General features: G+C 67.4%; 49 protein-coding genes (1 of these 49 cut by a window edge). 37 read left to right on the forward strand and 12 right to left on the reverse strand.

Going from position 1 to position 52455, the window contains the following annotated elements:
• The 3 genes in view from miaB to dapF are tightly spaced (at most 20 nt apart) and all read left to right on the forward strand, a layout consistent with a single transcriptional unit that may run on beyond the window.
• Window positions 1-938 carry the 3' portion of a tRNA (N6-isopentenyl adenosine(37)-C2)-methylthiotransferase MiaB gene (gene miaB / locus QNO00_RS08885; RefSeq protein WP_284016071.1) on the forward strand. The gene continues 586 nt to the left of window position 1, outside the view, so 938 of the gene's 1524 nt are visible here — the last part of the coding sequence; its start codon lies off the left edge, out of view; it ends in the stop codon at window positions 936-938.
• A gap of 7 nt (window positions 939-945) precedes the next feature.
• Window positions 946-1920, forward strand: a complete 975-nt coding sequence (gene miaA / locus QNO00_RS08890) for a tRNA (adenosine(37)-N6)-dimethylallyltransferase MiaA (protein WP_229967648.1) — start codon at window positions 946-948, stop codon at window positions 1918-1920.
• 20 nt (window positions 1921-1940) lie between these two features.
• On the forward strand, window positions 1941-2882 hold the full coding sequence (dapF, locus tag QNO00_RS08895) for a diaminopimelate epimerase (RefSeq protein ID WP_284024338.1): 942 nt from the start codon (window positions 1941-1943) through the stop codon (window positions 2880-2882).
• 117 nt (window positions 2883-2999) lie between these two features.
• Here dapF and QNO00_RS08900 read toward each other — a convergent pair whose 3' ends face one another.
• On the reverse strand, window positions 3000-3611 hold the full coding sequence (locus QNO00_RS08900; RefSeq protein ID WP_229967650.1) for a class I SAM-dependent methyltransferase: 612 nt from the start codon (window positions 3609-3611) through the stop codon (window positions 3000-3002).
• 119 nt (window positions 3612-3730) lie between these two features.
• Here QNO00_RS08900 and hflX point away from each other — a divergent pair, with 119 nt between their 5' ends.
• Entirely contained in the window at window positions 3731-5299 is a 1569-nt protein-coding gene (gene hflX, locus QNO00_RS08905; protein ID WP_229967653.1) for a GTPase HflX, read from the forward strand.
• A complete protein-coding gene (locus QNO00_RS08910) occupies window positions 5292-7340 on the forward strand; it encodes an ATP-dependent DNA helicase (RefSeq protein ID WP_229967655.1) in 2049 nt (682 codons plus the stop codon). Before hflX ends, QNO00_RS08910 begins: the two co-directional genes overlap by 8 nt.
• A gap of 161 nt (window positions 7341-7501) precedes the next feature.
• Here the strand turns inward: QNO00_RS08910 and lexA are convergent, their stop codons facing one another.
• Window positions 7502-8323 (reverse strand): transcriptional repressor LexA, encoded by an 822-nt coding sequence (gene lexA, locus QNO00_RS08915; RefSeq protein ID WP_442860541.1) that lies wholly within the window; start codon window positions 8321-8323, stop codon window positions 7502-7504.
• 406 nt (window positions 8324-8729) lie between these two features.
• Here lexA and QNO00_RS08920 point away from each other — a divergent pair, with 406 nt between their 5' ends.
• The 8 genes from QNO00_RS08920 to QNO00_RS08955 all read left to right on the forward strand — a co-directional run bounded on the left by QNO00_RS08920 (window position 8730) and on the right by QNO00_RS08955 (window position 15042).
• Window positions 8730-9188: a LysM peptidoglycan-binding domain-containing protein gene (locus QNO00_RS08920; RefSeq protein WP_229967657.1), complete on the forward strand. Its 459-nt coding sequence runs from the start codon at window positions 8730-8732 to the stop codon at window positions 9186-9188.
• 201 nt (window positions 9189-9389) lie between these two features.
• Entirely contained in the window at window positions 9390-10499 is a 1110-nt protein-coding gene (locus tag QNO00_RS08925) for a histidinol-phosphate transaminase (RefSeq protein ID WP_284024289.1), read from the forward strand.
• Between the two features lie 123 nt (window positions 10500-10622).
• Window positions 10623-11240, forward strand: coding sequence for an imidazoleglycerol-phosphate dehydratase HisB (gene hisB / locus QNO00_RS08930; RefSeq protein WP_229967661.1), 618 nt, complete (start codon window positions 10623-10625; stop codon window positions 11238-11240).
• On the forward strand, window positions 11237-11875 hold the full coding sequence (hisH, locus tag QNO00_RS08935; protein ID WP_229967663.1) for an imidazole glycerol phosphate synthase subunit HisH: 639 nt from the start codon (window positions 11237-11239) through the stop codon (window positions 11873-11875). The genes hisB and hisH overlap by 4 nt, the downstream gene beginning before the upstream one ends.
• Before the next feature lie 4 nt (window positions 11876-11879).
• Window positions 11880-12038, forward strand: coding sequence for a CG2302 family histidine operon protein (locus QNO00_RS08940; protein ID WP_229967665.1), 159 nt, complete (start codon window positions 11880-11882; stop codon window positions 12036-12038).
• A 66-nt stretch (window positions 12039-12104) separates the two neighbouring features.
• Window positions 12105-12854 carry a bifunctional 1-(5-phosphoribosyl)-5-((5-phosphoribosylamino)methylideneamino)imidazole-4-carboxamide isomerase/phosphoribosylanthranilate isomerase PriA gene (gene priA / locus QNO00_RS08945; protein WP_284024290.1) on the forward strand — a complete coding sequence of 250 codons (750 nt, stop codon included), beginning with the start codon at window positions 12105-12107 and terminating at the stop codon, window positions 12852-12854.
• A gap of 4 nt (window positions 12855-12858) precedes the next feature.
• On the forward strand, window positions 12859-13707 hold the full coding sequence (locus tag QNO00_RS08950; protein ID WP_284024291.1) for an SseB family protein: 849 nt from the start codon (window positions 12859-12861) through the stop codon (window positions 13705-13707).
• Between the two features lie 36 nt (window positions 13708-13743).
• Window positions 13744-15042, forward strand: coding sequence for an MFS transporter (locus QNO00_RS08955; protein WP_284024292.1), 1299 nt, complete (start codon window positions 13744-13746; stop codon window positions 15040-15042).
• Window positions 15043-15151: 109 nt separating this feature from the next.
• On the opposite strand, the gene QNO00_RS08960 is transcribed toward QNO00_RS08955, so the two are convergent.
• The gene (locus tag QNO00_RS08960) at window positions 15152-15856 is read right to left on the reverse strand and encodes a DnaJ family domain-containing protein (RefSeq protein ID WP_284024293.1); all 705 of its coding nucleotides are present in this window, start codon (window positions 15854-15856) and stop codon (window positions 15152-15154) included.
• A gap of 146 nt (window positions 15857-16002) precedes the next feature.
• Window positions 16003-16431 carry a DUF1844 domain-containing protein gene (locus QNO00_RS08965; RefSeq protein ID WP_229967676.1) on the reverse strand — a complete coding sequence of 143 codons (429 nt, stop codon included), beginning with the start codon at window positions 16429-16431 and terminating at the stop codon, window positions 16003-16005.
• 382 nt (window positions 16432-16813) lie between these two features.
• Here QNO00_RS08965 and infC point away from each other — a divergent pair, with 382 nt between their 5' ends.
• From infC to QNO00_RS08985, 4 genes are all read left to right on the forward strand, one after another.
• Complete coding sequence (infC, locus tag QNO00_RS08970; protein WP_229967678.1) at window positions 16814-17809, forward strand: translation initiation factor IF-3; 996 nt, start codon at window positions 16814-16816, stop codon at window positions 17807-17809.
• A gap of 112 nt (window positions 17810-17921) precedes the next feature.
• Window positions 17922-18116 carry a 50S ribosomal protein L35 gene (gene rpmI, locus QNO00_RS08975; RefSeq protein ID WP_104055427.1) on the forward strand — a complete coding sequence of 65 codons (195 nt, stop codon included), beginning with the start codon at window positions 17922-17924 and terminating at the stop codon, window positions 18114-18116.
• A 124-nt stretch (window positions 18117-18240) separates the two neighbouring features.
• The gene (gene rplT / locus QNO00_RS08980; RefSeq protein WP_284024294.1) at window positions 18241-18888 is read left to right on the forward strand and encodes a 50S ribosomal protein L20, sunset domain variant; all 648 of its coding nucleotides are present in this window, start codon (window positions 18241-18243) and stop codon (window positions 18886-18888) included.
• Window positions 18889-18908: 20 nt separating this feature from the next.
• Window positions 18909-19862, forward strand: coding sequence for a TrmH family RNA methyltransferase (locus QNO00_RS08985; protein WP_502863263.1), 954 nt, complete (start codon window positions 18909-18911; stop codon window positions 19860-19862).
• A gap of 275 nt (window positions 19863-20137) precedes the next feature.
• On the opposite strand, the gene QNO00_RS08990 is transcribed toward QNO00_RS08985, so the two are convergent.
• Window positions 20138-21367 carry an MFS transporter gene (locus tag QNO00_RS08990; protein WP_284024296.1) on the reverse strand — a complete coding sequence of 410 codons (1230 nt, stop codon included), beginning with the start codon at window positions 21365-21367 and terminating at the stop codon, window positions 20138-20140.
• A 282-nt stretch (window positions 21368-21649) separates the two neighbouring features.
• Between QNO00_RS08990 and QNO00_RS08995 the strand changes: the two genes are divergently transcribed.
• On the forward strand, window positions 21650-22015 hold the full coding sequence (locus tag QNO00_RS08995; protein ID WP_229967739.1) for a (deoxy)nucleoside triphosphate pyrophosphohydrolase: 366 nt from the start codon (window positions 21650-21652) through the stop codon (window positions 22013-22015).
• A 151-nt stretch (window positions 22016-22166) separates the two neighbouring features.
• Here QNO00_RS08995 and QNO00_RS09000 read toward each other — a convergent pair whose 3' ends face one another.
• Window positions 22167-23228, reverse strand: a complete 1062-nt coding sequence (locus QNO00_RS09000) for an Rv2578c family radical SAM protein (RefSeq protein WP_284024297.1) — start codon at window positions 23226-23228, stop codon at window positions 22167-22169.
• 91 nt (window positions 23229-23319) lie between these two features.
• Window positions 23320-23928: a hypothetical protein gene (locus QNO00_RS09005; protein WP_502863266.1), complete on the reverse strand. Its 609-nt coding sequence runs from the start codon at window positions 23926-23928 to the stop codon at window positions 23320-23322.
• 191 nt (window positions 23929-24119) lie between these two features.
• Here QNO00_RS09005 and pheS point away from each other — a divergent pair, with 191 nt between their 5' ends.
• Window positions 24120-25202 carry a phenylalanine--tRNA ligase subunit alpha gene (gene pheS / locus QNO00_RS09010; protein WP_284024298.1) on the forward strand — a complete coding sequence of 361 codons (1083 nt, stop codon included), beginning with the start codon at window positions 24120-24122 and terminating at the stop codon, window positions 25200-25202.
• Complete coding sequence (pheT, locus tag QNO00_RS09015; RefSeq protein ID WP_284024299.1) at window positions 25203-27746, forward strand: phenylalanine--tRNA ligase subunit beta; 2544 nt, start codon at window positions 25203-25205, stop codon at window positions 27744-27746.
• Between the two features lie 158 nt (window positions 27747-27904).
• On the opposite strand, the gene QNO00_RS09020 is transcribed toward pheT, so the two are convergent.
• Window positions 27905-28291 (reverse strand): hypothetical protein, encoded by a 387-nt coding sequence (locus tag QNO00_RS09020; RefSeq protein ID WP_229967693.1) that lies wholly within the window; start codon window positions 28289-28291, stop codon window positions 27905-27907.
• 334 nt (window positions 28292-28625) lie between these two features.
• Here QNO00_RS09020 and QNO00_RS09025 point away from each other — a divergent pair, with 334 nt between their 5' ends.
• Window positions 28626-29279, forward strand: coding sequence for a shikimate kinase (locus QNO00_RS09025; protein ID WP_284024300.1), 654 nt, complete (start codon window positions 28626-28628; stop codon window positions 29277-29279).
• Between the two features lie 22 nt (window positions 29280-29301).
• Here the strand turns inward: QNO00_RS09025 and QNO00_RS09030 are convergent, their stop codons facing one another.
• A complete protein-coding gene (locus QNO00_RS09030) occupies window positions 29302-29526 on the reverse strand; it encodes a hypothetical protein (protein WP_284024301.1) in 225 nt (74 codons plus the stop codon).
• 157 nt (window positions 29527-29683) lie between these two features.
• Here QNO00_RS09030 and QNO00_RS09035 point away from each other — a divergent pair, with 157 nt between their 5' ends.
• Entirely contained in the window at window positions 29684-30187 is a 504-nt protein-coding gene (locus QNO00_RS09035; RefSeq protein ID WP_284024302.1) for an SRPBCC domain-containing protein, read from the forward strand.
• Here the strand turns inward: QNO00_RS09035 and QNO00_RS09040 are convergent.
• The gene (locus tag QNO00_RS09040) at window positions 30159-31124 is read right to left on the reverse strand and encodes a quinone oxidoreductase family protein (protein ID WP_284024303.1); all 966 of its coding nucleotides are present in this window, start codon (window positions 31122-31124) and stop codon (window positions 30159-30161) included. The two genes, QNO00_RS09035 and QNO00_RS09040, sit on opposite strands and share 29 nt — an antisense overlap.
• Window positions 31125-31293: 169 nt before the next feature.
• On the opposite strand from QNO00_RS09040, the gene argC reads away from it, so the two are divergent.
• The 10 genes from argC to QNO00_RS09090 all read left to right on the forward strand — a co-directional run bounded on the left by argC (window position 31294) and on the right by QNO00_RS09090 (window position 42106).
• On the forward strand, window positions 31294-32325 hold the full coding sequence (argC, locus tag QNO00_RS09045) for an N-acetyl-gamma-glutamyl-phosphate reductase (RefSeq protein ID WP_284024304.1): 1032 nt from the start codon (window positions 31294-31296) through the stop codon (window positions 32323-32325).
• Entirely contained in the window at window positions 32325-33527 is a 1203-nt protein-coding gene (gene argJ, locus QNO00_RS09050; RefSeq protein ID WP_284024305.1) for a bifunctional glutamate N-acetyltransferase/amino-acid acetyltransferase ArgJ, read from the forward strand. The genes argC and argJ overlap by 1 nt, the downstream gene beginning before the upstream one ends.
• 11 nt (window positions 33528-33538) lie before the next feature.
• Complete coding sequence (argB, locus tag QNO00_RS09055) at window positions 33539-34462, forward strand: acetylglutamate kinase (RefSeq protein ID WP_284024306.1); 924 nt, start codon at window positions 33539-33541, stop codon at window positions 34460-34462.
• Window positions 34459-35853, forward strand: coding sequence for an acetylornithine transaminase (locus QNO00_RS09060; protein ID WP_284024308.1), 1395 nt, complete (start codon window positions 34459-34461; stop codon window positions 35851-35853). Before argB ends, QNO00_RS09060 begins: the two co-directional genes overlap by 4 nt.
• Entirely contained in the window at window positions 35850-36815 is a 966-nt protein-coding gene (gene argF, locus QNO00_RS09065; protein ID WP_284024309.1) for an ornithine carbamoyltransferase, read from the forward strand. Before QNO00_RS09060 ends, argF begins: the two co-directional genes overlap by 4 nt.
• Entirely contained in the window at window positions 36812-37348 is a 537-nt protein-coding gene (locus QNO00_RS09070) for an arginine repressor (protein ID WP_284024310.1), read from the forward strand. Before argF ends, QNO00_RS09070 begins: the two co-directional genes overlap by 4 nt.
• Window positions 37349-37427: 79 nt before the next feature.
• Window positions 37428-38636, forward strand: a complete 1209-nt coding sequence (locus QNO00_RS09075; RefSeq protein WP_284024311.1) for an argininosuccinate synthase — start codon at window positions 37428-37430, stop codon at window positions 38634-38636.
• A gap of 3 nt (window positions 38637-38639) precedes the next feature.
• Window positions 38640-40097, forward strand: a complete 1458-nt coding sequence (gene argH / locus QNO00_RS09080) for an argininosuccinate lyase (RefSeq protein WP_284024312.1) — start codon at window positions 38640-38642, stop codon at window positions 40095-40097.
• A gap of 551 nt (window positions 40098-40648) precedes the next feature.
• Window positions 40649-41167 carry a pyridoxine/pyridoxamine 5'-phosphate oxidase gene (locus QNO00_RS09085; protein ID WP_284024313.1) on the forward strand — a complete coding sequence of 173 codons (519 nt, stop codon included), beginning with the start codon at window positions 40649-40651 and terminating at the stop codon, window positions 41165-41167.
• A gap of 132 nt (window positions 41168-41299) precedes the next feature.
• Entirely contained in the window at window positions 41300-42106 is an 807-nt protein-coding gene (locus QNO00_RS09090) for a maleylpyruvate isomerase family mycothiol-dependent enzyme (RefSeq protein ID WP_284024314.1), read from the forward strand.
• Between the two features lie 217 nt (window positions 42107-42323).
• On the opposite strand, the gene QNO00_RS09095 is transcribed toward QNO00_RS09090, so the two are convergent.
• A complete protein-coding gene (locus QNO00_RS09095; protein WP_284024315.1) occupies window positions 42324-44474 on the reverse strand; it encodes an HNH endonuclease in 2151 nt (716 codons plus the stop codon).
• A gap of 187 nt (window positions 44475-44661) precedes the next feature.
• Here QNO00_RS09095 and QNO00_RS09100 point away from each other — a divergent pair, with 187 nt between their 5' ends.
• A complete protein-coding gene (locus tag QNO00_RS09100; RefSeq protein WP_229967721.1) occupies window positions 44662-45525 on the forward strand; it encodes an SRPBCC domain-containing protein in 864 nt (287 codons plus the stop codon).
• 78 nt (window positions 45526-45603) lie between these two features.
• Window positions 45604-46257, forward strand: coding sequence for a DNA-3-methyladenine glycosylase (locus QNO00_RS09105; RefSeq protein WP_284024316.1), 654 nt, complete (start codon window positions 45604-45606; stop codon window positions 46255-46257).
• Between the two features lie 60 nt (window positions 46258-46317).
• Here QNO00_RS09105 and QNO00_RS09110 read toward each other — a convergent pair whose 3' ends face one another.
• The gene (locus QNO00_RS09110; RefSeq protein WP_284024317.1) at window positions 46318-47310 is read right to left on the reverse strand and encodes an aldo/keto reductase; all 993 of its coding nucleotides are present in this window, start codon (window positions 47308-47310) and stop codon (window positions 46318-46320) included.
• A gap of 252 nt (window positions 47311-47562) precedes the next feature.
• Here QNO00_RS09110 and QNO00_RS09115 point away from each other — a divergent pair, with 252 nt between their 5' ends.
• The 3 genes from QNO00_RS09115 (at window position 47563) to tyrS (ending at window position 51887) form a co-directional block, all read left to right on the forward strand.
• The gene (locus tag QNO00_RS09115) at window positions 47563-48117 is read left to right on the forward strand and encodes an adenine phosphoribosyltransferase (protein WP_229967727.1); all 555 of its coding nucleotides are present in this window, start codon (window positions 47563-47565) and stop codon (window positions 48115-48117) included.
• Between the two features lie 169 nt (window positions 48118-48286).
• Complete coding sequence (locus QNO00_RS09120; RefSeq protein ID WP_284024318.1) at window positions 48287-50554, forward strand: HelD family protein; 2268 nt, start codon at window positions 48287-48289, stop codon at window positions 50552-50554.
• Window positions 50555-50567: 13 nt separating this feature from the next.
• A complete protein-coding gene (gene tyrS / locus QNO00_RS09125) occupies window positions 50568-51887 on the forward strand; it encodes a tyrosine--tRNA ligase (RefSeq protein ID WP_229967731.1) in 1320 nt (439 codons plus the stop codon).
• Window positions 51888-52455 lie beyond the last annotated feature (568 nt).

The raw sequence follows: 52455 nt of genomic DNA on the forward strand, positions 1-52455 counted from the left end.
CCGAGATCTCCGCACTGGTCGACGACGGCGCCATCGAAGTCACGCTGCTGGGACAGAACGTGAATTCCTACGGGGTAGAGTTCGGAGACCGCGGGGCGTTCGCCAAGCTGCTGCGAGCCTGCGGCGACATCGAAGGCCTGGAACGGGTGCGCTTCACCAGCCCCCATCCCGCTGCGTTCACCCAGGACGTGATCGACGCGATGGCTGAAACGCCGAACGTGATGCCGCAGCTGCACATGCCGCTGCAGTCCGGCTCCGACAAGGTCCTCAAGGACATGCGCCGCTCCTACCGGTCCAAGAAGTTCCTGGGCATCCTGGACAGCGTCCGCGAGCGCATGCCGCATGCCGCCATCTCCACCGACATCATCGTGGGGTTCCCGGGCGAAACGGAGGAGGACTTCGCCGCAACGCTCGACGTCGTGGAACGGTCCCGCTTCGCCACCGCCTTCACCTTCCAGTATTCCAAGCGCCCCGGCACACCCGCCGCGGAGCTGCCGGACCAGCTGCCCAAGGAAGTGGTCCAGGAACGCTTCGAACGCCTGACCGCCCTGCAGGACCGCATCGCGGCCGAAGAGAACGCCAAACAGGTGGGCACCACCGTGGAGGTAATGGTCACTGCGGGATCGGGCCGCAAGTCCGACGAGACCGGCCGCCTGTCCGGACGTTCCCGGGACCAGCGCCTGGTGCATTTCTCCGTCCCCGAGGGCAGCCCGGTGCCGCGCCCGGGTGACCTGGTCACCGTGCCGATCACCTCAGCGGCTTCCTTCCATCTGGTTTCGGATCCGGCTTCAGCCGCGGATTACGCCCTGCGCCGCTCGCGCGCCGGAGATGCCTGGGACCGGTCGCAGGCCGATTCCTGCGGCGTCCCCGCACCCGGGACCGCCGGCGGAAAACCCGGCGTCTCGCTGGGCATGCCGACGCTGCCTCCGCGCTCCTAGTCCCCGGATGAGCACCCTGCCTTCCGGCCCCGCCGCGCCCGACGACGGCGCCCGCAGCGAGCACGCAGCCGACGACGGCGCCCGCACGCGTCCGGTGGTCGCCGTCGTCGGGCCCACCGGCTCCGGCAAGTCCGATCTGGGTGTCGCCCTGGCCCTGGAACTCGGCGGTGAAGTGATCAACGCCGACGCCATGCAGTTCTACCGGGGCATGGACATCGGCACCGCGAAAATCAGCGTGGCCGAGCGCCGCGGCGTCCCGCACCACTTGCTGGACATCATGGACGTGACCGAGGAAGCGAGCGTCTCGGCCTTCCAGGCGCAGGCCCGCGCCCTGATTGCTGACATTCGATCCCGCGGCCGCTATCCGATCCTGGTGGGCGGGTCCGGCCTGTACGTCAGGGCCGCCCTGGATGTCCTGGAATTCCCCGGCACCGATCCGCTGCTCCGGGCCGACCTCGAGCGGGAGCTCGCTGCCGACGGCCTGGAAGCACTGCGCCTGCGGCTGCGGGAGGTGGATCCGGTGTCCGCCGACCGGCTCGGCGACGGCCGGCGCGTGGTCCGCGCCCTGGAAGTCCATCGGCTCACCGGACGGCCGTTCAGCTCCTTCATGCCCACCCGAGAGTACTTCCAGCCCGCGGTGCAGGTGGGCTTGAGCGTGGAACGCAGCCTGCTGCACCGGCGGCTGGCCGCCCGCGTGGACAGGATGGTTGAGCAGGGCCTGCTCGCCGAAGTGGAAGCCCTGGCGGCCCGCGGACTGCGGGAAGGCAGGACGGCCGGGCGGGCCCTGGGCTATTCGCAGTTCCTGCAGGTGCTCGACGGCGAATCCACCGTGGAGCAGGCCGCGGAACAGACGGTGGTGGCCACCCGGCAGTTTGCCCGCCGCCAGCTGACCTGGTTCCGGGCCGATCCGCGGATCACCTGGCTGGACTGGGACGACCCCGAACTGACCGCCCGGGCCGCCGCCGCTATCCTTGAACAGTGAACACAGAGCTCTCAGCCCCCTTGTCCGATTCCGGGTTATCCGATTCCGGCCTGCCCGCCTCCCTGGCCGGCCTTCCCTTCGCCAAAGGCCACGGCACCGGCAATGACTTTGTCCTGGTGGCCGACCCCGGCGGGGAGCGCGACCTTGCCGCCGCCGAAGTGGCCGCGCTGTGCGACCGGCACCGCGGCATCGGCGCCGACGGCTTCATCCGGGCGATCCGCTCGGCCCAGCTGCCCGAGGGCCAGGCCCTGCTGCAGAGCGACCTCACGGCTGAATGGTTCATGGATTACCGCAATTCGGACGGCAGCGTGTCGGAGATGTGCGGCAACGGCGTCCGGGTGTTTGTGCATTTCCTGCTCGCCGAAGGCCTTGTCGAGCTGGGCGAGGGGGAGACCCTGACCATCGGTACCCGCGCCGGCACCAAGACCGTCACCCGGGTGGACAGCGGCTACGCCGTTGACATGGGCCCGTGGGAGTTCCTTGACCCCGATTCCGCCGCCGCCAAGGCCATGGATGCCGTGGTCAACGCCGACGGCCTGGAGGTTCCCCGCCCCGGACTGTCCGTGAGCATGGGCAATCCGCACACCGTGGTGGCGCTGGCCGAACTGACCGAACTCGCGGCCACCAGCCTCGCCGCCGCACCGTCGGTGCAGCCGGAACCGGAGCACGGCACCAACGTGGAATTCGTGGTGCCCGCCGATCCGCTGGTCGTGGACGGCGTGGGACTGCTGACCATGCGCGTGCATGAACGCGGCGTGGGGGAGACCCTCTCCTGCGGCACCGGGGCCTGCGCCGCCGCAGTCGCCACCCGGTTCTGGGCCGGCCGGGACGCCCCGAACGAATGGGCGGTCACGGTGCCCGGCGGCGTCGTCGGCGTCCGCTTCCTGACCGCCGAGGACGGCCGCGAACACGTGGAACTCAGCGGGCCGGCAGCCCTCGTGGCGCGCGGCACGCTGCTCTAGCAGGCACCGCTTCATTCCGGGGCGCAGCTAGAACCGCGCCCCGGAATAAAGCGTTCCGGGCCGCGGTTGTAGCGGTCATGGAAGTTACTCCCGGCGGATGGCCGGCATCCGGCCGTCTTAGGGTTTGCGCTGAACCTTGAGGATCCGGAAGGACTTGGCAGTGCTGTGGCGGGAGACGGAATAGCCGGCGCCCAACTGGTCGGCGATCCACTTCTGCAGCGAATCGGCGCCCAGGTTTTTCTGCACCACCAGCCACGCGGTTCCTTCGGGAGCCAGACGTGGAAGCCACAGCAGCAGCAGGGCATGCAGCTCGTCCTTGCCGATGCGGATGGGCGGATTGGACCAGATGGTGTCAAACCTCAGGTCCGGATCGACCTCTTCCGGACGGGATGCAGTGACGTTGGCCAGGCCCAGAGCGGCGGCATTGTCGCGGGTCAGGGCCAGGCAGCGTTCGTTGACGTCCACGGCGAACACCCGCGCCGCGGGGGACTTCAGCGCCATGGTGAGCGCGATAGGACCCCAGCCGCAGCCGATATCCAGCAGGTTGCCGGCGGGGGAAGGATCGGGAACCTCGTCCAGGAGGACCACGGTTCCCTTGTCGATGGCATCGGGACTGAAGATCCCGCCGGAGGTCACGAGCGTACGGTCGAGGCCGCCGAGAGTGACACGGAGCGGCCTGCGGACCTCGGGGCCCGAGGGCTGTGAACTGAAGTAATGGTCTGAACCCATAACAAACCAGATTAGTGGGTCTGCGGCAGGCAGCGAAAACCGGATGCACCGGCGAAAGATCACGCGCCCAAATGTCCGTGCACTGACTTACCATGGAGAACACGGCTTATAAGGAGATTATGACGATCAACAATTCCCGCCCTGGCACGTCCGATTCCGCCCAGCCCAACACGGAGCTGAGCCCGGAGGACATCCAGGGGGTCATTGACAGGATCCTCGCCAAGGAGAGCGCCGCTGAGGCCAAAGCGCCCGCCGGCGAGGCCCGGCGCGGCAGGGCACAGGCTCTGTCCCGGGACGTCGGGCATTCCACGCACGACGGCGACCAGGAAGACCTGGCCGACCGCCACGCACTGCGGCGCGTGGCCGGCCTGTCGACCGAACTCGAGGACGTTACAGAGGTTGAATACCGGCAGCTGCGCCTGGAGCGCGTGGTGCTGGCCGGCCTGTGGAGCGAGGGAACGGCGGAGGACGCCGAAAACTCGCTGCAGGAGTTGGCGGCACTCGCCGAGACGGCGGGTTCCGAGGTGCTCGACGGCATCATCCAGCGTCGGCTGAAGCCGGATCCGGGAACGTTCCTGGGTTCGGGCAAGGCCCAGGAGCTCAAGGACATTGTCGCCGCCACCGGCGCCGACACTGTCATTGTCGACAGCGAACTTGCACCGTCGCAGCGCCGCGGCCTTGAAGACATCGTCAAGGTCAAGGTCATCGACCGCACGGCGCTGATCCTGGACATCTTCGCCCAGCACGCCAAGTCCCGCGAGGGCAAGGCCCAGGTGGAGCTGGCACAGCTCGAATACCTGCTGCCGCGCCTGCGCGGCTGGGGCGAATCCATGTCCCGCCAGGCCGGCGGCCAGGTGGGCAGCGCCAGCGCCGGCATGGGCTCACGCGGTCCCGGTGAAACCAAGATCGAACTGGACCGCCGGAAGATCCGCACCCGGATGGCCAAACTGCGCCGCGAAATTGCGGCCATGAAGCCCGCCCGGGAAACCAAGCGCGCCAACCGGCACCGCAACCAGGTTCCCTCGGTGGCCATCGCCGGCTACACCAACGCCGGCAAGTCCTCGCTGCTCAACCGGCTCACCGATGCCGGAGTCCTGGTGGAGAACGCCCTGTTCGCCACCCTGGACCCGACCATCCGCAAGGCACAAACCGAAGACGGCATCGGGTACACGCTCGCCGACACCGTCGGCTTTGTGCGGTCCCTGCCGACCCAGCTGGTGGAAGCCTTCCGGTCCACCCTGGAGGAAGTCGCGGATGCTGACCTGATCCTCCATGTGGTGGACGCCTCGCATCCGGATCCCGAGGGCCAGATCGCCGCGGTGCGCACGGTGCTGACGGATGTGGACGCCCGCAAGGTGCCCGAGATCATCGTGCTGAACAAGGCCGATGCCGCGGATCCGTTTGTGCTGGAACGGCTCCGGCAAAAGGAGCGGCGCCACGTGGTGGTGTCCGCCCGGACCGGCGAAGGCATCGACGAGCTGATGCAGGCCATCTCCGAGGGCATTCCCCGCCCCGGGGTGGATCTGCAGCTGCTGGTTCCGTACGAGCGCGGCGAGATCGTCTCCCGGCTGCACAGCTCGGACACCGAAATCCTGTCGGTGGAGCACTCCGAAGCAGGCACCCGCCTGCACGTGATGGTCCGCGAGGGCCTGGCCGCTGAACTGGAGCCGTTCGTCACCCATGAGTAAAGACACCACCGGCGAAGTCCTGGAACTGCTGGACACCGCCGTCGCTGGCATGGGCGGACAAAACCGTCCGGGCCAGCATGAAATGGCCCGCCAAGTCACGCACGCGATCGACGAGAAACAGCATCTGCTGGTTCAGGCGGGCACCGGAACCGGCAAGTCGCTGGCCTACCTGGTGCCGCTGATTCATCATGCGCTGGAAAGCACCAAGCCCACGCTGGTCTCCACCGCCACACTGGCGCTGCAGTCCCAGATCGTGGGCCGCGACCTGCCGCGGCTGCTCAAGACGCTCAAGCCCAACCTGCCGCGCGAGGTCGACGTCGCGCTGCTCAAGGGCCGCAGCAACTACGTCTGCCTGCACAAAACCGGCGGGGGATTTCCGGAAGAGGAGGACCCCGCCGGCGCCCTGTTCACCATGGGGGAGGACCGCGCGGTGGGACATCCGGCACCGGCCCCCACCTCGGCGATGGGACGCGAGGTGGTGCGGCTGCGCGAATGGGCCGAGGAAACCGACACCGGCGACCGCGACGACCTGATTCCGGGAGTCAGCGACAAATCCTGGCGCCAGGTCTCGGTGACCTCGATGGAGTGCCTGGGCGCGCAGAAATGCCCCGTGGCCGCCGAATGCTTCAGCGAGCGCGCACGCGCCCAGGCGGCTGTGGCCGACGTCGTCATCACCAACCACGCCATGCTCGCCATCGCGGCCTTCGAAGGGCTGGCCGTGCTGCCGGACTATGACGTGGTGGTCATCGATGAAGCCCACGAGCTGCAGGACCGGGTGACCGGCGCGGTCACCGGACAGTTGTCCGGAACCGTGATCTCCGCAGCGGTGACTGCCGCCCGCAAGCACACCTCCGCTTCCGTGGAGGAACTGGCCCAAGCGTCCCGCGCCTTTGAGAAATCCATGGAGAACGTGCCCTCGGGCCTGCTCGCCGCCGGACTGAACGAGGAGCAGGAGCAGGCAGTGGGCCGAGTCCGGGAAGCCTGCCGGGTGGCGCTCTCCGACTCCAAGCCCGAGCCCGGGGAAACCGCCGACGGCGGACGCCAGACCGCGCGGTCGCGGCTGATGGCCGTGCTGTCGCTCTGTGAGCGGCTGCTGGGTGCTCCCTCGGCCGGTGAGGTGATCTGGGCTTCGCGGCCCAGCTCCTTCTCGCCGTCGGGCGGCTACTCGCCCCCGGATGAGACCGCTCCCGCCACCCTGAACGTGGCCCCGCTGTCGGTCGCCGGCCGGCTGCGTGAAGGGCTGTTCGACGGCCACACCGTGGTCCTGACCTCGGCGACCCTTGCCATCGGATCCGAATTTGGCCCTGTGGCCGGCGCTCTGGGGCTCCTGGGGCCTGGCGCGCCGTCGTGGACGGGGACCGACGTCGGCAGTCCTTTCGACTATCCGCGGCAGGGCGTGCTGTACGTGGCGAAGGACCTGCCCAAGCCCGAGCGGGGCACCTCGGAGGCGCAGCTGGATGAAATCGAGGCGCTTCTGAAGGCCTCGAACGGCGGAGCACTGGGACTGTTCTCCTCGCGCCGGGCGGCCGAGGAGGCCGCCGACGCGATGCGCACCCGGGTGGATTTCCCGATCCTGTGCCAGGGGGAGTCCTCGATGTCCTCGCTCGTCAAGCAGTTCTCCGAGGAACCCGACACCTGCCTGTTTGGCACCATGTCGCTGTGGCAGGGCGTTGACGTGCCGGGCGCCGCCTGCAGGCTGGTGCTGATTGACCGCATACCGTTCCCGCGTCCGGATGACCCGCTGATGACCGCGCGCACCCGCGCAGTGGCCAAGGCCGGCGGCAACGGCTTCATGTCAGTTGCCGCGACCCACGCGGCCGTCCGGCTGGCGCAGGGTGCCGGCCGTCTGATCCGTGCCGCGGGGGACCGCGGTGTGGTGGCCATCCTGGACTCCCGCTTGGCCACGGCCCGCTACGGCAGCTTCCTGAAGGCAGCCCTGCCGCCGTTCTGGTCCACGACTGACCGCTCTGTGGTGCTCTCGGTTCTGGGGCGGCTCGCCGAGCAGTCGGCGGCGGCGGAGAAGGCCCCTGCGCGGAAGTAGCGCCGGCACCACTGAACGGGCGGCACCACCGAACGGAAAGGGCGGTCGGAGATAACTCCAACCGCCCTTTCCGCGTTACTCCACCCGTTATCCGCTCCAGCCCTCGCGGGAGACCACCCGTGGAATCCCGCCGCGGGGACCGCTGCTGTGTGCGGGGCCCGCTAGAGCGAGCGCATCACCGAGACAACCTTGCCCATGATGACTGCATGGTCGCCCACGATGGGCTCATAGCGCGTGTTCTGCGGCAGCAGCCAGGTGTGGCCGTTGCGCTGCCGGAAGGTCTTGACCGTGGCTTCGTCATCCAGCAGGGCGGCAACGATGTCGCCGTTCTCAGCCGTGGGCTGCCGGCGGACAACCACCCAGTCACCGTCGCAAATCGCGGCGTCGACCATGGAGTCGCCCGAGACCCTGAGCATGAACAGGTCTCCGTGACCCACCAGCTGGCGGGGCAGCGGCATGATGTCCTCGACAACCTGTTCAGCGAGGATCGGACCGCCGGCGGCGATGCGGCCCACCAGCGGCACCATGGCCGTGTCAACGGAGGTCGACAGCTCGGTGACCGTGGCCATTCCGGCAGCCGAGCCTGCTTTGTCGCCGGCGCCGTCTTCGCCGGTGCGGGAGCCGGCGGCTGCCGGCGCAGACTCGGCCGGGGAACCGGCTGAGTCCTCGCCCGGAGCGACGGCCTTTCCGTCCCGCAGCATTAGCGGAATCAGGATTTCCATGGCGCGGGGGCGCTTGGGGTCGCGGCGGATGTAGCCGAGCTTCTCCAGCTGCATGAGCTGATGGGTCACGCTGGAAAGGCTTGCCAGCCCCACGGTGTCTCCGATTTCCCGCATGGTGGGCGGGTAACCGTTGGTGCTGACGGAACGCTGGATCATCTCCAGAACGGTCTTCTGCCGCGGAGTCAGACCTTTCGCACGCGCACGGGAGCCGGTTGCCGCTGGCTGGTTGGTGCTGTCTTCGGAAGCAGTCCTGCGGGCCACGTGGGGTTCCCTTCGGGGTCAGCTGGTCCGGTCGGTGCCGGAGCTGGTCGGGTGAATGTCGGGGCTGGAACGCTGTGCAAGCCGTGCCGGCGGTTATGTCAGAGGCAGCTGATTCAGTGGTCCTGTACGAACCGCTGCGGAGCCCGCGCTCCGGCTTCGGTCCGGACGGAACCGGATGAACCTCTTCCTCATGCTCAACGCTAGGCGAGCGGAGCAACGTTTTCAAACATTTGTTCGAGCGAGTCTCGACTTTGTTAGTAGATAGGTGCTAGAAATGAGTTCACAAGAATCGAACATACTTTCGATGATGGCAGCGCGCCGGAGTCCAAAGATGTCAGATAGCTTCCAATCGTTCGAATATGGCTTCGGTTATTTCCTGCGGCCATCGAACCGGAAAGGTGCTGAAATGCCCGCCCAGATACACCTGTCAAACCCCATCTCACGTTTCATCTCCGCCCCGGCCCGACCTCAGCTGACGGCCGCCCGGGCCTCAGCGCCGAGGCCCGTTGCCGGGTCCACCAATCCGGCCGCTGTGCCGGTGCCCGCCGAGCGGCGGCAGCTGCGGCTGACGCGCCGCGGCCGGCTGGTGTTTATCGGCCTTCCCCTGATGCTGACCGCGGCTGCCGCACTCACGGTCCTGGGATTCTTCACGGCTCCCGCCATGGCCTCCTCGGGCGGGGCGCCCGACGTTACGCAGACCGTGCAGGTGAGCGTCGGTGCCGGTGATTCTTTGTGGGCCTTGGCCGAGGAATTTGCTCCCGACCGCGATCCCCGCGATGTGGTCGCGGAGATCATGGAGCTGAACAACCTTTCCGATGACCGGGTTCCGGTCGGCGTGCAGCTGTTCATTCCCACCCAGCGCTGAGGCGCCACGGCGCTGCACAAACACAAACGGTGCAATCGCAAGTTGATGTGCCGGCGGCGCGGCGCAATGACACACGGCGCTATCCCAAGCGGCGCAATCACACACGGCGCCATTACAAACAGCGCAACTCGGGGCGTAACAACCCGCCTGCCCGGCCGGAGGGATTCTTCCCGCCCCGCCTTCGAGTCTTAAGCTGTACAGGTGACTGAACAGCTGGAAAGACTGAACCGACTTCCCCTGCGCGAGGATCTCCGAGGATTGACACCCTACGGTGCGCCGCAGCTGGATGTGCCCATCCTGCTCAATGTCAACGAGAACACCCACGGGTTGCCCGACCAGGTGCGGAAGGCGATCGTAGCTTCCGTTGAGCGGGCGGTGGCCGGACTGAACCGTTATCCGGACCGGGAATTCACTGAACTTCGCGAGCGGCTTGCCGGCTATCTCGGCCACGGACTGAGCCCGGAGAACATCTGGGCCGGCAACGGCTCCAACGAGGTCCTGCAACAGATCCTCCAGGCCTTCGGCGGCCCGGGCCGGACCGCCTTGAGCTTCCCGCCCACGTATTCCATGTATCCGCTGCTGGCCAGCGGCACCGGCACCCGCTATGTCACGGGCGTCCGCAGCGGCGATTTCACGCTGACTCCGGAAGCCGCAGCGGAACAGGTCCGCGAGCAGGCTCCGAACATCGTCTTCCTCTGCACGCCGAACAACCCCACCGGCACTGCGCTGCCGCTCGAGGTGGTGGAAGCCGTGTACGAGGCGGGGGCCGCGTCACAGGCCATAGTGATTGTGGACGAGGCCTACGGGGAGTTCTTCCACGCCGGCACCCCCAGCGCCCTGCAGCTGCTGCCCGGCCGTGAACGGCTGATCGTCTCCCGCACCATGAGCAAGGCGTTCGCGCTGGCCGGAGCCCGGGTCGGCTACATGGCCGCGGCACCCGAAGTCACCGACGCCCTGCGCCTCGTGCGGCTGCCCTACCATCTCTCGGCGATCACGCAGGCCACTGCGAACGCCGCGCTGGAACACGCGGAAGCGCTGCTGGCCAACGTTGAAGCCATCAAGGTCCAGCGGGACCGCATTGTCGCCGAGCTGCTCAGCCTGGGCCTGAAGCCTGCGCCGTCCGACGCCAACTTTGTCTTCTTCGGAGGTGTGGAAAACCCGCACGCGCTGTGGGAGGGGCTGCTGGAGGCGGGCGTGCTGGTGCGCGACGTCGGCATCCCCGGCCATCTGCGCGTCACGGCCGGCACCGAAGCGGAAACCAGCGTTTTCCTGGCCCGGCTGCGCGAGCTCCTGGCAGCCGGCACCCGCTAGGCCACAGGCAGCGGCACGGCGGCGGCACCGGCGCCGGCCGGTCCGCGGCCGGCGGAGACCAAGCCGCAGACACCCACAGACACTAAACTGTTAGCAGAGACCACCTTCTTTCAAAGGAAAACCATGACCGTGGAGACCACCACCGGACGCACCGCACGCCTGGAACGGGTGACCAGTGAATCGTCAGTGGTTGTGGAGCTGGACCTGGACGGAACCGGCCAGTCCAACATCAGCACCTCGGTGCCGTTCTACGACCACATGCTGACGGCCCTGGCCAAGCACTCCCTGATCGACCTCACGGTCCAGGCCACGGGTGACACCCACATCGATGTGCACCACACCGTCGAGGACATTGCCATCAGCATCGGTGAGGCGCTCAAGATCGCTCTGGGCAACAAGGCAGGAATCCGCCGCTTCGGCGAGGCCACCATTCCCCTTGACGAGGCCCTGGCCAACGCCGTCGTCGACATCTCCGGGCGGCCCTATCTGGTGCATTCCGGTGAACCGGCGGGGCAGGAATACCACCTGATCGGCGGACACTTCACCGGGTCGCTGACCCGCCACGTCTTCGAGGCCATCACCCTCCACGCCCAGATCTGCCTGCACATGACGGTGCTCGGCGGCCGGGATCCGCACCACATCGTGGAGGCCCAGTTCAAGGCCTTTGCCCGTGCGCTGCGCGCCGCCGTCGAACCCGACCCCCGCGTTGAGGGCATCCCCTCCACGAAGGGTGCCCTGTGACGGCGCGCAACGTGACGGTCCTCGACTACGGGTCCGGGAACATCCGCTCCGCCGTCCGGGCCCTCGAGCACGTCGGCGCCAACGTCACCCTCAGCTCCAAATCCGATGACGTGCTCAACGCCGACGGGCTCCTGGTCCCCGGTGTCGGCGCCTTCGCGGCCGTCATGCAGGGGCTCAAGGAAGTGGACGCCCTGCGCCTGATCGGCCGCCGGGTTGCCGGCGGACGCCCCGTCATGGGCATCTGCGTCGGACTGCAGGTCCTCTTCGACGAGGGCGTGGAACACGGTGTCAGCACCCCCGGAATGGGGGAGTGGCCCGGCGTCGTCGAGCGCCTCAAGGCTGACGTTGTTCCGCACATGGGCTGGAACACCGTCCAGCCGCCGGAGGGCTCACAGCTGTTCGCCGGCATCGAGGATGAACGCTTCTACTTTGTGCACAGCTACGGTGTGCAGAAATGGGACTTCGATGTCACCCAGCCCGCCATGCGCGCACCCCAGGTCACCTGGGCCGAACATGGCAGCCGCTTTGTCGCCGCGGTGGAAAACGGTCCGCTGACAGCCACCCAGTTCCATCCGGAAAAGTCCGGTGATGCCGGTGCGGCATTGCTGGAAAACTGGCTGAAGACGCTGGGCTAGGGCGATGTGGAGTCTTCTTCTCATGGGTCTGGCCGGGCTGCTGATCGGCGGCGCCATCTCCTTCCGCAGCCAGGGCATGTCCAAAATCATCGTCGTTCTCTTCTGGATCCTTGCGGGCATGTCCCTGCTCGGCGCCTACCTCCTGATCGACAGCGGCTCCTGAGCCGCCCGTTCCTGATCCGCCCTCCGGCACCGCATCCGGACAAACCTCCCCACGGAAAGCAGAACCATGTCACTTGTTGAAACTCCCGTCCTTGAGCTGCTGCCCGCCGTGGACGTCGCAGACGGCCAGGCCGTGCGCCTGGTCCAGGGTGAGGCCGGCAGCGAAACCAGCTACGGCGACCCGCTGGACGCCGCCATGGCCTGGCAGAACGACGGCGCGGCCTGGGTTCACCTCGTGGACCTGGACGCAGCCTTCGGCCGCGGCTCCAACCTCCCGCTGCTCAAGCGCGTGGTGGAACAGCTGGACATCAAGGTGGAGCTCTCCGGCGGCATCCGCGACGACGCCTCCCTGGACATGGCCTTGGAGCTGGGAGCCAGCCGCGTCAACCTGGGCACCGCAGCCCTGGAAAACCCGGAATGGACCGCCAGTGCGATCGCCCGCTACGGCGAGGCCATCGCCGTCGGACTCGACGTGCGGGGCACCACGCTGGCCGCCCGCGGCTGGACCAAGGACGGCGGAGACCTCTGGGAGGTCCTGGCCCGCCTCGAGGACGCCGGCTGCCCGCGGTATGTGGTCACCGACGTCACCAAGGACGGCACGCTGCGCGGGCCCAACCTGGAACTGCTGCGCGAGGTCCTCACGCGCACGGAACGGCCCGTTGTCGCCTCCGGCGGGATCTCGTCCCTGGATGACCTGGCCGCCCTGCGGGAGCTCGTGCCGCTGGGTCTGGAAGGCACGATCGTGGGCAAGGCCCTCTACGCCGGGGCCTTCACGCTGCCGCAGGCGTTCGACATCGCCGGGCATCCGGAGCGCTAGAGCCATGGCTGAGCGCGCCCTTCCCGGCCACATAGCGGCCGCCCTCGCAGGGGCCGGGGGACCCGCCGATTCCGCGGGGCAGTCCTGGTCCGGCCGGGACCTCTCCGGCGAGGGCAACCCGCTGCACAATTTCGACGCCGACGACGGCAGCCCCGACGCCGGATACCTCTCCGCCCTGGCCGCGCTGGAAGCCGGCAGCGGCTCCGAAGCGCAGGTGGTGGCTGCCCTGGCCACCGCCCGCGTGTTCGTGCCCATCGTCGCCACCCTCGGTGCCGAGGCGCAGTCCGAACATGGACTGACCGCTGACAAAGAGGCCGACATGGCCCTGGTGACGCTGACCGCCCCGGACGGACGCAAGGCGCTGCCGGTGTTCACCTCCGTGCCGGCGCTGGCGCAGTGGCATCCGCAGGCGCGGCCGGTTGCGGTGTATGCCGCCCGCGCCGCCCTGTCCGCCGTCTCCGAGGAAGCGCAGCTGCTGGTGGTGGATCCGGGTGCGGACATCACCTTCGTGGTGCGCCGCCCGGCCATGTGGGCGCTGGCGCAGCAGCGGACCTGGACGCCGTCGTACGCCGACCAGGAAGTCGCGCAGGCCGTGTCCGCCGCGGTCGACGTCGAACCCGCAGTGACGGGGGTCCAACTGGCGCCGGGACCGGGAACGGTGACACGGTCGGCGCGCGGGACGGTGGTGGCCGGAGGCGGCGCCGGTCCTGAGCTTAGAATGGTTCTTCACCTGGCACCGGGACTGGATGCGCAGGCGGTGCAGGGCATCGCCGGATTGCTGCAGCAGCGGCTGGCTGCCGATCCGTTATTCGTTGAGCGTGTGGATTCCCTGGAACTCAAAATCACGCGCTGACCTTGCTGGGCGGTGGACCGCCGGAAGTGAAGTGCCGTGAATTTTTCCGCCTACGGGGAGCTGCTCCGCGTTGCCCCGATCCGCCGGCTGCTCCTGGTCGGAATGATCGCCCGTTTTCCGCATTCCGCCGCCGGCGTGCTGCTGACCCTGCACGTGGTCCTGACCATGGACATGGGCTACGCCAAGGCCGGTGCCGTTGCCGCCGTCGTCACCGTGGGCATCGCCTTTGGCGCCCCGTGGCGCGGCCGCCGGGTGGACAATGTCGGCCTGCGCCGCGCCCTGATTCCCTCGGTGATTTCCGAGGCCGTCATATGGTCCATTGCCCCGCACGCCAGCTATGAATGGCTGCTGGTGCTGGCGCTGGTCGGCGGGGTGTTCACGCTTCCGGTCTTTAGCGTGGTCCGGCAGTCGCTGGGCGTACTGGCAACGGGGGACCAGCGGCGGACTGCCTTCGCCCTGGACTCCATTGCCACCGAAGTCGTTTTCATGGGCGGACCGGCGCTGGGCGCCGTCCTGGCCACCTCGGTTTCCTCAGTGGTCGGGCTGACCCTGGTGGGCATCACGACGTCGCTCGCCGGGCTGCTGCTGATCTGGTTCAATCCGCCGACCCGGTCCGATAACCCGCGGACCGCAGCGACCGCCGTCCAGGAGCGCGAGGCGGCCAACGCCGCCGTCGTCGCGGCCGCACCGGCGCACCTGTCCGAAGCCTCGGCGGAACTGCAGCCGCTGGCGGCGCTGAGCCGCGGAGCCCGCCTGCGCGCGGGGTTCTCCTGGTTCACGCTGAGCGTGGCCGTGGTGTTTGCGGTCGCGGTGGGGGTGGGCCTGCTGCTGTCCAGCTCGGACGTCGGCATGGTGGCCCTGGTGGAATCCACCGGCGAACCCGGGCAGGTGGGGATCGTTTTCGCCGCCTGGTGTGCCGCCTCGGTGGTGGGTGGCCTGGTCTACGGAGCCATGCACCGGCGCGCCTCGCCCATGCTGCTGTTGCTGGCGATGGCAGTGCTGACCCTGCCCATGGCCCTGGCCACGGACACCATCAGCCTGGCCCTGCTGTCCATTCCCGCCGGCCTGCTGTGCGCCCCGGTGCTGTCCTCCGCCTCGGAACGGGTGGCCGACCTGGTGTCCGAGGAACGCCGCGGCGAGGCGATGGGCTGGTACGGCTCCGCCCTGACCTCAGGCACTGCGCTCGGCGCCCCGCTGGCCGGTGCGGCGATTGACGTCATCGGTCCGTGGGCCGGATTCATCTTTGCCGGGGGCTCCGCGTCGCTGCTGGTTGCGGGAACGTTCGGCGTGCGGAAGTTCAGCCGGCGCGGACAGCGCCTGCTGCGTCAGGAGTAGCCTGCCGCGGCCGGTTCACAGCCGACAGCCGAAAGCCAACCGACAGCCGGCCGCCAACAGCCAGCCAACCGACAGCCGGCCGCCAACAGCCAGCCGGCCGGACAGTCGGTTACTCCCGGTGGCGTGGATGCCCCGGGGATCCCGGCCGCAAGCGCGGCAGGCGGCGGCGCAGCCGGTGCAGCCAGCCCGGCGGATTAGCCCCGCCGCGCACCGCCGGCCGCTGTGCTGCGGCGTCCTCCGTGCCGGCACCGGGTTGCTTCGTGCCTGCGTTCCCCGGGGCGGTTTCGGGCAGGCCCCGGCGCTGCCGCCAGCCCCGCACCTCGTCCTCGACGTTCCGGATTCCGGTGACCACCGGCGGGCCGCCCAGCAGTTGTCGGCGGGCCTCGATCACCCGGGCATTGAAGTCGTCGACGGCGTCGCGCACCTGGCGCTCGGACGGCAGCCGGTCCAGGCGCGGTTCGAACTCCTTGTCCTCCACCCGGAGCAACAGGGCGGGCGGACCCAATCCCGAGAGGTTCTCCCGTCGGATCAGCCGCTTGATCCACCAGTCCGGATCCGGGTCGGCCAGGTCGGGGATCGGCTTCCCGGCGTAGCTGAGGTTGTCAAAGTCGCCGCGGTTCATCGCGTCCCGGATGAGGTAGTCGGCCTTGGCTTCGGCGCTGATCTTCCGGCGCTTTTCCGCCAGCTCTGCTTCTTCAGCCCCGGCCAGGCCCTCGGGCAGCTTGTAGCCGGCATCCTCCGGTGTCCCCGCGGCCTTGAGCCGGGCCGCCCTCTCCAGCCTCTTCTTGTACGCTTCGGCCCCGCTGCCGCCCATGCGAGTTTGCCCCTTCCGCTCAACGTTTGCTCAGCGTCCCGTACAGGTTACGCAGCCGGGCGGGCAGAAAAAAGCCCGGGGAGTCTGCCGCAACCGGCAGGCTCCCCGGGCCGGGGTGCTGACTAAAATGGAAGAGACGCGCTGCGTTAGTTGACGGGGCCGGTGAACTTCTCGCCCGGGCCCTTGCCCGGAGCGTCCTGGATGTCGGACGCCTCACGGAAGGCAAGCTGCAGTGAGCGCAGGCCGTCGCGCAACGGGCCGGCGTGCTGGCTGCCGATCTCGGGAGCCGCTGCGGTGACGAATCCGGCCAGGGCGGTGATCAGCTTGCGGGCCTCGTCCAGGTCCTTCAGCTCCTCGGCGTCGTCGCCGTCGGCCAGGCCGCACTTGACGGCTGCGGCGCTCATCAGGTGCACGGCGGCAGTGGTGATGACTTCAATGGCGGGGACCTCGGCAATGTCACGCATCTGCGCAGCCACTTCCTGCTCTTCAGCGGAAGGTGCCTGCACCTCTTCCGTGGTGCCGGGGAAGGAATGGCGGGTGTGCTCGGCCGCCGGGTTGCTCTGTGGGGTACTCATACTGGTAAGCTTGTCACAGACCAACTGGTTGTCGTTACTTTCAGTGCCCTTCACGGAGCGTTGAATGTTTCACATCAGCCAGTATGCAAGCGGAGAATCCTCCCACCCGCGTCAGCCTGAATCTTCAGTCCATGTGCCCTAGGGTGCCTGTGCAGAAGACAGAGTTGCCGGGTACGGTCGGCCCCCGGTGGCGGGTCCAGGTTAACCTGGTCCAGCCGATCCGGGAGGTTGCTGCTGATGCAGCTCCCGCCGACCCCTCGAGGCCTCCGATTGCGCGTGCAATTGGGGGCCTTCTTCAGTTGCAGGCGGTAGCCGTTTTGGATACAACAGGAGCTGCAACATTAGCGAGCCAAGAATCAATGATCGAATCCGCGTCCCTGAGGTGCGGCTGGTAGGACCGGCTGGAGAGCAAGTTGGGGTTGTCCGTATCGAAGACGCCCTGCGTCTGGCAGCCGAATCCGACCTGGATCTTGTTGAGGTGGCACCGCAGGCGAAGCCTCCGGTGTGCAAACTAATGGACTTCGGCAAGTACAAGTACGAAGCCGCTGTCAAGGCCCGTGAGGCACGCAAGAACCAGACGAACACCGTCCTGAAGGAAATCCGGTTCCGTCTGAAGATTGACACTCACGACTACGAAACCAAGCGCGGCCATGCCATGCGCTTCCTTGCAGCCGGTGACAAGGTCAAGGCCATGATCCAGTTCCGCGGCCGCGAACAGCAGCGTCCGGAAATGGGCATGAAGCTGCTGAACAAGTTCGCAGCCGACGTCGCCGAGGTGGGCATGGTGGAATCCACGCCCCGCATCGACGGCCGCAACATGGTCATGGTCATTGGACCGCTGAAGAACAAGGCGGAAGCCAAGGCCGAAGCACGGCGCGCCTCGCAGCGTGCCGATGCCAAGGCAGCCAACGAAGCCGTCAAGAACGGCGAGGCCCCCGCCCGGGTGGACACTTCCGCTGAGAACAAGGCGCCCCTGACGCAGAGCCTGGCAGATCTTCTGCCGGACGGCCTGCGGCTCGGTTCCTCCGCTGCCGAGGCTGACAAGGCCCGTGCAGAGAAGGAAAAGGCTGACAAGGAAATGGCCGAAAAGCGGGCGCAGGCTGCAGCCGAAAAGGCAGCAGCCGACGCACGACGCGCGGAAGAGGCTGCCAAGGCTCCGGCTCCGGCGCCGGTTGCAGAGGCTCCCGCCGCTGCGGCTCCCGTTGAGTCCAAGCCCGCTCCGGCCCCCAAGCCGGCTGCAGTGCCCAAGCCCACGGCCATGAAGCCGGCGCCGAAGCCCGCTGCCCGGCCGAAGCCTGCTGCTGCTTCCAAACCTGCTGGCAAGGCTGCTCCTTCACGGGGCGCAGCAAGCCAGAACAAGCCCGGAACTGCGGAGTAAGACTCAGCTTTTCCCCGCAGGACGTCCCGGCGTCCAGTAAACCCCTGGCACTGCAAAGTGCCCAAAGCCCCGCAGGCCCCGGCCGGCGGAAACCCAAAGGAGATCGGTAGTCATGCCGAAGATGAAGACCCACAGTGGCGCCAAGAAGCGCTTCAAGCTGACCGGAACCGGCAAGCTCAAGCGCCAGCAGGCCAACCGCCGCCACTACCTCGAGCACAAGCCGTCCACGCTGACGCGCCGCCTCGCCAGTGACAAGCTTGTTGCCCCGGCAGACGCCAAGGTCATCAAGAAGATGCTGGGCATCTAGTCTTTCCCCCTCGACAGGCGGCCCGTTCGGGCCACCGTCACACCACCAAGCTTTTCCGGGCCTGAGTAGCAGGCCGAGTGCCTCACAGCAGGTGCACGGAAGATTTATCTAAAGGAGTACGCACGTGGCACGTGTGAAGCGGGCGGTAAACGCCCACAAGAAGCGTCGGGTTATTCTCGAGCGCGCCAAGGGTTACCGCGGACAGCGTTCACGCCTGGTCCGCAAGGCCAAAGAGCAGCTGCTGCACTCGTTTGTGTACAGCTACGGCGACCGCCGCAAGCGCAAGGGTGACTTCCGTCGCCTGTGGATCCAGCGCATCAACGCTGCATCCCGCGCCAACGGCCTGACCTACAACCGCCTGATCCAGGGCCTGAAGGCTGCCGAGATCCAGGTTGACCGCCGCATGCTGGCCGAACTGGCCGTCAACGACGCCGCCGCGTTCGCCACGCTGGTGCAGATCGCCAAGAACGCCCTGCCGTCCGACACCTCCGCTCCGGCCGTTGCCGCTGCTCCGGCTGCAAAGCCTGCTCCGGTTGCCTCCAAGCCGGCCGCTGCTGTTGCCGACGCTCAGGGTGGCTTCAAGGCTTCCGAGGGCGACGCCCCCGAAGGCTTTGTCATCAAGGGCAACCTGGGCTCCGGCAAGTACCACGTTCCGGGTTCCACCTGGTACGAGCAGACCGTAGCCGAGTACTGGTTCAACTCCGTCGAAGCCGCCAAGGCTGCCGGACTGGAGCCTGCTGGCGGAGAATCCCGCCAGAAGTTCCAGGGCTAGAAATCGGTTATTAGCCGATCATGAACACTGTTGGGCGCCCGCCGGCTCCGCTTATGTCCAATCCCCGAGCAGATCGGGTCAGGGATGTAGCGAAGCTGGCCGGGCGCCCGGCGCGTTTAAAAACCGGACGGTTCGTGGCCGAAGGGCCCCAGGCCGTCCGTGAGGCTCTGCTGAGCCACCGCGCCGACGCCTCCGCCGGCGGGTCCGGCGTCGTCCTCGAAGTTTTCGCCACCGAGGCCTGCCTGGACCGGCTGCCCGAGCTGGCGGAGCTTTCCGCCGACGTGCCGCTGCGCCTGGCCACCGACGAAGTCATTGCCGCCATGGCCACCACCATTTCGCCCCAGGGCGTCGTGGCCGTGTGCCGGATCACCGATTACGCCCTGGATGATGTGCTGGCCGCCGGAGCCAAGCTCATCGCCGTGCTGTGCGAAGTCCGCGATCCCGGCAATGCCGGAACCATTCTGCGCGCCGCAGATTCCGCCGGTGCCGACGCCGTCGTGCTGACCGCGTCCAGCGTTGACATCCACAATCCCAAGGCCGTGCGTTCCACCGCCGGCTCCCTGTTTCATCTGCCGGTCGTCACCGGCGTCAGTTTCGACTTCCTGATGGCCGCCTGCCGCGCCCACGGCCTCACCGTCCTGGCCGCCGACGGCTACGGGAACGTGGACCTTGACAAGCTCCAGGACGAAAGCTCCGTCCGCCGCCTGGCGCCGGCACTTCCGGACGCACCGGCCACCGGAGAAGCGGCCGACGACGGCGCCCCCGAAGCCGCCGCGGCCGTGTCCTCCCAGCCCCGGCTGGAAAATCCCACCGCTTGGCTCTTCGGCAACGAAGCCCAGGGCCTCACCTCCGCGCAGCTGGCCGACGCCGACTACCGCGTGGCCGTCCCGGTGTACGGGCGCGCCGAAAGTCTCAACGTGGGCACTGCCGCCACCGTGTGCCTTTACGCGTCAGCGCGCGCCCAGAACCGCTAGGCCCGGCCGACGCCGGCGGGCGTGCCTGAAAGTGCTAAGCACATCAAGTCACGGCTGCTGGGCGAATCGGCCACGGTGTCCGATGTCCGCGCCATCGAAGAAGCCGTCCGCTCCGACGGCACGCGCATCATTCACCTCAAGACCCTGCACCTGGGCCCCGAGGAACTGCTGGTCGCGGCCAAGATCTCGGTGGGCGAAGGCGAGACCGGCGAGCAGCTCGCCGAAGCCATCAACGAAGCCGAGATGCGGATCCGCTCGGCCGAACCCAATGCGGATTATTTACTCGGAACCGGATGTGCATGCGCCGCGGACGGAGCAGGTGCCTGCGGACTCTTCCGGTCCAGCCAGCCGCTAAGCAGTGCGATGCCCAGTCCCAACAGGGCCAGGACGGCGCCGACGACGGCGGGCGAGCGGTAGCCCCACCCCCAGGCAATGACCAGGCCGCCCAGCAATGCTCCCAGCGCGTTGGCCATGTTCAGTGCCGAGTGGTTCAGGGATGAGGCCAGGGACTGGGCTCCCGGGGCGGCGTCGAGCAGCCGGGTCTGGAGCGGCGGGACCAGCATCGAGCCGATCGCTCCGACCAGGAAGACCAGTGCCAATGCGCCTGTCTTGTACTGCACAAGCCAGGCGTAGGCCGCCAAGATGACCGCTGTCCCCAGCAGGATTCCGTAGATGCTGCCCATGACGCTGCGGTCGGCCAGCCGGCCGCCGATGATGTTTCCCGCCACCTGGCCCAGGCCGTAGAGGCCAACAATGAGGGGCAGGAGCGAGGCATCGAAACCTGCGACATTGGTCATTGTGGGGGAGATGTAGGCATAGACGGCGAAGAAACCGCCGAACCCCACGGTGCCCACCAGCAGGGCAAGCCAGACCTGGATCCGGCGCAGGGCGCTTAGCTCGCGCCGGATGCTCGCCTCCGGGTGCGTCGCTTGATGCGGAACGTACCGGGCCACCAGCGCCACCGTGAGCACCCCGATGGCGGAAACCATGACAAACATCCACCGCCAGCCGGCCTGCTGTCCGAGCCAGGTGGCAAAGGGAACCCCGACGACATTGGCGATGCTCAGCCCCAGCATCACCATGGAAATCGCCCGTGCCCGGCGGGTCGGTGCGACCAGCGATGCGGCGATCACGGCGGCAACCCCAAAGAACGCGCCGTGCGGCAGCCCGGACAGGAACCGGGTGGCCAGCAGCCAGTTGTAGTCCGGCGCAAAGAACGACGACAGATTGCCGACACTGAACAGCACCATCAGTCCCAGAGCGAGCGTCTTGCGGGGTATCCGCGCGCCCAGGGCGGCGAGGATCGGAGCGCCGACCACCACGCCCACCGCGTAGGCGGAGATGACGTGTCCGCCGGCCGGAACGGAGATGCCCAGATCGAGCACCATCTCCTGGAGCAGGCCCATGATGGCGAACTCGGTGGTGCCGATGGCAAATCCGCCGGCAGCGAGGGCAAAAATGGCCAGTGATGCCCGCCTGGCCTGAAGCGCGGGTGTTAACGACATAAAACTCTCTCAGAACAAAAAACGGATCCTGGCGGCGGCCGCCGCGGTCAGTCGGGCGAATCCGCGGTCAGCCGGATCCTGATGGGATCCCGGTGGGGTGCTGGTGCGGGAGAGTCGGCGCAGTGTCCGAAGCGGGAAACCGCCCGGGCTGCGGTCGACCCGCTACAGCGCTGTGAATCCAGTTTAGTTCAGCGCTGCCCGTAGACTCGATCCGTGTCTAACGGAGAACTGAAGCAAGTAGTCGGCGCCGCCCTCGTGGACAGCCTCGCCGCGCCCACCAAGATGCTCGCGGCCCGGCGCACGGCACCGGAGCAGTTTGCCGGGATGTGGGAGTTTCCCGGTGGAAAAGTGGAAGCCGGGGAAAGCTGCGAAGAAGGCCTGCACCGGGAGCTCCGGGAGGAGCTCGGTGTCGGCGTTCGGCTCGGTGCGGAAATCAACGGCCCGGGTGCCCAGGGGTGGCCGCTCAATGAGAAGGCCGCCATGCGGGTTTGGCTCGCCGAGATCACCGAAGGGGCTCCGTCGCCGCTCGAAGACCATGACGAGCTTCGCTGGGTTGCGCTTGATCCGCGGGAGCTCGGCGCCCTGGCCTGGATCCCCGCCGACCTGCCCATCGTCACCGCCATGCTCGACGCAGCCCGCCGGCGGTAAGCGCGCGCAACCCCTGCCGCAGGAGATGTCTTTGACCGGGTTGGGCCTCGCGGTTCCTTGCGGGAATCAATGCCAACCTCGTCGACCTCCCGACGCCGGTGCCGGCTTCGGGGCAGGCAGCCCGGCACGCGCCGTCCACTCCGGATTCCCGCTAGAAAAGGGTTGCCGCCTGCCCGCCCTGAGTCGCCGGCACCGTACTGTCCTGAACGGTTTCCAGCGGATCGGCGCCCGTCCCGGCCGCGGGTCTGCGCAGCGGCATGAACTGCCCGTTGGCGGTGAAACCGTGCCTCCTTTTGAAGAAGTTCACCCGTCCCGCCAGCCATTGCCGGTATTCCTTGGAGGCATACGTGCCGCCGCCGTACAGCCGCGCATACTTTCCGGCCAGATGGGGGTAATCGCGGCTGATGAAGCCCAGATACCACTCCCGGGCACCGGGCCGCAGATGGAGCGCTCCGGCCGTCACGCCGGTGGCGCCGGCGGCGGCAAGTGCGGCAAAGAGCGCGTCCAGCGACTCGTCTCCGTCGGTGAGCCACGGCAGGATGGGCATGGCCATCACCGAGCACGGCAGTCCGGCCTCCCGCAGCCGGCTGATCAGCTCCAGCCGCGCCCTGGGGGCGGGCGTTCCGGGTTCCACCCGGTGCGCCAGCTCCGGATCCAGCAGTGCCAGCGAGATGCCCATGCCGATTTCGGTGTCCCGCCCGGCTCTCTTGAGCAGCGGAATGTCCCGGGCCAGCAGCGTGCCCTTGGTCAGGATGGAAAACGGGGTTCCGGAATCCGCCAGCGCCCTGATGATGTCCGGCATCAGCCGGTACCGGCCTTCGGCCCGCTGGTAGGGGTCCGTGTTGGTGCCCATCGCCACGTGTTCGCGGCGCCAGGACGGGCGGGCCAGCTCCCGCCGCAGCACCTCCGCCACGTTGGTCTTGACCACCAGCTGGCTGTCGAAGTCCAGGCCGCTGTCCATCTCCAGATACGTGTGCGTCTTCCGCGCAAAACAATAGACGCAGGCATGGCTGCAGCCGCGGTACGGATTGATGGTCCAATCGAACGGCATGCCGGAGGTCTTGCCCACCTTGTTCAGGGCGGATTTGGAGAGCACCTCATGGAAGGTGATACCGGCAAACTCGGGTGTCTTCACGCTGCGCACCACGCCCTGCAGCGCCAAGAGGGCATCTTCGGCGCCGGCGGCCTTGGGTTCCTGCGCTTGCCATCTCATGCCGACCATTAGAACACATGTTCTAATGGCGGCGGTAGGCGGTGTCGCCCTTTCCCCATCCGCGAGATGGCACAAAGTGCTCTTCCCACCCTCAAAACCTCCACTTTCTGCCATTTCGGCGGGGGCGGGGGTGTCGCAGGGGGCTGGGGGCGCGGGAGGGAGCGGGAGAGACGGTGCGGCGGTAGCCGCCGTCGTCCAATCCCGCCAGACGCTCAAAAATATTGCCCGACGCCGGATCGCCGTGCCGCAGTTTGGAGACCCCCGCTGCCAGGAAGTACAGCGGAAGAAACGCCAGCCCCAGTCCCGCGTACTGGCTGCTGTGCCGGGCCTCGTGCCGCAGCAGGGGACTGGAACCCGGGCCGCCGGTGCCGGGCCGAAACAACGGGGCCGCCCGGGAGCGGTACAAAACTACGTTGCCCACGGTGAAGGCAGCGGCCTTCGGCAGCGTCCAGGACCAGCCTTCGGCCAGCACCAGCCCGTCGGGGCCGCGACAGATTCGGCAGCGTCCGGCCCGGGCCAGGGCAAGCCCGGCCGGCGTGGTCAGGTTGACGACGTTCAGCAGCCGGCGCAGCCGAACGAACGCCGACGGTGCGGGTAACGGTGGAGTCGATAGCCGTGCAGCCGACTGTGCTGTTGACCGCGTAACTGACCAAGCAGCCGACCGTGCATCGGAAAAAACGGATGGTTGGCGGATGTTCACGCTGCCAGTGTAGGAGCCCAGCCCGAGCCCGTCACCGGCGGACACCGCCTCCGTCATCCCGGTGCCGCCATGTCCGGGTCGCAGGCCGGGTTGGTTAGACTGGAAGCTACGGGCATTTTCCCTCGTTTTTTCACGACCAACGCCCATCAAAACGTCCATCAACAGGGCCGGAAATAGGTAAAGAACTGTACATGTCGAACTCCATACCGGGGACGCACTCCCCAGACACCGCCCCCGAGCCGCCCAACCCGCTGGATGAAGCGGCAGTCTCTGCCGCCGTCGACTCCGCGCTAGCCGCCATCGCCGCCGCAGCGGATCTGGACGCCCTCAAGGACGTCCGCATCGCCGTCGCCGGCGACAAGTCGCCGCTGAGCCTGGCCAACCGCACCATCGGCTCCCTTCCCAAGGACCAGAAGTCTGCCGCCGGCAAGCTTGTCGGGCCGGCACGCGGACGCATCAATGCCGCGCTCGCCGCCCGCACCGTCGAGCTGGAAGCCGAGCGCGACGCACGGATCCTGGTCGAAGAGGCCGTTGACGTCACCGCCGCTCCGCGCCGCCGCCGCATGGGCGGACGCCATCCGCTCTCCACCCTGCAGGACCGGGTCAGCGACATCTTCGTGGGCATGGGCTGGGAGATCGCCGAAGGCCCCGAGGTTGAATCCGAGTGGTTCAACTTCGACGCGCTGAACTTCAAGCCGGACCACCCGGCCCGTGAAATGCAGGACACGTTCTTTGTCGAGCCGCCCGAGGCCCACCTGGTGATGCGCACGCACACCTCGCCGGTCCAGGTGCGCTCCATGCTTGAACGGGACCTGCCGATCTACGTGCTCTGCCCGGGCAAGGTCTTCCGCACCGATGAGCTGGACGCCACTCACACCCCGGTGTTCCACCAGTTCGAGGGCCTGGCCATCGACAAGGGCCTGACCATGGCTGATCTCGTCGGCACCCTGGAACACTTCACCCGCGTGCTGTTCGGCGACGAGGCCAAGGTTCGGCTGCGCCCTAACTACTTCCCGTTCACCGAGCCCAGCGCCGAGCTGGACATCTGGCATCCGGGCGCCAAGGGCGGCCCGCGCTGGATCGAGTGGGGCGGCTGCGGCATGGTCAATCCGAACGTGCTCCGCGCGGCCGGCATTGACCCCGAGGTCTATTCAGGTTTTGCCTTCGGCATGGGTATTGAGCGCGCACTGATGTTCCGCAACGAAGTGGGGGACATGCGCGACATGATCGAGGGCGATGTACGTTTCAGCGAACACTTCGGGATGGAGATCTAAGTGAGAATCCCACTTTCCTGGCTGCGCGAGTATGCCCAGGTTCCGGCGGAAGCAACCGCCGAAGACGTCATGGCGGAACTGGTCCGGGTAGGGCTGGAGGAGGAGGACGTCCACCGTCCCACTGACGAGCTCTCGGGCCCCGTTGTTGTCGGCCAGGTGCTCTCCATGGAGCCCGAGCCGCAGAAGAACGGCAAGACCATCAACTGGTGCACCGTCCGCGTGGTGCCCGAGGGCGCCGAGCAGACACTCACCGGCGACGGCATCGATCCCTCCGGCGTGCAGGGCATCGTCTGCGGTGCGCATAACTTCACGGTCGGGGACAAGGTGGTTGTCACCCTGCCCGGCGCCGTGCTGCCCGGAGACTTCCGGATCAGCCCGCGCAAGACCTACGGCCACGTCTCCGCCGGCATGATTGCCTCGGTCCGCGAACTGGGCATCGGAGAAGACCACGACGGCATCCTGGTCCTCTCCCGCCTGGGCCTGGATCCGGAGATCGGCACCGACGCCCTGGACCTGCTCGGCCTGTACGACGAAGCAGCGGAAATCAACGTCACGCCGGACCGCGGCTACGTGTTCTCCATCCGCGGCGCGGCCCGCGAGTACGCCCACGCCACCGGAACGAAGTTCACCGACCCGGCAGCCGCCGTCGTCGTCCCCGAGGCTGACGGCAACGGCTACGGCGTGCGCCTGGAAGACGGGGCGCCGATCTACGGCAAGGCCGGCTGCGACCGCTTTGTGGCCCGCACCGTCCGCGGCGTGGACCCCGCCCGCCCGACGCCGCCGTGGATGGCTTCCCGGCTGCGCCTGGCCGGAATGCGCTCGATCTCGCTGATCGTGGACATCTCCAACTACGTGATGCTCGAACTGGGCCAGCCGCTGCACTTCTACGACCTGGACAAGCTGTCCGGCGACATTGTGGTGCGCCGTGCGGCTGAAGGGGAGACGCTGAAGACCCTGGACGAGAAGGTCCGCACCCTCGATCCCGAGGACCTGCTCATCACCGACGACTCCGGCGTGATCGGCATTGCCGGCGTCATGGGCGGCGCCGCCACCGAGGTCTCGGATACGACCAGCAACGTCCTGATCGAGGCCGCGCACTTCGAGGAAGTCAGCATCGGCCGCTCCCGCCGCCGGCACCGCCTGCCCTCCGAAGCGTCCAAGCGCTTCGAGCGCGGCGTGGACTGGAACGTCGCCGACGTCGCCGCCCAGCGCGCCGTCGATCTGCTGACCGAGCTGGCCGGCGGCACCGCCGATCCCTCGGTGACCGACGTCGGCACCAAGCCCGAAGCCAAGGCCATCGAGCTGCCCGCGGACTTCGCGTCCAAGCTGATCGGCTACGACTTCAGCGAGACCCAGATCACCGGCACCCTCACCGATCTGGGTGCCGAAGTGGCCAGGACGGCTGCCGGCTACTCTGTGACGCCGCCGAGCTGGCGCCCGGACCTGGAGACGCGTGAGGACCTCACCGAGGAAATCATCCGCCTGGTCGGCTACGAGCACATTCCGTCCACCCTGCCCACGGCTCCTCCCGGCCGCGGCCTGACCCGGATCCAGCAGCAGCGCCGCCGCCTGCAGCAGGCGCTCGCCGCCGCCGGCCTGACCGAGGTGCTGTCCTATCCGTTCGTCACCCAGGACGACAACAACACCTTCGGAACGCCCGACGCCGGCACCTCGCCTGCTGCGGTCAAGCTGGCTAACCCGCTCAGCGCCGAGTTCGGCTACCTGCGCACCTCGGTGCTGCCGGGCCTGTTCGAGGTGGCCAAGCGGAACCTCTCGCGCGGCTTCCGCGACCTGGCGCTGTTCGAAGCCGGATCGGTCTTCCTGCCCGGCGAGCAGCTGGGCACCGCAACGATTCCGCCGCTGGGCGTCCGCCCCTCCGAGGAAGTCCTCGATGCCCTGTACGAGGGGGTTCCGGACCAGCCGCTGCACGTAGGCGTGCTGTTCACCGGCCACGAGTCGCAGCCGGGCGCCGGCCATGCGCCGCGCGCCTGGGACTGGGCCGACGCCGTCGACACCGCCCGCCTGATGGGCGACGTGCTCGGCGTGGAACTGGTGGTCAGCCAGGGCGAGCACCAGGCCTTCCACCCCGGACGCACCGCCAAGCTCTCGCTGCGCAGCGGCGAAACCGTGGGCTACGCCGGCGAACTGCACCCCAAGCTGCTCGCAGCCCGGGACATGCCGGCCCGCAGCGTGGCTCTGGAACTCGACGTCGACGCACTGTTCGACGCCGCGCCCGAAGTTATCGTGGCCCGGGAGATTTCCTCGTTCCCGGCCACCACGCAGGACGTTGCCCTGGTAGTGGAGGCGGGCATTCCCGCGGAAACGGTCCTGGAGACCCTGCGCGAAGGCGCCGGGGAACTGCTGGAAGACATTTCGCTGTTTGATGTGTACTCCGGCAAGGGCATCGAAGACGGCCACAAGTCCTTGGCCTTCGCCCTGCGCTTCCGGGCTCCGGACCGGACCCTGACGGCCGATGAGGCCTCAGAGTCCCGGGCCGCCGCCGTCGCGCTGGCCGCGGAACGGTTTGGTGCCGTCCAGCGCTAACCGCTGCAAACCAGGGGGGTTTCCCCGGAAGGGCTCTGTTGGATGACCTCCAGCAGAGCCCTTTTCCATGTGTTGGCCCGTTAATCGGGCTGTCCGGGAGCTCTGCAGCCCCGGAAGGAGAATTGCTCTTTCTGCCGGACGGTCTTTGTCACGGCCAGCTAACGGCCGCCCTTGGCAATGTAGTCCGGTCCGTCGTAGTGCAGGTTCAGCGTGCTGATGACACCGTCACCGAAAGTGAAGAACTCCGCAAAGCGAACCGTCCCGCCGGGCATATCGGCGTCGTACAGCACCGCGGATCCCGCATTGTCATGGACATCGCTTATAAAATCGATGCCCCGCACAGTCCCTATGAAGCCGGTGACTCCCTGCAGGAAATGCTCCGTGGCGTCAGGGAGGTGGCCTGCCAGGGACCCGGTGAAATCGAGTCGGCCTGACAAAAGTCCGCGGAGGTCCCTGCCGTCGCCGAACGCCTCCGGACCGGCGGTCAGGACCCGGTAGTACTCCTGCAGCACAGGCGGGGCAGAAGGCGAGAGATTACCTGTCATGGTTACTCCTTTGGTTCCGGGGGGACTGCCGGCAGGTCTGCAGTGAACGACACTTCCGCCGCCGCATGCCCCGAATGATAATCCGCAGCAGGGGCAATGGGTAGACGACGGCGCCTAGTTCCTGCTGGCCCCGGTGCTGCGCCAGGACCGCCGTTTCTGGCCCGCCGCGACGTCATCAGCCAGGACACCGCCATGGCCAGGAACAGGGCCGGCATCGCGAAACCGAAATAGTCATTGTCGCCCTGCAAGAACAGCCGCACCGTCCGCAGAAGCCAGACACGGCCGAAAGCAAGCCAGAGGATCAAAAACACTGCGGCTGTGGCAGGATCGGCCTATGTCATCCCCGCCCTCCCTGGTGCTGATCGGACCGGCAGCTGCCGGTAAGTCCACCATCGGCGCCAAGACGGCGAAGATCCTGGGACTCCCGTTTGTGGATCTCGACGACGTCGGCCCGGACTACTACGCCGAAGTCGGGTGGAGCATCGAGCGCCTGGTGCAGCGCAGCAGGCGGGTGGGACGCGTGGCGGCGGAGCGGGAGTGGGAGTCGGCCCGTGCCCACGCCGTCCGGCGGGCGCTCGATGAGCATCCCGGAGCCGTGCTGGCTTTGGGCGCCGGACACACCTCCTACACTGACCCCGGCTGTTTCGCCGTGGTGCACGCCGCCCTGCAAAGCGTTCCGAAGGTGGTTCTGCTGCTGCCGTCCTATGACCGGGAAGCTGCGCTGGTTGAACTGAGGCAACGGTCGCTGGCTTCGAAGGGGACCGAATGGATCAGCTCCGGTCACGATTTCCTTGCTGAATGGCTGGACGATGCAGGTATGCGATCCCTCGCGACCGAAACCGTCATTACGGTCGGCAGTCACCCGGATGAAACAGCCGCGCAGGTCGCAGCCGGGTGCGCACCGGGCGCCCGGGACTCACCCCGCCGGCCAACCGGCTATTCAACAGGCCTCCCTGACGGCCCCGAGGTCCAGGGGTTTCAGCAGTGAGGACAGCCCCTGTTGATTGGACTCAGCGCAGAAGTGTTTCATAGTCCACATCGAAAATGCCCGCCTCAACGGTGAGGTCCAAGGCGCCGCTGAGCTGCCACTGCCAGCTGGCACCGGGCGACGGCAACCACCGGGGGTCAGCCGGATCCGCCGATACTTCCCGGTCGGCGGCGTCACCTGACGCGGCTTCCGTGGACCTTCGGTCCCCGGACGTCGGTGAGTTGCCGGCGGGTGCGCAGCCCGCCAAGGCCAAGATGAGAAGGGCTCCGCCGACCAGCCGGCCAGCCCCGCAGCCTCACCGATGCACCGAGGCATCCAATAGAGCTGTTCCCGGCGGAACATTCACGAGTACCGACTACGTGCCCGGGTACTCGCGAATGGCGGAACGTGCCAGAATCGGGGCCATGCCGCTGTCATCCCTCGCGACCGAAGACGATTCCCTCACGATTTCCTGGTTGCTCGCTGTCCCCGCCCAAACGGTGTGGGCGGGGTTCCGCGACCCGGCGCTGCTCTCCCAATGGCTGGGCCGGCCCCTTGTATGTGACGCTAAAACGGGCGGCATGATTGTCGTCGACCATGGCGGGGGCTGCCTGTCGCGAAGCGTCGTCACCGAGGCGGACGAGCCGCGCCGGTTGGCCATGACGTGGGACTTCCCCGACGAACCCGACTCGCAGATTGCGTTCGCGCTGCACCCGGCGGAGTCCGGCACCCGGATGGAGCTCGTGCACAACGGGCTGGGCAGCCTGGTGGATTCCTACGGTCCCGGCTGGGTCACGCATTTGACCTACTTGGAGGCTGCCGTGGGCGGGACCCCGCTTCCCTGGTCGCAGTTTTGGCCGCTGCACACCAGCTTCGAGATGTTGTACGGAGCAGCGGATGCTACGGCAGCAGCAGCACCTTCCCGGTAGTCTTCCGGCCTTCCAAGGCAGTCTGCGCCGCAGCGGCCTCGGCCAGCGGATAGGTCGCGCCGATGCGCACGTCCAGTGTGCCGTCACGAACCATTTCAAAGAGCTCATGGGCGCGCCATTGCCGCTCCTCAGCGGTCAGCAGGTAGTCGCCCAGCGTGGGACGGGTCAGGTAGAGAGATCCTGACGAGTTCAGCCGCTGGATGTCGAACGGCGGAACCTGGCCCGAGGCGCCGCCGAACAGCACCAGCATGCCCCGCTTGCGCAGGCTGCCCAGGGAGCCGTCGAAGGTTGCCTTGCCGACGCCGTCGTACACCACGTCCACGCCCCTGCCGTCGGTCAGCTGCCGGACCTCCTCGGCGAATCCGTCGTAGCCCAGGGCGTGGTCGGCGCCGGCGGAGCGCGCCAGCTCACGCTTCTCATCGCTGGAGGCAGTGGTGATGACGGTGGCGCCCTTGGCCTTGAGCAGCTGGATCAGCAGCAGGCCGACGCCGCCGGCACCGGCGTGGGTCAGGACCGTCTGGCCCTCCTCCACGGGAAAGGTGGAGTTGCAGAGGTAGTGGGCGGTCATGCCCTGCATGGGGAGCGCCGCGGCAATCTCGTCGCTGACGCCGTCGGGTATGGGCAGCGCCTTGTCCGCCTCCATGATGGTGTACTCCGAATACGTGCCGCCACCCTCAGCCGTGGCAACCCGCGCACCCTCCCGGAACGCTGCCACATCGCGCCCGGAAGCGACCACGGTTCCGGCCGCCTCGGCACCGGGAATGAAGGGATGCGCCATGGGATAGATGCCGCTGCGCTTGTAGGTGTCGATGAAATTCACGCCCACCGCCCCGACACGGACCAGCAGTTCCTTCGGACCGGGCTGGGGCAGGTCGACGTCTTCAAAGCGCAGGATTTCGGGCCCGCCGGGTGCGGGGACCACAATAGCTTTATGCATGGAATGTCTCTTCTGTTGCAGGCATCGGTGTCGCTGCCATCGTAGGGCAGCGCGCGGACCAGCGCACCGCCCTGTTCCCTCCTTCCGTGCTGCGGCCGGCGAAAAAGGGTCCGCGTCATCTATGCATAATTATGTAGGCCTATGCATAAATCTACTGTAGGGTGAAGCCATGACGATTTCAGTTGCTGTCTCAGGAGCCTCCGGGTACGCCGGGGGTGAGGTGCTGCGCCTGCTGGCAGGGCATCCCTCCGTCACCATCGGTGCCATTACCGCGCACAGCAACGCCGGTTCCCGGCTCGGGGAATTGCAGCCCCATCTGCACGCGCTCGCCGACAGGGTCCTGCAGGACACCACGGTGGAGAACCTGGCCGGGCACGACGTCGTCTTCCTCGCCCTGCCGCACGGCGCCAGCGCCGCCATCGCTGCGCAGCTGGATCCCTCCGTTCTGGTGATCGACGCCGGCGCCGACCACCGGCTCGAAGACCCGCTGGCCTGGGAAAAGTTCTACGGCTCGCCGCACGCCGGCTCCTGGCCCTACGGCCTGCCCGAACTGCCAGGCCACCGCGACCGGCTCAAGGGCGCCACCCGCATTGCCGTCCCCGGCTGCTATCCCACCTCCTCGCTGCTCGCCCTGACGCCCGGCTTCGCGGCCGGCCTGCTGGAGCCCGACGACGTCGTCATCGTCGCTGCCTCCGGAACCTCCGGCGCGGGCAAGGCAGCCAAGCCGCACCTGCTGGGCTCGGAAGTGATGGGCGGCATGAGCCCCTACGGTGTCGGCGGGGGACACCGCCACACGCCGGAAATCGAACAGGGCCTCTCGGCCGCGGCCGGCGAAACTGTCGCCGTGTCCTTTACCCCCACGCTGGCGCCGATGGCCCGGGGCATCCTGACCACGGCCACCGCGAAGGTGCGCCCCGGCGTCACCGCCGAGCAGCTGCGCGCCGCCTGGGCTGACGCCTACCGGAACGAACACTTCGTCCGGCTGCTCCCCGAGGGGCAGTGGCCGGCCACCAAGATGGTGGTGGGGTCCAACTACGCTGCCCTGCAGCTGGCCTACGACGCCCACGCCAACCGCGTCATCGTCACCTGCGTGATCGACAACCTGAACAAAGGCACCGCCGGCGGCGCGGTGCAGTCCATGAACATTGCCCTCGGCCTTGAAGAAACCGCCGGACTGACAACGCAGGGAGTTGCCCCGTAATGAGCACCACCGAAAACAGCACGGCAACTGCCGCCGACCAGACAGCCGCCACCGGCATCACCGCTCCGGCCGGCTTCCGCGCCGCCGGCATCACCGCCGGGTTGAAGGCCTCCGGCGGCCGCGACATGGCGCTGGTCGTCAACGACGGGCCCTCCAAGGCGGCAGCCGCCGTCTTCACCCGCAACAGGGTGGCCGCCGCACCCGTGCACTGGTCCCGGCAGGTGGTCTCGGACGGCCGTGCCGACGCCGTGATCCTGAACTCCGGCGGCGCCAACGCCTGCACCGGACCGCAGGGCTTCCAGAACACCCATGCCACCGCCGAGAAAACCGCCGAGGTCCTGGGCCTGTCCGCCGCCGACGTCGTGGTCTGCTCCACCGGACTCATCGGCGAGCAGCTGCCGATGGAGAAGATCCTTCCCGGCGTGCAGGCGGCAGCGCAGGCGCTGGCGGCCGACGGCGGTGCGGCGGCCGCCGAGGCCATCATGACCACCGACACGGTGGCCAAGCAGTCCGTCTTCACCGGCAACGGCTACAGCATTGGCGGCATGGCCAAGGGCGCCGGCATGCTCGCTCCGGGGCTGGCCACCATGCTCGTGGTGCTGACCACGGATGCGCAGCTGCCGGCCGCCGGGCTGGATGCCGCCCTGCGGGCCGCCACCGCCGTCACCTTTGACCGCACGGACTCGGACGGCTGCATGTCCACCAATGACACCGTGCTGCTGATGGCCTCGGGTGCCTCCGGCACCGCTCCGCAGCCGGACAAGTTCACCGCAGGCCTCACCGAGGTCTGCCATTCGCTGGCGCAGCAGCTGATCACCGATGCCGAGGGGGCAAGCCACGACATCGCCGTCACCACGGTGAACGCCGCCACCGTGGCCGACGCCGAGACGGCCTCCCGCGCCGTCAGCCGTTCCAACCTCTTCAAGACCGCCATCTTTGGCAACGACCCCAACTGGGGACGGGTCCTGTCCGCCGTGGGCACCACCGACGCCGCCTTCGAGCCGGACCAGCTCAACGTCACCATCAACGGCGTCCAGGTCTGCCGCAACGGAGGCATCGGGGATTCCCGCGATCTGGTGGATCTGCGCGGGCGCAAAGTTACAGTGGAAATCGACCTGAATGCCGGCACGCACAGCGCCACCATCTGGACCAACGACCTGACCATGGACTATGTCCACGAAAATTCGGCCTACAGCAGCTGATCGGGGACATCATGAGTACACCCACGCAAGCCAAGGAACAGCTGGCCGCCCAGGACAAGGCCGCCACGCTCATCGAAGCGCTGCCCTGGATCCAGCGGTTCGCCGGCAGCATCATGGTGATCAAGTACGGCGGCAACGCCATGGTCAACGATGAGCTGCGCCGCGCGTTCGCGGAGGACATCGTCTTCCTGCACCACGTCGGTGTGCACCCCGTGGTCGTGCACGGCGGCGGGCCGCAGATCAGCGCGCTGCTCGACCGTTTGGGCATCAAGTCCGAGTTCAAGGGCGGGCTGCGCGTCACCACGCCCGAAGCCATGGACGCCGTCCGGATGGTCCTCACCGGCCAGGTGGGCCGCGAGCTGGTGGGCACGATCAATGCCCACGGGCCCTACGCCGTCGGCCTTTCCGGTGAAGACGGCGGACTGCTGCAGGCCGTGCGCATCGGTACCGTCATTGACGGTGAAGACGTGGACCTCGGGCTCGTCGGGGAAGTCACCGGCGTCAATCCCGGCGCCATTGTCGACCTGATCGAGGCCGGCCGCATTCCCGTCATCTCCACAGTGGCTCCGGAAGTCGACGACGACGGCGGCCTGACCAGCCAGGTGCTCAACGTCAACGCCGACACCGCGGCAGCCGCACTGGCCGTCGCCTTGGGCGCCTCGCGGCTGGTGGTGCTCACCGACGTCGAGGGCCTGTACGCGGACTGGTCGGACAAGTCCTCGCTGATTTCATCACTCACCGCCGGGGAGCTGCGCGCGATGCTGCCCACGCTGGAAGCCGGCATGATCCCCAAGATGGGTGCCTGCCTGGCCGCGGTCGACGGCGGGGTGGACCGTGCCGCCGTCGTGGACGGGCGGATGGCGCACTCCATGCTGCTGGAGGTCTTCACCACCGCCGGCATCGGCACCCAGGTAGTTCCGGAGGAGCAGGCATGAGCAACGCCATGAGCAAGCAGACCGAGCCCCAGCCGGCCGCGGAGCCAGCCGCAGCCGCACCGGCCGTGGAGCCCGCAGCCGCACCGGCCGACGCGCTGGTGAACCTGACCGGAACCTCGGAGGACTGGCTGCGCCGCTACGGCTCCTCGCTGATGGGTGTCTTCGGCACGCCGCAGCGGGTCCTGGTCCGGGGCAACGGCTGCACGGTGTGGGACGCCGACGGCAAGGCCTACCTGGACCTGCTCGGCGGCATCGCCGTCAACGCCCTGGGCCACGCGCATCCGTTCCTGACCTCGGTGATCACCAGCCAGCTGGCCACGCTGGGCCATGTCTCCAACTTCTTCACCAGCCCTCCGCAGGTGGCGCTGGCGGAGAAGCTGCTGCAGCTGGCCGGGGCGCCGGAGGGATCGAAGGTCTTTTTCGCCAATTCCGGCACCGAAGCCAACGAAGCAGCGATCAAACTGGCGCGCCGCAACACCGGGGCCGCGGGCCCGGACGGCACCGTGCAGCGGACCCGCATCATTGCCCTCGACGGCGCCTTCCACGGCCGCACCCTCGGCGCGCTGGCGCTGACGGCCAAGAAGGCCTACCGGGAACCCTTTGAACCGCTGCCCGGGGGAGTGGAGCACATCCCGTTCGGGGACATCGAGGCGCTCCGCACGGCAGTCGACGACACCGTTGCCGCGGTCTTCATCGAACCGATCCAGGGTGAAGCCGGCGTCCGCCCGCTGCCCGCCGGCTACCTGCAGGACGCGCGGGAGATCACCGCTGCCGCCGGCGCGCTGCTGATCGTGGACGAGGTCCAGACCGGCATCGGCCGCACCGGAAAATGGTTCGCCTCCGAGGGCGTGCTGCCCGATGCGATGACCCTGGCCAAGGGCCTGGGCGGCGGCTTCCCCGTCGGCGCGCTGATCACCTTCGGCGGAACGGCGTCGTCGCTGCTCTCCGCCGGCCAGCACGGCACCACGTTCGGCGGGAATCCGGTCGCAACCGCCGCCTCGCTGGCCACGCTGCACGTCATCGAGTCCACCGGGCTGCTCGGCCAGGTCCAGGCCACGGGATTCCACCTGCGCGCCGCCTTGGCCGCGGTTCCGGGCGTCACCGAGGTCCGCGGCGAAGGTCTGCTCATCGGGTTCGACCTGGCTGCCGGTCCCGGCGAGGACATTGCCCCCGCGGCGGTGACCGCCGCGCTCGAGGCGGGATTCATCATCAACGCCACGGGACCGCACACCCTGCGCCTGGCGCCGCCGCTGATCCTGACCCGCGACCAGGCCGACGATTTTGTGCAAGCACTGCCCGGGATCCTGGCCGCCGCCCGGGCCGCCGAAGAAACCGCCCGCGCCGCCGATCAGACAGCCCGGGCCACCGGAAAGACAGAAGGACAATCATGACCCGCCATTTCCTGGTCGACACCGACCTCACCCAGGCCGAGCAGACCGAAGTTCTGGATCTTGCCGACGCGCTGAAGCAGGACCGCTACAAGTATCAGCCGTTCGCCGGCGCCGCCGCCGGCCGCAAGACCGTTGCCGTCATCTTCGACAAGACGTCCACCCGCACCCGGGTGTCCTTCGCCGCCGGCGTGGCCGATCTCGGCGGCGTGCCGCTGATCATCGGAGCGGGCGACTCCCAGCTCGGCCACAAGGAAAGCGTTGCCGACACCACGAAGGTGCTCGAGCGGATGGTCTCCACCATCGTCTGGCGCACCTACGCCCAGTCCGGACTGGAAGAAATGGCCGCGAATTCCGGGGTTCCCGTGATCAACGCGCTCTCCGACGACTATCACCCGTGCCAGCTGCTGGCGGACCTGATGACCATCCGCGAGCACAAGGGCACCCTCGCCGGCCTGACCCTGACCTATCTGGGAGACTGCGCCAACAACATGGCCAACTCCTATCTGCTAGCCGGCGTCACGGCCGGCATGCACGTTCGGGTAGCCGGTCCCGTGGGCTACCTGCCCGATCCCCTGGTTGTCGACGCCGCTGCCGTCCGTGCCGAGGAAACCGGCGGGTCGGTGATGATCACCACCGATGCGGCCGAGGCGCTGGCGGGAGCCGACGTCGTCGCCACCGACACCTGGGTCTCCATGGGCCAGGAGGATGAAAAGGCCGCCCGCTCGGAGCTGTTCCGCAGCTACGCCGTGGACGCCGCAGCGATGGCGCAGGCGGCGGATGACGCCGTCGTGCTCCACTGCCTGCCGGCCTACCGCGGGTACGAAATTGCCGCCGAGGTCATCGACGGCCCGCAGTCAGTGGTCTGGGACGAGGCCGAAAACCGGCTGCACGCGCAGAAGGCGCTGATGGTGTGGCTGATGGCCCGCTCGGGCCTGACCGGGGTTCCGGAGGGCGCAGTATGAGCATGCCGGCCACCAAAACCGCCCGCCAGGCGCGCATCCGTGCCCTGCTGACGGGACTGTCGGTCCGCTCCCAGGCCGAACTCGCCGCCCTGCTGGCCGACGACGGCGTCCAGGTCACCCAGGCCACGCTCTCCCGCGACCTGGTGGAGCTGGGCGCGGTGCGCATGCGCGGCAAGGAGGGAGTGCTGGTGTACGCAGTGCCCTCCGAAGGAGGCGAGCGCGCGCCGAAATCGGGAGTCACCCAGGAGGTTCTGGACGCCCGGCTGGCCCGGCTCTGCGGGGAACTGCTGGTCACGGCCGAGGCCTCGGGAAACATCGTGGTGCTGCGGACGCCTCCGGGCGCTGCAAACTTCCTGGCCCTGGCCATCGACCACTCGGTGCTGCCGTCCATCCTGGGCACCATCGCCGGGGATGACACCGTGCTGATGGTCACCCGCGAGTCCGACGGCGGCGCCGACGTCGCAGCGCGCTTCCTGCGCATCGCCGACGAGGCCACTGCCAACGGCCAGGCCCCGGACAGCCGCATCCTCTAGCTGCACCCCTAAAACTTTCCACCTACCTTCATCAACCAGCAGCCTGCAGAGGCTGCACATAACGCAAGGAGCGTATTTCGTGAGCGAACGCATTGTTCTGGCCTACTCCGGTGGCCTCGATACATCGGTGGCCATCGGCTGGATTGCCGAAGCGACAGGTGCCGAAGTCATCGCAGTGGCGGTCGACGTCGGACAGGGCGGCGAGTCCCTGGAGACCATCCGCCAGCGCGCCCTCTCCTGCGGCGCCGTCGAAGCGTACGTGGCAGACGCCCGGGACGAATTCGCTTCCGAGTACTGCATGCCCGCGCTGAAGGCCAACGGCCTGTACATGGATTCCTACCCGCTGGTCTCTGCGCTGTCCCGCCCGGTGATCGTCAAGCACCTGGTCGCCGCAGCCCGCCAGTTCGGTGCCACCACCGTCTCCCACGGCTGCACCGGCAAGGGCAACGACCAGGTCCGCTTCGAAGTCGGCATCCAGACCCTGGGCCCGGACCTGAAGTGCATCGCCCCGGTCCGCGACCTGGCCCTGACCCGCGACAAGGCCATTGCCTTTGCCGAGGAGAAGAACCTGCCGATCGTCACCACCAAGAAGAACCCGTTCTCCATCGATGCCAACGTCTGGGGACGCGCCGTGGAGACCGGCTTCCTGGAAGACATCTGGAACGGCCCAACTCCGGACGTTTACGAGTACACCTCCGATCCCGCCGCCGGCCTGGCCGCCGACGAAGTGGTCATCACCTTCAAGGAAGGCGTTCCGGTCGCGATTGACGGCAAGCCCGTCACTCCGCTGCAGGCCATCGAACAGATGAACCGCCGCGCCGGTGCCCAGGGCATTGGCCGTATCGACATCGTCGAAGACCGCCTCGTGGGCATCAAGAGCCGCGAAATCTACGAAGCCCCCGGCGCCATGGCCCTGATGGCCGCGCACCGCGAACTGGAAAACGTCACGGTCGAACGCGAGCAGGCCCGCTTCAAGAAGACCGTCGGCCAGCGCTGGACCGAACTGGTCTACGACGGCCAGTGGTTCTCCCCGCTGAAGAAGTCCCTGGACGCGTTTATCGAGGACACCCAGAAGTACGTCTCCGGCGACATCCGCATGACCCTGGAAAGCGGCCGCGCCGTGGTGACCGGACGCCGTTCCGACACCTCGCTGTACGACTTCAACCTGGCCACGTACGACACCGGTGACAGCTTCGACCAGTCAATGGCGCGCGGTTTCATCGAGCTGTTCGGCATGTCCTCCAAGGTGGCCTCCGGCCGCGACCAGCGTGCAGCAGAAGGTAAGTAGAAAATGAATCACGGCAAGCCGCCGGTTGACCCGGCCGGAACCGCAGCTGCGGGTTCCACCGTCCAGGGTGCGCTGTGGGGTGGCCGCTTTGCCGGCGGCCCCGCCGACGCCCTCGCGGCGCTGAGCAAGTCCACCCACTTCGACTGGCGGCTTGCCGGCTATGACATTGCCGGCTCGCGGGCCCACGCCCGCGTGCTGCACACCGCCGGGCTGCTCGACGACGCCGAGCTGGAGGGCATGCTGGCGGCCCTGGACGCGCTCGACGCCGATGTCCGCTCGGGCGCCTACACTCCGGCGGACTCCGATGAGGATGTCCACGGTTCCCTGGAACGCGGTCTGATCGAGCGTGCCGGCCCGGCGCTGGGCGGCAAGCTGCGCGCCGGCCGGTCCCGCAACGACCAGATCGCCACGCTGGGCCGGATGTACCTCCGCGACCACGCCCGCATCATCGCCGCCGGTGTCCTGGCGACGGTGGATGCCCTGATGGAGCAGTCGGAGAAGCATCTGGGCGTGGCCATGCCCGGCCGCACGCACCTGCAGCACGCCCAGCCGGTGCTGCTCAGCCACCACCTGCTGGCCCATGCCTGGGCGCTGCTGCGCGATGTGCAGCGCCTGATGGACTGGGATCGCCGCGCTGCGGTATCCCCGTACGGCTCCGGCGCCCTGGCCGGTTCCTCGCTGGGGCTGGACCCGAATGCCGTTGCCGCCGAACTCGGTTTCAACTCGGCGGTCTGGAACTCCATCGACGGCACCGCCTCCCGCGATGTCTACGCCGAGTTCTCCTGGGTTGCGGCCATGATCGGCGTGGACCTGTCCCGGATTAGTGAGGAAATCATCATCTGGGCCACCAAGGAGTTCTCCTTTGTGACCCTTGACGATGCCTTCTCCACCGGTTCGTCGATCATGCCGCAGAAGAAGAACCCCGATGTGGCTGAGCTGGCCCGCGGCAAGGCCGGCCGCCTGATCGGTGACCTGACCGGACTGCTGGCCACGCTCAAGGGCCTGCCGCTTGCGTACAACCGGGATCTGCAGGAAGACAAGGAACCGGTGTTCGACGCTGCCGACACTCTGGAGGTCCTGCTTCCGGCGGTGTCCGGCATGATCGCCACGCTGACCTTCAACACCGAGCGCATGCAGGCACTGGCACCGCAGGGCTTTGCCCTGGCCACTGACATCGCCGAGTGGCTGGTCCGCCAGGGCGTGCCGTTCCGGGAAGCCCACGAGCTCTCCGGCGCCGCAGTGAAACTTGCGGAGGGCCGTGGCGTCGAGCTCTGGGACCTGACGGATGAGGATTACGCCGGGATTTCCGAGCACCTGACTCCCGAGGTCCGCACAGTGCTCAGCACGGAAGGCTCGCTGGACAGCCGCAGCGCCCAGGGCGGAACCGCCCGGTCCGCCGTGGAGCAGCAACTGGCTGCGCTGAAGTCGGAAGTGGCGACGGCACGGAGCTACGCCGCGTAGCCCAGGCCGAGTCCGGGCTAAGGGTGCTGCTGGATCCCGGTGCCCTCGGCGCCGGCGGGGGGGGGGGGGGGGGGGGGGGGGGGGGGGGGGGGGGGGGGGGGCGCCCCCCCCCCCCCCCCCCCCGCCGCGCCGCTGCGTCCGGATCAACCCTGTTCTGCGCGAATGGAGCCGCCGGAGTTTACGCGGATCAGCGATTTCAGCGATTCCCGTGGTTCCGGTGATTTCAGTGGTTCCAGTGGTTCGGTGAGCCCCATGGTTCCGGCGATTCACCTTATGCCATTGATTCCAGTGCGTAGGGGGCCTTCCATCGCGACCGTCGTGCAGATCAGTGGCTTTTCAGAAATCCATAGTGCAGGTCAGGGGCTCTCCGGAAATCCATAGTGCAGATCAGGGGCTTTCCCGCGGCGAAAAGAGCATTCTGGGGCCGTCATCTGCACGAAGGATTCTTTGAAGGCCCCTCATCTGCACTATGAATGCCGTGCCCCCGGATGTGCTTCGACAGCTGGTTGGCCTTCATGAATCACTGTGATGCCTTCAGCTACCCTTGGCCCATGAGCGACTCCTTCCGGCGGATGCTGCGCGCCCTGCCCGACTTCCCGGACAACCTCCCGCGGTTCGACCCCGCGGCGGCCCCTGCGGATCCGTCCGACCTGTTCCGGTCCTGGCTGGACGAGGCCCTGGCTGCCGGAGTCCGCCAGCCCCATGCCTTCTCACTGGCCACCGCTGACGCAGCCGGAAACCTGTCCTCCCGCATGCTCATCCTCAAGGACCTCGACGACGACGGCTGGCAGTTCGCGACGTCGCGCACCTCCCGTAAGGGCCGGGAACTGTCGGAGAACCCGCGGGCCGCCATGAACTTTTACTGGTCCGAGCTGGGACGGCAGATCCGCGTCAGCGGCACCGTGGTGCAGCTGTCCGAGGCGGCCTCGGCGCGTGACTGGGCGGAGCGGCCAGCTGCCGATGGTTCGGAAAACCCCGAGTGGCAGCTCTACGCCCTCCAGCCGGTCGAGATTGAATTCTGGCAGGCAGATCCGGACCGGCGGCATATCCGGCACCGTTATGATCTGTGATCTGCGTGGCTGACTGCTCCCTGGCCCAGGCCGTGACCGCCGCCGCGGACACCGCCGCCACCTTACGGCGACACCGAAAAAGGACGTCTCTGCTGTCCCGTTTTCGCCTGTCGTGCCCCTAGGGTGGGTCCCATGACTGGTCTCCCTGATGTTCCCGGCGTTGCACCCCCTGCTGTTTCCAAACCGGAGCCCCGGCCCACCCCCTCGCAGCTGGTGGCCATCCTGGACGCGGCGGCTGCGGACTTCCGGGATCGCATTCGATTCCTTACCGACGACGACGTCCGCTCTCCCTCGCAGCTCCCGGGCTGGTCCCGCGGGCATGTGCTCGCGCATGTGGCGGGTGTCGCTGACGGCATGGCCCGGCAACTTGAGTACGCGGTCCGCGGAGAAACGATCGAGCTGTACGACAGCGGCGCCGAAGGGCGGAACCGGGCGATCGAAGAAGGCGCGGTGCTGAATGCCGACCGCCACCGCCGCGAACTCAGCACCTCGCTGGACCGCGTGCTCGCGGCATTCCACGGGCTGCAGGCAGCCGACTGGCAGGCTCCGATTTCCTATCGCAGCGGCGTCGTTCGGGACGGCGGCCTGGCGTTGTGGCGGGAACTGGTCATTCACCTCACGGACCTGGGTGTCGGAGTGGAGGCCGACACCTGGTCGCCGCAGCTTTGCGAGCACCTGTTCGGTTTCCTCTCGGCCCGGGTTCCCGCCGGAGTACGCCTCAGGCTTCAGCCGCTCGGTCTGGCGCCCCGCGTCCTTGGCGGTTCCGCCCCGGGGGAGCCGGTTTCCAGCACCGTCTCGGTGAACGGCATGGCAACAGACATCGCCGCCTGGCTTGCCGGACGAACTCCGAATCTTGCCAGCCTGCGCGCAGAAGCCGCAGCCGACGGCGTGGACCTGCCCAAACTCCTGCCCTGGCCGTCGGCGCTGCCAACGAAATAGCGCGTTGCAACAGGCCGCCGCCCTCGGACCCCACCAAGGTACAGCCCTAATAACCCGCCCCAATAATCGGCCTAATCACCGGCCCTAATAGACGGCCTAGTAACCGGCCCTAAGACACAGCCGTAATAACCCGCCGTAAGACGCTGGCCTAACAAGCTGCCCTAAGACTAGCCTTGGCCCCCTAAGGCCTGGCCCAGATTGAAGGGCGCTGGACGCCTCAGAACGGCGGCGGCTCTCCACCGTCCTTTCCGCTGTCTCCTCCTCCCGAGAACACCACGGAGAGTGGCACACGCTTGGCCGCGGGGCGGGCACTGACTGAAGGGCCGGAATCAAGGCGGTGTTGCGGTGTGAGGGTGAGTTCGGGCTGGGTCGTATAGTGCCGGCCCAGCGGGGAGATCCATTCCAGAACGCCCGGTGTGACCTGTCGTGCTTTCCAGAACCCCAGTGTCTTGAACAGGTGGTGCTTCTTACAAAGGTGCGCCAGGTTCCAGTGTTCTGTGGGTCCTCCTGCCGCCCACGGGATGGTGTGGTCCGCTTCGGCCCGGGCGGTGCCGGCGCTGCAGCCCGGGAACCGGCAGGTCTGGTCCCGCGCCTGCAGCCATCGCCGCAGTCCGGCCGGGACCTTTCGGCGCCGACCCACGCCCAGGACCTGCCCGGAACACGGATCCTGGACCAGCCCGGTCCACCGGCACGCTGCTCTGGCGAGCCGCCTGGCTGCTTCTGCGGTGATCGGCCCGTATCCGGCCAGCTCGGCCGGCGCGTCATCGGCCCCGAAGAGCGTGTCAGCATTGATTAGGACCATGATTTCCGCGACCGTGCCTGGAGGCAGCGGCGGGAGGTCCCCGGCATCGGCAGACCCGTTGCGTCCGTTCGGTCCGTTGGCTCCGTCAGCTCGGTTGAAGCCGGAAGACCCGTTGAGTCCGCTGAAGCCAGCTGGCCTACTGGCTTCATCCGGGGAGCTGTCTCGATCGCTGCCGTGGTTGGTGTCGGTGGTGCTGGCCTCGCCGGCTGCCGGATCCGGACTTTGACCGTTCCCGGGCTCGCCGATCCAGGGTTCGGGAGTGTGCAGGAGCAGGGACGCGAGGATATCGGTGCGCAGCTGATCCAGGCACCGAGGATCGCCCTGGGCCTGCTCTCCGCGGGCTGCACCGGTCAGCGCGCCGTAGATCTGCTGACCCTTGTCCGCCGGCATATAGGCGGTGAGGTGTCCCATGCCGTCGGGCCGGGGCTGGAACCAAACGCGACGCTGATCAAACGCGGTCCGGTGCCGGACCGGAATGCTCTGCGGATAGATCCGTTCGCGCAGCCGCCGGGCTTTGCGGGTGAGTTGGGCATTGGTGAGCTCCGGTGCGAGTTGAAGCAGGTCCTGCTCGAGGGCAGCAGCGGCTCCGGGCGGAAAAAGCCGGCCATCGTCAACGCCTGGCTGATCGTTCTCCTGCCCCTTGTTGTTCTCCGGCCCGGTGTCTTCCCCTCGAGGCCCTTTCCCGGGGTCGCGTCCTGCTTCGCTGCCGGCAGCAGCCACGGGTGCCGGTTCCATGAGGGATCTGGTCTGGTCCAGGATCGTCCGCGCCTGGGCAAGGGTGATCGCTCCGGTTTCCAGCAGGGCCAGCGTGTCCGGGCAGCGGGTGCAGAGCTCCTCGGATTCTTCGACCAGGGCCATCGCGGTTCCCTCGGGCAGCCGAAACAGGGTGGCGATCTCGGTGGCACAGAGACTGAACGCCAGACTCCGGTCTACGCCCTGCCCGGCAGAAACGCCCGGCCGGGCGGTTCGGGCGCACCGGGCGCTGGTACCGGTGCCGGTGCCGGTTACGTCTTCGCCGGCTGCCCGGCGCTCGGCATCCTCGGCCGCCCGTTGCCGGTCGAACTGCTCAAGCTCCTCGAACATGAGCCGGTGCTGGCGGTGCACCAGCCGTGCCTTGGCGGCGGCGGCCCAGCCTTCCAGAATCCGCACACCCTGCAGCGCGGTGCCGGTCAGCTCCTGATCCAGGCCCGCAGCATCCAGCAGACCCAAAGAACCGGTGAACCCCTCGGGCAGGGTCGCTGCCAGAGCGTGGCGCTGAGCAGCACTAATTGCCGGGTCAGCACAAAACACCGGGCTTGCACCGGCGCCGCATGCACCGGCATTGGCACGGGCGTTGCTGCCGCCGGCGCCATGGTGACCGCCGCCGTCGGGACCGCACCCGCCGGCGTCGCCGTCGGCCCGCGGGGGAGCGGAACCGTGGTCACCGACCCACAGGGGATCAAACGGGACGGAGTCGGGCGGCCACTCCGGATCGGGCGGTTGCGGTTCCCACACCAGAAAATCATCACGCCACGGGGCATCCGGAGGAGGGTCTGTCCGCTGGTCAAACGTCGTTGTTGTGTCCATGAATTCATGGTTTCAGCTGCCACCGACATTTCCAGCTGGCCCTCAAGACGGACTTTCCCCGCCGCAGCACACCTCGGGTCTGCCGGCGACTAGTCAACGGACAGCCGCTCGGACTTACGGAGCATTCCCACCGCGGCTAGGCTGGGACTTCAAAGCCGGGGTTCCACCGAGCAGGAGGACGGCCGCCATGTCTGAGCAATCTGGCCCCGCAGTTCCGGAAGGGCAAGCAGTCCCTGAGGGCCGTATCCAGAAACTGACCGATGGATATGCGGTGGCCTTCGACCGCCAGTTTGACTACCCCACGGCCCACATCTGGGATGTCCTGACCAATTCCGAAAAGGTCTCACGCTGGCTCGGCGACGTGACACCGCAGTGGCGGCTGGGCAAGGAATACACATTGGAAATGGACGGCGGCACCAGCACCGGCACAGTGCTCCAGCTGGAACCGCGTTCCAGCCTGCAGCTCACCTGGGAGGACCAGCTGGGCCTGGAATCGGTGCTGGAATGGCAGGTCCTGGAGAGCGGCGGGGGAGCGCTGCTGCAGTTCCGCTCCCGCACCGACTCACCGGACTTCCTGACCGAAGGCAGTGCCGGCTGGCAGGGGATCCTGAACTCCTTCGCCAGCGTCGCCGCGGGGCGGGAACCGGATCCTGACAGCATGGATCGGTGGCTTGCCCTGCGCGATGCCTACGCCAGCGAATTCGACATTTCCCCCACGATGGGCCGGGTGACCGGTGAGGGTGCCGACGCGGAGCTGGTGTTCGAGCGTTGGTACCGGGCGCCGGCGGAGGATGTGGAAGCGGCGGTGGAGACGGCCGGCAGGACGCTGAGTATTGGAGGGGACGCGCAGCTGGTGATGACCGATGACGGCCACGAAACCAAGGCCACCATCCGCGAGCCGGTCACCGGCAGCCAGGACCAGACCGCCACCCTCCTCGCCGCGTGGCACGCCGCCCTTGACGCCGTGCGCGACCAGCTTGACGGCCAGACCCCGAATCCGAATCTGCACCGGCGGGCCGCACTTGAGCGGTTCTACCGCGCCATGCTCTGACGGTCCCCGCGACCATCCCCGCATGGCAGGAGCGCCCCGATTCCAGCCACAGGACGGGATCTTGCTACGGTCGAAGGCATGGAAGACACAAGCGCACGATCACGGCTTGCGGTACCGGCCACCTCCGCCGCCCGCCTCCTGCTGGGCTCAACCCTGACGCACGACGACGGCGGCCGCCCGGTGAGCGTTCGGGTCACCGAGGTGGAGGCCTACATGGGGGACGCGGATCCGGGCTCCCACGCGTTCCGCGGCCGCACGGCCCGGAACAACACCATGTTCGGTCCGGCCGGGCACCTTTACGTCTACTTCACCTACGGTATGCATTACTGCGCCAACGTGGTCTGCGGTGATGAGGGACAGGCCACCGGACTGCTGCTGCGGGCCGGGGAAATCACTGACGGCATCGAAACCGCACGGGAACGCCGCGGAAATCCGCGCACCGACCTGGACCTCGCCCGCGGACCGGCCCGGCTGGCCCAGGCCCTGGGCATCAACAGGAACCTCGACGGCGCCGATGTCTTCGCGGCCCCGCTGCGGCTGGAGTTGCCGGACCGGGCGGTGCCGGAAGAACTGGTCTCGTCCGGACCGCGGGTGGGTGTCAGCGGCCCCGGCGGTTCAGGCGAATATCCCTGGCGGTACTGGCTCACCGGTGACCCAACTGTGTCCAAGTACCGTCCCGCCCAGCCGCGCAAGCAGCCGGCATCCGCAGGAGCGACGGCCCTGCGGCCGTGAAACGCAGAACGGCGTTCCAGATGAGTGCCATCCCGGAACGCCGTTCGGCGAAGCAACCTGCTAGGAGCGCGGAAGCGGAGCCTGCGCGGAAATCAGCTTCTTTTCCAGCAGTTCGTCCCAGAACGCACCCGGAATTTCGGCCTTCATCGCCGCGACATCCTCTGCGACGCGTCCGGGCCGGCTGGAGCCGGGAATGACCGCAGCCACAGCGGGGTGGGCGGCGGAGAACTGCAGGGCAGCGGCCTTCAGGCTCACCTCGTGCCGGGAGGCCACCGAGGTCAGCTCGGCGATCCGTGTCTTAACCTGCGGAGGAATCTCGGCGTAGTCGAACGTGTCGCCGCCCAACAGGGCGCCGGAGTTGAAAGGTCCGCCGACGATAATGCCGACGCCCTTCTCCAGTGCAGCGGGCATCATGCGCTGCAGGGCGCGCTCGTGCTGCAGCAGCGTGTACTGAGTGGCTGAGAGGCTCATAGTCGGAGCTGCCTCATCCATGTCCATGGCCAGCTCGATGGGCTCGGTGGTGTTCACGCCGAGGCCCCAGCCGTTGATGACGCCCTCATCCTGCAGCCGCGCGAGTACCCGGAACGCGCCGGTCCGCGCCTCGTCGAACTTGGTGACCCACTCATCACCGAGGAAGTCCCGGGAGGTGTCGTGGACGAAGACAAAGTCCAGCCGGTCAGTCTTCAGCCTCTTCAGGCTCTCCTCGATGGAGCGCAGGGTGGCATCCGCGGTGTAGTCAGTGGCGATCTTATTTGAACGCCCGTGCGTGAAGAGGCCGGAGCTTTTTTCCTCTTCCTCATCCAGGATCAGCCGTCCCACTTTGGTGCTCAGCGCGTACTCATCGCGGCGATGCTGTGAGAGGACCTCGCCCAGGCGGGATTCCGCCAGGCCGGCTCCGTAGAAGGGTGCGGTGTCGAAGTAGCGGATGCCTTCATTCCAGGCGGCTTCAACCGTCGCCAGCGCCTCATCCTCGGGAATGTTCCGGAACATGTTTCCCAGCGGAGCCGTGCCGAATCCGATCTTGTTCTTGAGCACTTCGTGCAGGTTAGCCATATGTGTTGCAATCCTTGACTGTTGGTGCCGTTAAATTCAGTGGCCTGTCCAAAGGGGCAAAGGGCACTGACAGATGGCAACCGCCGTCGAAGGCCCCTTTATTCCTCCAGCCGATAACTCCGCTCGATTCCGCCCGCCCGACCGACCCGGTGTGCGTGCCCGCTGTCACGCGGGCGCCGGGCGTGGCGAGACAAGTGCCACAGCTGTCCACGCGGCTCGGGCCGGAGCGGACGCAGCGGGTAAGGTGGACGGGTGAAAGATGCCCCGGCAGAACCGGTTAACAACGAGACCATTGAACAAACGATCGAACGTCTGGGTGCAGTCGTGCCCGACTATCCCAAGCCGGGAGTGGTCTTCCGTGACCTGACCCCCGTCTTTGCCGACGGACAGGCCTTCCGGAGCGTCGTGGATTCGCTGCTGGCCGAGTACGAGGGCCGCTTCGACTACGTTGCCGGAGTGGAAGCACGCGGCTTCCTCCTCGCCGCAGCTGCTGCCTACGCGGCGGACAAAGGCGTCATCACGATCCGCAAGCCGGGCAAACTGCCGCGCCGCGTGCATTCCGAGAGCTTCTCCATGGAATACGGCGAAAATACACTCGAAGTCCACCAGGACGACATTCCGGTGGGCGCCCGCGTGCTGATCCTGGATGATGTACTGGCCACCGGCGGCACCCTCGGGGCGACCGCACGCCTGATCGAAAAGGCCGGCGCAGTCGTGGCCGGATTCGGCGTCGTGCTGGAGCTGAAGGACCTGGGCGGACGCCAGGCTCTTGCCGGTTACCCGGTGCATGCACTGATCGGTTACTGACCGAGGATTCATGCTCTTCCGTCCGGCGGAGCACCACCCGCGCCGCCGGACGGAGGCGCACCACGACCACCCCGAACAGGGCCGGTATCAGCCGGTTAGCTCAATGCATGGAAAAAGTCCAAATGCGCGCTAAACTTGACGGTCTGCCTTTGCGAGAGGGAACGCGAACATGCCTGAAACGTCTTCTGCCCACCACGAGCTGGAACATGAGCGACACTACGTCGCCGGTTTGTACCAGCGACTCGACGAACTCCGCGAGGAAAAGCGCGAACAGCTGGCCCAGGTGCGGCGCAGCCACTCGGCCGGTTCACACCAGAACCGCTCCGAACGTGACGCCTTTGCGACCATGTATGAAGACCGCCTGGCGCAGCTGAACGCCGTCGATGACCGGCTGGTTTTCGGCCGCCTGGACCTCGACGACGGCGAAGAGCGTTACATCGGCCGCATCGGCCTGTCCACCGAGGACCTGCAGCGATTGATGGTCGACTGGCGCGCCCCGGAAGCGGGCACGTTCTACCAGGCCACAGCGTTCGAACGGCAGGGCGTACGACGCCGCCGCCACCTGATCCTCAAGGGCCGGAACGTCCAGGCCATCGAAGACGATGTGCTGGACTACACCATGCTCGAGGAGGAGGCTGCACTTCAGGGCGAAGGCGCCCTGCTCGCTGCCCTGAACTCCAAGCGCACCGGACAGATGTCGGACATTGTCGGCACCATCCAGGCCGAGCAGGACCGCATCATCCGCGCACCGCTGGCCGGCACCCTGGTGGTGCAGGGCGGACCGGGAACGGGCAAGACCGCCGTCGCGCTGCACCGCGCCGCCTATCTGCTGTACACGCACCGGGAACGGCTCAAGTCCGCCGGTGTCCTGCTGGTGGGCCCCTCCAATGCCTTCATCCGCTACATCGAACGGGTGCTTCCCTCGCTGGGCGAGACCGGCGTCGTCATGTCCAGCCTTGGCCAGCTGATGCCCGGCATCACGGCCGTGCAGGAAGAAAACGCGCACGTCGCCGAGATCAAGGGACGGATCGGCATGGCTGAAGTGATGGCCAACGCCGTCGCCAACCGCCAGCGGCTCCCGGCCGAACCGCGGAAGCTGAACGTTGAGGGAACCATCCTCACGCTGACTCCGAAAATGGTCCAGCGCGCCCGCGACAAGGCCCGTGCCACCGGCAAGCCGCACAACGAGGCCCGGGTGACCTTCGTGAAGATCCTGCTGCGCGAACTCACCGAGCAGCTGACCGACCAGCTCGAGGAATCGTCCGGTGCCGGCAACAGCACCGACCGGGCGTATCTGGCCGAGGACGTGCGCAGCGCCCGCGACGTGCGGGTGGCACTCAACCTGTGCTGGATGCCGATGATGCCGGAGAAACTGCTCTCCGAACTCTTCAGCAAGCCCGGACACTTGGAAGCAGCCGCACCCGAACTGAGCCCGGAGGAAATCCGCCTCCTGCGCCGCAGCCCGGACGCACCGTGGACCGAATCCGACATTCCGCTGCTGGACGAGGCGGCGGAGCTGCTCGGAGAACTGGACGCCTCCGCCGGACGCGACTTCGCCCTGCGCGAGGAACAGCGCAAGCGGGACCTGGCAAACGCCGAGCGGGCCATCGAGAACACCGAGGGCTTCCTGGAAGACTCCGGCGCGCACGGCATCCTCTCTGCCGAGGACCTGGCGGACCACAACACCGAGGGGGAGGTGCGCCTGACCGCGGCCGACCGCGCCGCCGTGGACCGCACCTGGGCCTTCGGTCACATCGTCGTTGACGAGGCACAGGAACTGTCGGCCATGCAGTGGCGGCTGCTGATGCGCCGCTGCCCGCTGAAGTCTTTCACCGTGGTCGGCGACATCGCCCAGACCAGCTCCGCCGCCGGGGCCACGTCGTGGCAGCAGGCGCTGGCGCCGTTTGTGGGGGACCGCTGGACGCTCGAAGAGCTGACGGTGAATTACCGCACCCCGGCGCAGATCGCCGAGGCGGCGGTCCGCATGGCCAATGCTTCCGGTCTGGTGGTCTCCGCACCCAAGGCCGTCCGCGAAGGCCGCTGGGCACCGTTCGTCGACCGGGTGCCGGAGGGTGGATTGGTTGCCCGCCTGATGGAGGTCCTGCCGGAGGACCTGGACTCGCTGGACGGCGGCCTGCTGGCGATCATCGCCGAGGAACACCACCTCGACGCCGTCCGCCGCGAAGTCGGTGCTGTCTACGGCAGGCGGCTGGGCACCGGCGCCGGTGGGCTGGAACAGGACATAGTGGTGACCTCGCCGCGGGAAGCCAAGGGCCTGGAGTTCGACGGCGTCGTCATCTTGGAGCCTGAAGAGCTGCTTACCGCTGCGGCCGGGAAGGTCGGGGACCTGTACGTGGCGATGACCCGCCCGACCCAGCGGCTGCGTCTTATTGCCGCGGGTCCGATCCCGGCCGGCATTGTGGAAGAAGAAGCCTGATATTTTGGAACACGTGACTACTGAAACCCCAGCGGGCCTGCGCGCCCAGAAGAACGATCCGACCTTCGACAACATTTGGCAGGAACTGAAGTGGCGTGGACTGGTCCACGTATCCACTGACGAGGCCGAACTGGAGAAACTGCTCGCCGGGGATTCAATCACCTACTATTGCGGCTTCGATCCGACGGCGCCGAGCCTGCACCTGGGCAACCTGGTGCAGCTGCTGACCATGCGCCGGCTGCAGCTGGCCGGCCACCGCCCGCTGGCCCTGGTGGGCGGCTCCACTGGGCTGGTGGGAGATCCGCGTCCGACGGCGGAACGCACCATGAACACCAAGGAAACCGTTTCCGAGTGGGTCGGCTACCTGCAGGGCCAGGTGCAGCGCTTCCTCAGCTTCGAGGGAAGCAACGCCGCGCAGATGGTCAACAACCTTGACTGGACCGCGCCCATGAGTGCCATCGACTTCCTGCGGGACATCGGCAAGCACTTCCGGGTGGGCACCATGATCAAGAAGGAGATTGTCTCTTCGCGGCTTAACTCCGACGAGGGCATTTCCTACGCCGAGTTCAGCTACCAGGTGCTGCAGGGCATGGATTACCTCCAGCTCTTCCGGGACTACAACTGCGTGTTGGAAACCGGCGGTTCTGATCAGTGGGGCAATCTCACGGCCGGCACCGAGCTGGTGCGCAAGGTCGAGGGCAAGAGCGTCCACGCCCTGGGCACCCCGCTGATCACAAACTCCGATGGCACCAAGTTCGGCAAGAGCGAGGGCAACGCCATTTGGCTGGACGGCAGCATGACCAGCCCGTACGCGATGTACCAGTTCTGGCTGAACACCCCAGATGCCGACGTCGTCGACCGGCTGAAGGTCTTCACCTTCCTGTCCAAGGCTGAAATTGAAGAGCTGGAACGCTCTGTGGCGGCCGAGCCGCACAAGCGCGCGGCCCAGCGCCGGCTGGCCTTTGACGTCACGTCGCTGATCCACGGGGTGGAGGCTACCGAAAAGGTTATCGCCGCCTCCGCTGCGTTGTTCGGACAGGGTGACCTCAGTGAGCTGGACGAAGACATCCTGACCGCAGCCACCGCCGAGCTCCCGCGGGTAGTAGTGGACGCCAGCGGCCTGGGCATCATTGACCTGCTCGTGGCTTCAGGCCTTTCGGCCAGCAACTCCGCGGCCCGGCGAACGGTTGCCGAGGGCGGCGCCTACGTGAACAACCACAAGGTCACGGATGCAGAAGCGGTGATCGGCGGCACGGAGCTGCTGCATGGCCGATACCTGCTGCTGCGCCGCGGCAAGCGCACTCTTGCGACCGTTGAAGTGTCCGCCGTATAGTTTTAACGGCCCGTTAGAAGGCTGGCTTCCAGCGCCCTCGCTGGTTCCGGATTTTCCGGAGCTGCGAGGGGCGGGTGCCGGCTTTCTTCGTTCCGGAGCTGTCCGCAAGGAGGCATCCGGAACCGGCGGCGCAGCGTGCAGGAGGTCACACTCCAGGGGTTTGCGCCAGCCGCCGAGGGTGTGTAAAGTTTAGTGAGTTGCCCCGGTGAGCGCCTGACAGACATGTTCTGCAAGTGAGACTCCCGGACTCGGCAGCCACAACCCATCGCAACGCAACGGACAAGGTCCGGAAGCTTCGTGGCGGGTTCACCCGGTTGTTTCGGCCAGGTTTCGCGGATAACGCGGAATTACTAAAACAGTCCGGATGAGATAGAATAAAGAAACACTGCAGCGAAGAGAAAAGAAAGACATTCAATTGTTTTTCCGAGTATTTCGGATGCATCTGTTGTTTGAGAACTCAATAGTGTGCCAAGTTTATTGATACCAATTATTTTAATTGGTTGAACTGGTTCTTCCGCCCACCCCGTGGGTTGGGAGGACTTTTTTAGCTGGTTTCGAATTTAGTGCA

It is taken from the genome of Arthrobacter sp. zg-Y1219, assembly GCF_030125545.1.
Classification (GTDB): domain Bacteria; phylum Actinomycetota; class Actinomycetes; order Actinomycetales; family Micrococcaceae; genus Arthrobacter_B.

Coding starts and splice junctions, on each gene's coding strand:
- miaA (WP_229967648.1), top strand. CDS start 946: ATGAGCACCCTGCCTTCCGGCCCCGCCGCGCCCGACGACGGCGCCCGC.
- QNO00_RS08900 (WP_229967650.1), bottom strand. CDS start 3,611: ATGGGTTCAGACCATTACTTCAGTTCACAGCCCTCGGGCCCCGAGGTC.
- hflX (WP_229967653.1), top strand. CDS start 3,731: ATGACGATCAACAATTCCCGCCCTGGCACGTCCGATTCCGCCCAGCCC.
- QNO00_RS08910 (WP_229967655.1), top strand. CDS start 5,292: ATGAGTAAAGACACCACCGGCGAAGTCCTGGAACTGCTGGACACCGCC.
- QNO00_RS08920 (WP_229967657.1), top strand. CDS start 8,730: ATGCCCGCCCAGATACACCTGTCAAACCCCATCTCACGTTTCATCTCC.
- hisB (WP_229967661.1), top strand. CDS start 10,623: ATGACCGTGGAGACCACCACCGGACGCACCGCACGCCTGGAACGGGTG.
- QNO00_RS08940 (WP_229967665.1), top strand. CDS start 11,880: ATGTGGAGTCTTCTTCTCATGGGTCTGGCCGGGCTGCTGATCGGCGGC.
- priA (WP_284024290.1), top strand. CDS start 12,105: ATGTCACTTGTTGAAACTCCCGTCCTTGAGCTGCTGCCCGCCGTGGAC.
- QNO00_RS08950 (WP_284024291.1), top strand. CDS start 12,859: ATGGCTGAGCGCGCCCTTCCCGGCCACATAGCGGCCGCCCTCGCAGGG.
- QNO00_RS08960 (WP_284024293.1), bottom strand. CDS start 15,856: ATGGGCGGCAGCGGGGCCGAAGCGTACAAGAAGAGGCTGGAGAGGGCG.
- QNO00_RS08965 (WP_229967676.1), bottom strand. CDS start 16,431: ATGAGTACCCCACAGAGCAACCCGGCGGCCGAGCACACCCGCCATTCC.
- rpmI (WP_104055427.1), top strand. CDS start 17,922: ATGCCGAAGATGAAGACCCACAGTGGCGCCAAGAAGCGCTTCAAGCTG.
- QNO00_RS08985 (WP_502863263.1), top strand. CDS start 18,909: ATGAACACTGTTGGGCGCCCGCCGGCTCCGCTTATGTCCAATCCCCGA.
- QNO00_RS08990 (WP_284024296.1), bottom strand. CDS start 21,367: ATGTCGTTAACACCCGCGCTTCAGGCCAGGCGGGCATCACTGGCCATT.
- QNO00_RS08995 (WP_229967739.1), top strand. CDS start 21,650: ATGCTCGCGGCCCGGCGCACGGCACCGGAGCAGTTTGCCGGGATGTGG.
- QNO00_RS09000 (WP_284024297.1), bottom strand. CDS start 23,228: ATGAGATGGCAAGCGCAGGAACCCAAGGCCGCCGGCGCCGAAGATGCC.
- pheS (WP_284024298.1), top strand. CDS start 24,120: ATGTCGAACTCCATACCGGGGACGCACTCCCCAGACACCGCCCCCGAG.
- QNO00_RS09020 (WP_229967693.1), bottom strand. CDS start 28,291: ATGACAGGTAATCTCTCGCCTTCTGCCCCGCCTGTGCTGCAGGAGTAC.
- QNO00_RS09025 (WP_284024300.1), top strand. CDS start 28,626: ATGTCATCCCCGCCCTCCCTGGTGCTGATCGGACCGGCAGCTGCCGGT.
- QNO00_RS09035 (WP_284024302.1), top strand. CDS start 29,684: ATGCCGCTGTCATCCCTCGCGACCGAAGACGATTCCCTCACGATTTCC.
- QNO00_RS09040 (WP_284024303.1), bottom strand. CDS start 31,124: ATGCATAAAGCTATTGTGGTCCCCGCACCCGGCGGGCCCGAAATCCTG.
- argC (WP_284024304.1), top strand. CDS start 31,294: ATGACGATTTCAGTTGCTGTCTCAGGAGCCTCCGGGTACGCCGGGGGT.
- argJ (WP_284024305.1), top strand. CDS start 32,325: ATGAGCACCACCGAAAACAGCACGGCAACTGCCGCCGACCAGACAGCC.
- argB (WP_284024306.1), top strand. CDS start 33,539: ATGAGTACACCCACGCAAGCCAAGGAACAGCTGGCCGCCCAGGACAAG.
- QNO00_RS09060 (WP_284024308.1), top strand. CDS start 34,459: ATGAGCAACGCCATGAGCAAGCAGACCGAGCCCCAGCCGGCCGCGGAG.
- argF (WP_284024309.1), top strand. CDS start 35,850: ATGACCCGCCATTTCCTGGTCGACACCGACCTCACCCAGGCCGAGCAG.
- QNO00_RS09070 (WP_284024310.1), top strand. CDS start 36,812: ATGAGCATGCCGGCCACCAAAACCGCCCGCCAGGCGCGCATCCGTGCC.
- argH (WP_284024312.1), top strand. CDS start 38,640: ATGAATCACGGCAAGCCGCCGGTTGACCCGGCCGGAACCGCAGCTGCG.
- QNO00_RS09085 (WP_284024313.1), top strand. CDS start 40,649: ATGAGCGACTCCTTCCGGCGGATGCTGCGCGCCCTGCCCGACTTCCCG.
- QNO00_RS09090 (WP_284024314.1), top strand. CDS start 41,300: ATGACTGGTCTCCCTGATGTTCCCGGCGTTGCACCCCCTGCTGTTTCC.
- QNO00_RS09095 (WP_284024315.1), bottom strand. CDS start 44,474: ATGGACACAACAACGACGTTTGACCAGCGGACAGACCCTCCTCCGGAT.
- QNO00_RS09100 (WP_229967721.1), top strand. CDS start 44,662: ATGTCTGAGCAATCTGGCCCCGCAGTTCCGGAAGGGCAAGCAGTCCCT.
- QNO00_RS09105 (WP_284024316.1), top strand. CDS start 45,604: ATGGAAGACACAAGCGCACGATCACGGCTTGCGGTACCGGCCACCTCC.
- QNO00_RS09110 (WP_284024317.1), bottom strand. CDS start 47,310: ATGGCTAACCTGCACGAAGTGCTCAAGAACAAGATCGGATTCGGCACG.
- QNO00_RS09120 (WP_284024318.1), top strand. CDS start 48,287: ATGCCTGAAACGTCTTCTGCCCACCACGAGCTGGAACATGAGCGACAC.